Source organism: Streptomyces sp. NBC_01551, assembly GCF_026339935.1.
Lineage (GTDB): Bacteria > Actinomycetota > Actinomycetes > Streptomycetales > Streptomycetaceae > Streptomyces.
Genome location: NZ_JAPEPX010000001.1, coordinates 682,598 through 737,500 on the forward strand (window position 1 = coordinate 682,598; position 54,903 = coordinate 737,500).

The window sequence follows — 54,903 nt, forward strand, 5'->3', positions numbered from 1 at the left end:
GCCGAGGCGCCCCGGCTCTCCTGAGGGTCGGACCGGCGGCTACGCCTTCGGCTCCAGGAGGTCCCAGCGGTTGCCGTGGAGGTCCTCGAAGACGGCGACCGAGCCGTACGGCTCGTGGCGCGGCTCCTCCAGGAAGCGCACTCCCTCGGCGGTCATCCGGGCGTGGTCGCCCGCGAAGTCGTCGGTGTACAGGAAGAAGCCGACGCGGCCGCCCGTCTGGTCGCCGACCCGGGAGCGCTGGGCGTCGTCCTTGGCGCGGGCCAGCAGGAGAGCCGATTCGCGGGCGCCGCGCGGGCGGACCACGACCCAGCGGGAGCCGTCCGGACGCGCGGTGTCCTCGACGAGGTCGAAGCCGACGGCCCGGGTGTAGAAGTCGATGGCCTCGTCGTAGTCGCGGACCACGAGGGCGGTGAGGGCGATGTGTGCGGACATGAGGCCTATTGTGCGCCGAGCAGTACGACCTCCAGGGTGCGGGGCCCGTGCACGCCCTCGACCCGGTCGAGCTCGATGTCGCTGGTGGCCGAGGGGCCGGAGATCCAGGTCAGCGGGCGCGTCGGGTCCAGGAGCGGCAGCGCCCGCGGGACGGAGTCCACGACCTGGTCAGGGACCCGCACCACGCAGATGTGGTGGTCCGGGATCAGGGTGATGCGCCGCCGGCCCTGCCCGGGGCCGCCGTCGAGGACGATCGTGCCGGTCTCGGCGATCGCCAGGGCGCAGCCGGTCACCACGCTGTCGACCGCGTCCAGTTCGTACGGGGTGGAATCCGCCCGGTCGTGGACCCGCGTCGGATCCGCCGCCGGGAGCCAGTGCGGCGGCAGCCCGGCCGGTACGAGGACGCTCCGCGCGCCCCGCTCGGACAGGAGCCGCGCCAGCAGGGGCGCGAGGCCGTCCTCGTCGGTCCGGTGCACCTTCGCCCGGTACTCGGCGAGGTTCGCGGCGAGGAGGGCCGCCGTCTGGGCCGGGGTGCGGGCGCCGTGGACCGGGAGGTAGTCCCGGGGGACGGCGGGGGCGGGGGCGGCGGTCGCCGTGGCGCGGCGGATGCGGCCCAGGATGCGGTCCCTGCTGCTCACGTCCGGCCTCCCCGGTCTCGCCGATCTCCCCGGTCTCCCACGTCTCCCCGATCTCCCGTATCTCCCCGATCTCCCCGGCCTTCCGTATCTCCCAGGCTTCCCCGGCCTCCCCGCTCCCGCGCCCACCAGTCGCGGAACGGCTCCGCCGGGAGTTCCGGCAGCTCGCGGCTGTCCGTCCACGCCCGCCCGGGCCCCGGCAGCCGGCGCGGCCGCAGCCGGCGGGCCCGGGCCAGCAGCCGCTCCCCCGCGCGCAGCGCGCACGGGTGGTCCAGGAGGTGCCGGGCGGCGCGCATCGCGGCCCGTTCGGCGGCATGGCCCCGCGCCGGGCGGATCCGTACGCGGATGCCCTCGCGGGTCACCGGGCCGCCTTGGACCACCCGTTCGCGCAGGTGGACCAGGACCTCCGGAATGTCGATGGCGACCGGGCAGACCTCGTAGCAGGCCCCGCAGAGGGTGGAGGCGTAGGGCAGCGAGGCATCGATCTCGCTGCCGGTGCCCCGCAGTTGGGGGCTGAGGATGGCGCCGATCGGGCCGGGGTAGACGGAGCCGTAGGCGTGGCCGCCGGCGCGCTCGTAGACCGGGCAGACGTTGAGGCAGGCGGAGCAGCGGATGCACCGCAGGGCCTGGCGGCCGACCTCGTCGGCGAGGGTGTCGGTGCGGCCGTTGTCGAGCAGGACGAGGTGGAAGGCGGAGGGGCCGTCGCCGTCCGTGGTGCCGGTCCACATCGTCGTGTACGGGTTCATCCGCTCGGCCGTGGAGGAGCGCGGCAGTGTCTGGAGGAAGATCTCCAGGTCGCGGAAGGTCGGGACCACCTTTTCGATGCCGACGACCGAGATCAGGGTGTCGGGCAGGGTCAGGCACATCCGGCCGTTGCCCTCGGACTCGAAGACGACCATGGTGCCCGTCTCGGCGACCATGAAGTTGGCGCCGGAGACGGCGACCTTGGCGCGCAGGAACTTCTCGCGCAGGTGCAGGCGCGCGGCCTCGGCGAGTTCGCGCGGGTCGTCGCCGAGCCCGGCCGGTGCCGCGCGGCCCCAACTCCCCATCTCCGCCTCGAAGATGTCCCGGATCTCGGCGCGGTTGCGGTGGATGGCCGGGACCAGGATGTGCGAGGGCCGGTCGCGGCCGAGCTGGACGATCAGCTCGGCGAGGTCGGTCTCGTACGCGGCGATCCCGGCGGCTTCCAGGGCCTCGTTGAGGCCGATCTCCTGCGTGGCCATGGACTTGACCTTGACGACCTCGCGCTCGCCCGTGGCGCGCACGAGGCCGGTCACGATCCGGTTGGCCTCCTCGGCGTCGGCGGCCCAGTGGACGACCCCGCCGGCGGCGGTCACCGATTCCTCCAACTGGAGCAGGTACCGGTCGAGGTGACGGAGCGTCTGGTCCTTGACGGCCTTCCCTGCGGCGCGCAGCAGTTCCCAGTCCGCCAGTTCCGCCACCGCCCGGGCGCGCTTGTCGCGGATGGTGTGCGTCGCGTGCCGGAGGTTGGCCCGCAGCACCTCGTCCCCGACGGCATCCTTCGCCGCCTCGGGAAAGGCCGGCATCCCGATGAACGTGCCGCCAGTCACAGCGGCGCCTCCTCCTCCGTCGCGGCCAGGATCTCGGCCAGGTGCAGGGCCCGCAGCGGGGCGCCCCGCCGGCGCAGGATGCCGTCGAGGTGGGCGAGGCAGGAGTTGTCGGCCCCGCACAGCACGGCCGCGCCCGTGGCGGTGGCGCTCGCGATCTTGTCGGCGCCCATGGCGGCCGACACGGCCGGGTTCTTGACGGCGAACGTGCCGCCGAACCCGCAGCACTCCTCGGCCCCGGGCAGCTCCACCAGCTCCAGGCCCCCGACCGCGGCCAGCAGCCTGCGCGGCCGGTCCCCGAGCCCGAGGCCACGCAGGCCGTGGCAGGACGGGTGATAGGTGACGGTGTGCGGGAAGTACGCGCCCACATCGGTCACCCCGAGCACGTCGACCAGGAACTCGGTCAGCTCGTAGACCCTCGGAGCCAGTGACGCCGCCGCCTCGGCGAGCTCCGCGCCCCGCCCCTCGGCGGCCGCCTTCCGCCCGATCCGCGGGTAGTGCTCGCGGATCATCGCCGCGCAGGACCCGGAGGGGGTGACCACGTACGGGTACCCGTCGAAGGCCGCGGCGGTACGCCGTACCAGCGGTTCGGCCTCGTGCCGGTATCCGGTGTTGTACTGCGGCTGGCCGCAGCAGCTCTGGCCCGCGGGGAAGTCCACCTCGACCCCGAGCCGCTCCAGCAGGCGTACGACGGCGATGCCCGTGCGCGGGTAGAGCGCGTCGTTGACGCAGGTGACGAACAGGGCGGCACGCATGACGGGCAGAATAGCCGGGTGAAGAAGTTCTCAGTGATCGGCATAGGCGCGGGCGACCCGGACCACCTGACCCTCCAAGCGGTCAAGGCGATCGGCAGGGCGGACGCGTTCCTCATCCTGGAGAAGGGCGAGGAGAAGGCGGACCTGACCGGGCTGCGGCGCGCCATGCTCGACGAGCACGCCCGCCCCGGCCACCGGCTCGTGGAGGGCCGCGACCCCGACCGGGACCGGGCCCCGGCGGACTACACCCCGACCGTGGACGGCTGGCGCAGCGCCCGCGCCGCCCTCTTCGAGCGGTTCATCGCCGAGGACCTGGCGGAGGGCGAGACCGGGGCGTTCCTGGTGTGGGGCGACCCCTCGCTCTACGACTCCACGCTCGCGATCCTGGACGAGGTGCTGGAGCGCGGCCGGGTGTCCTTCGAGCACGAGGTCGTGCCCGGCATCAGCAGCATCTCCTCGCTGCTGGCCCGGCACCGGACCAACCTGAACCGGGTCGGCCGCCCGGTCCAGATCACCACCGGCCGGCGGCTCGCGGAGGGCTGGCCGCAGGACGTGGACGACGTGGTGGTGATGCTGGACGCGCGGCACGCCTTCACCGCCCACCTCGACAAGGACCTCTACATCTACTGGGGTGCCTACGTCGGCACCCCGGACGAGATCCTGGTCCAGGGCAGGCTCGCGGAGGTGTCCGGCCGGATCGAGGAGCTGCGGACCGAGGCCCGCGCCCGCAAGGGCTGGATCATGGACACGTACCTGCTCCGGCGTAGCTGACGCCTCACCCCAGGAAGGCCGGGAGCGCGGCGGCGAGGCGTTCGTACTCCTCGGGGCGGTTGTAGATCTGCCCGCAGACGCGGATGCCGCCGCCGCCCGGCCAGGGCCAGATCAGCACCCGGACGCGCAGCCGCGCCGCCAGCTCCTCGCGCAGGGCTCGGGCGCTCTCCGGCGTCTCGGCGACCCCGGGCGGCAGCCGCAGCGCGCGCATCGCGAGGCCCTCGGTGTACGGGAGCGGGGTGAGCCCGGGGATCCGGGCGAGCAGGGCCGCTCCGTGGGCGGCGAGGGCGGCGTTGTGGGCGCGTACCTTGGCGGCGTCGAGGCGCTCCAGCAGCTCCAGCCCCTCCGGGGCCGCGAGCCAGCCGGTGTAGTCGGCGGTGGCACGGTATTCGACGGAGCGCGGGAATCCGTGCGCGTCCTCCCAGGAAGGCACCGGGGGCCGGATCCGGGCGCGGTGGCGCGGGGCGACGGCGAGGACGGCCGTGCCGGGCGGGGCGTAGCCCCATTTGTGGAGGTTCCCGAACCAGAAGTCGGCGCCGCCCGCGAGCGGGTCCGCGATCATGCCGGGGGCGTGCGCGCCGTCGACCACGGTGGTGATCCCGAGGTCCGCGAGTTCGGCGAGGAGCCGGGGCGTGGCGATGAGGCGGGCGGTGGGCGAGCTGATGTGGTCGAGGACCGCGACCTTGGTACGGGGCGTCACGCCGGCCAGCACCGCCTCGCGTACGGCGTCCTCGTCGGGCAGGAACGGGTCCAGCGGCACGGTGGTGACGGGGGCGCGGCGGGCGGCGGCCGCGACGACGGTGCCGTAGCCGTGGTCGGTGACCAGGATCTCGTCGCCCTCGGCCAGTGGGACGGCGTCGAGGGCCAGGTTGGCGCCCTCGGTGGCGTTGGCGATGAAGGCGATCCCGTCGGGGTCGGCGCCGAGGTGCGCGGCGACGCAGGTGCGGGCGGCGGTGATCCGCTGCGCCACGCCGACGAAGAAGGCGTCCGGGTCCTCGTGGGCCTCGGCCCGGAGCGCGGCCTGGGCTTCCTGGACGGGGACCGGGACCGCGCCGAAGGAGCCGTGGTTGAGGTGGGCGGTGCCGGGGTCCAGGCGGAACAGGGCCGGCCCGCCGGGGAACGCAACGGGGTGTGCCTGCTCGGACACGGGTGCCTCCCTCGCTCGCGCGGGTCCTGTGGGTGGCCCGCTGCGCGGAGCCTCTCCCCACCCTGCCGCTTCCCGAAACCGGGCTCCGCCCGGACCCGTGCGCCCGGCAGCGGCGCCGCACCTGCCGTGCGTGCGCAACTCGCGTGCGCAACTCGCGTGCTACTCGCGTGCGCTACTCGCGGCCGCTCGTCGCCGCGTAGTACTGGAGGTCCTGGACCGCCACGGTGTGGTCCACCGGATACGGCAGCTTCACCTCCGTCACCGCCCTGCCGCCCCGCACCACCTCCGCCGAGCCGGCGCCCGCCCTCAGCGGCAGCAGTTCGGAGTGGATCCCGGCCGGTGCCCTGTGGGAGCCCCTGGCCGGGCCGACGGCCGTACGGACGGTCCCCGGCTCCGTGAGGAAGCTGAGTACCTCCACCGTGTCACGGGGCGCGGCGCTGCCCTTGCGCGGGGACATCAGCAGCGACTGCGTGCCCGTCGGGGCGGCGGCCGCGAACTGGGTCCGGGCCGTCAGGTACAGGGTGTCCCGGACGATCTTCGGCCAGGCGCCGGTCTTGAAGCGGGTCAGGTAGTAGGAGGTGAGGTCCAGGTACGTGTACCCGTTGTGCAGCGAGGGCGCGAACTGGCTGCCCTCGGAGTAGTCGTTCCAGGTGGTCAGCTGCACCCAGTCGGCGCCGTCGTCGATGGCGTGCTCCCAAGTGGCCCGCAGGGTCGCGGTGTTGCCCGCCTCGTCGTAGACGCCCTGGTTGGGGCGGGCGTCCTGCACGGATACGGGCTGCATCCAGATCTTGCCCATGCCGTGCGCCCGGCGCGCGTCGCGCGTGGAGCTCTCCTGGCCCACGTAACTGCGGCTGCCCCACTCGGAGAAGCCGTGGCTGATGGGGGCGAACTCCCCGTGGTGCGCGCCGAAGTCCAGGAAGAGGGGGACGAACGCGGTGCGGATGCCGTGCTTGGAGTCGAGCAGGCCGAGGACCCGGGTCCACCAGGCCACGCTCTTCTCCTCCGCCTTGAACGGCGAGACGACGAGCCGGTCGTCGCCGAGCCGGTGCGCGGCGGGGTACTTGCCGAGGGCGGCGACGGCGTCGGCGAGGACACCGGGGTCGTCCGTCTTCAGCGAGGTCATGTCCGGCATCAGCATGATCCGGAAACCGGGGTCCACCGAACGGGCCGCCTCCATCAGGAGGTTGGAGCGCTCCCAGTTCTTGCCCGAGAGGGAGAGCAGGTCGAGGGTGAACCCGTCGATCCCGGCGGCGCGGGCGGTCCGGACCTCCTGCTGGAGGTTGGCGTACTCCCAGTCGCCCTCCTTGGGCGGCACGGGCAGCGGGCGGTCGCGCAGCAGCCCGCCGTAGCGCTGGTGCTTCCCGTCCTCGCCACCCGGTTCGAGGTAGTTGCGGGTGTAGTAGTCGCCGTTGGCGCTCGCGTTGTCGAGGGAGAGCGGGTACGGGGTGAAGTAGTGGGCGAACACCAGCTTCCCGCCCGCCTTGCCGGAGCGCAGCGCGGCCGGCTGGGGCATGTCGAAGGGCAGCAGCCCGGCGGGGCGCGGGGCCCCGGGGTCCGTGGCGGCGGGGGTGGCGCCCGGATCCGGCGTCTTGGCGCTCGGGGTGGCCCCCGGCTCCGGCGCTCTCGATGGTGCGACGGCCGTCGTGGGTGCGCCGGGCCGCGAGGGCGCCGCACCCGGGGCGGCTGCCAGCGGGCGGGAGCCGGATGGGAACAGGTCCTCGGCGATGCCGGCGGCGGCGAGGACGCCGACGAGCAGGAAGGCGGAGATCAGCAGGGCCAGCAGGGGCCGGCGCCCCGGGAAGCCCGGGCGGCGGCGGTGCGACGGGGGCCTCGCCCGACGTTCGGTCCGCCCGTCCGGTCGCCTGTCCGCTGCCATCGTGAGCCCCTCCCCCTGCGCCCGCCCCCGCGTTGGGGTTCGCACAGCAGTACAGCCGATGACCGGCTGCCGGACAACCGCCGGATCGCTCAGGAGCGGGCGGCCGCGATGTCCACGTTCTCCAGGATGCCGATGGCGTCGGGGACGAGGATCGCGGTCGAGTAGTAGGCGCTCACCAGGTAGGACATGATCGATTTCTGGTCGATGCCCATGAAGCGGACGTTCAGGCCGGGTTCGTACTCCTCCGGGATGCCGGTCTGGGTCAGGCCGATGACTCCTTCGTTGTCCTCGCCGGTGCGCAGCGCGAGGACGCAGCTGGTGTGGCCGCCGGTGATCGGGATCTTGCCGCAGGGCAGCACGGGCACGCCCCGCCAGGCCGGTACGGTGCGGCCCTCGACCTGGGTGGTGTCGAAGGAGAGCCCGCGCTTGTTGCACTCGCGGAAGAACGCCGCGATGGCCTTGGGGTGCGCCAGGAAGAACCGGGTGCCGCGCCGCATGCTGAGCAGGTCGTCCATGTCGTCGGGGGTGGGCGGGCCGGACCAGGTGCTGATGCGCTGTTCGTAGGCGGCGTTGTGCAGCAGCCCGAACTCCCGGTTGTTCAGCAGCTCCGACTCCTGTCGTTCGCGCATCGCCTCGACGGTCAGGCGCAGTTGCTGCTCGAACTGGTTCATCGGGTCGTTGTAGAGGTCGGTGACCCGGGTGTGGATCTGCAGGATGGTCTGGGCGAGGGAGAGTTCGTACTCGCGCGGGCTGAGGTCGTAGTCCACGAAGGTGGCGGGCAGGACGTGCTCGCCCTCGTGGCCGGAGGAGAGTTCGATGTCGGCCTCGCCGCGCCGGTTGACCGGGCGGCGGCCGTTCTCCACGTACCGCTCCAGGTGGGCGCGCAGGGAGGCGGAGCGGTCCAGCACCTCCTGGAAGGAGCGCCAGCGCAGCACCATCACGGTCGCGGCGGTGGTGGCCACGACGGAGTAGTCCCAGGTCGGCGCGGGCCGGCCGAGGGCGTCGTCGCCGAGCTGGTCGCCGTCGGCGGCGACGCCGATGAGGTCCACGGCGCCGTACTTGCCCGGGGCCCGCTTCTCGAAGCGGCCGTGGGCGATGACGAAGACCTCCTCGACGGGGGCGCCGGCCTCGACCAGGGTGTCGCCGCGGCGCAGGTCGCGTTTGACGAAGCGGGCCGCGAGGTCGGCGAGGACCGGCTCCTCCGGGAAGCCCTTGAGGGTGGGGAGTTCGGCCAGGGTGGGCGCGAGGATCCGCACGTCGTCGGCGCCGGACTGGACGAAGGAGACCCGGCCGCGGCCGACGGCGTGACTGAGGCGGCGGTTGACGCGGTAGGTGCCGGCGTTCACGTCGACCCAGGGCAGCATGCGCAGCAGCCAGCGGGAGCTGATGCCCTGCATCTGGGGCGTGGACTTGGTGGTCGTGGCGAGGTTGCGGGCGGCGGCGGTGCTCAGGGCCTGGCGCGGCGCGCCGGCTGCCGCCCCGGCCGGGGGCGCGGTGGATTCGGGTGTGGTCATGCCGGAGTCCCCTCCTGCGTCGGGCCGCTGCCGGTGGCCGGCTCGGCGTGGTAGCGGGCGGAGGTGCGGTGCCATTCGAGGTTCCCGCCGAGCCAGGCCCATACGTCGGCCAGGTAGCGGGTCAGCGGCGGGAAGCCGGCCGCGGCGAGGGCGGCGGACTCGTCCTCGAAGGCGTGGACGAGCTCGTCGTGGATGTCGGCGGAGCGGCGGACGGCCTCTTCGCGGGTGCAGCCGTCCTCGGCCTGGATCAGGGAGGGCAGGTTGTAGCTGACGGCCGTGCCCTGCTCCTCGCGGCGCATGGAGTAGAGGTCGTTGACGACGACGCCGGCGGAGGCTGCCTTCAGGACGGCGCCCCGCACGCGCGGGTCGCCGTACGTCTCGACGGGCAGTTCGTAGCCCCCGGCGGCGTCGAGCATCACCATGACCGGGAGGAAGCTGTTGTCCTGGCGGACGGTGAGGAACTCCTGGACGGAGGGGGTGCGGCCGGTGACGCGCCAGCCGGCCTCGGCGGTGTAGCCGGACCACAGGGCGGCCAGCTCGTGGCGGTAGCGGGTGATCTGGGACCAGGTGGCGTACTGCTTCAGGTGCGCGGCGCTGGAGCGGAAGGCCACGAGGACCGGGTCGGCGCGCAGCGTGTCCTCGTGGCCGGGCGCGTAGCGGGCGGGGAGGTAGGCGGGGTCGACGGCGGCGTTGGCCAGGGAGAGGTTGGTGGCGATGCGCAGCGGGTCGGCTCCGGCCGAGTCGTCGTCGCAGTAGTAGTCGTCGGAGGCCCACTGGGCGAGGGTGCACTTGGCGGGGGCGAGCAGCCGGTCGGGGTCGTGGACGTGGGCGAAGGCCAGGACGAAGTACCGGCCGAGGGAGAGCGCCCGGACGTCGTCGAGCCGGCCCTCGTAGAGGCCGGTGTGCTCGGCCCATTCGATGAGCCGGTCGTCGATCTCGCGGGCGAGCGCGTCGTGCTCGCGCAGGGCCGGCGGACAGTACAGCTCGGGCACCTCACCGTTCCCGCCGCCGCCCCCGCTGCCCGGGCGGCGGTTCGCGCCGGGCCGGGCGGCGGGCGGGACCCGGAGGGAGGCGGGCGGGACCCGTAGGGAGGCGGTGCCGAAGCCGGCCGGGCCGCCGCGCAGCCGCTCCAGCAGCGCGGCACGGGAGCGGGCGGAGGCGGGCGGGTGCGTCTGCATGGCATCGACAGTGCGGCGCGGGCCCGCCGGACCGGAACCCGCGGCGGCTGCGGCCGTGTTGAAAATCCGCCGGGGTTGAAGCTCTGCACGGATGTACGACGCTCAGGACACCCCGGCCCGCTCCAGCAGCGGCCGCACCACCCCGCTCCCCCGCACGGTCCGCAGCCGCGCCCGCATCCGGCGCAGCGCGTCGCTCACTCGGGCGGATTCCAACTGCGGTACGACGTCGAGCAGTTCGTGCCAGGCCGCGCAGGCTCGTTCCAGGTGCCCGCGTTCCAGGTGGAGTTCGGCGAGCCGGGCCGCGGTGATCGCCCTGGCCCGGCGCTCGGCGGGCGGCCGGTGCCGCAGCGAGGAGGTGAGCGCGACGATGGCGCCCTTGAGGTCCCCGAGCGCGGCCAGCGCCTCCGCCTGCTGGTGGGCGAGGGCCGCCCGGTGGTAGGCCCCGATCGGCGCGGACTGCCCGTCGGAGCGCTCCAGCAGCCGCTGCGCACACGTCAGGTGGTTCAGGGCCGCGCGCCGGTCCCCGCAGCCCGCCTCGGCGACCGCGAGCTGTCCGGTGACGAAGGCCGCCTGGACGTCCGGGAGCCGGGGCAGCTCGCGGGCCGCCGCCTCGGCCAGCTCCAGGGCCTGTTTGCGGTGGCCGAGGTGGTACGCCTGGACGCTCATCCCGCGCAGTACGGGCGCGTGGCACTGCGGGTCCCCGGCCTCGCGCCCGAGCCGCAGGGCGGCGCGGTAGTAGGCCTGGGCCATCCCCTGCTGGTTGCTGTCGAAGCACAGGAACCCGGCCGTGTAGGCGAGCCGGCAGGTGCTGCCGAGCAGCCGGTGGCGTACCGAGGGCGGCGCGTCGGCCCGCAGCCACGGGGCCACGGTGGTGGTGAGGTAGGCGATCAGGGCCGCGCGGGCGTGTCCGCTGCCGAACATCATGTCGGCGCCCCGGAAGACGGGCAGCACCGCGTCCGCCGCCTCTACGTGGTGCTGGCCGATCCGGTCTCCGCCCCGCCCGGCGGGGGAGGCCGTCGGCGGTGTCGCTTCCGTGGGCCGCCACGCGGAGGAGTAGACGGGGATCTCGCCGAGCAGCCCGGTCCCGCATTCGGGCCGGGCCCCCACCGCGAGCGACACGGCGGCGAGGGGGCCCGGGCGCTCGGGGGCCCCCTCGGCCGGGGAGGGCCGGGCGGCCCGGGCGGCCCGGGCGAGCCCGGTGTCGGCGGCGCTGACCCGCCGGCCGGTCCGGCGGCTGAGGGCCTCGGCGGCGAGGGCGACGACGTGGGCCGGCGGGCGGGTGCCCGCGAGCCAGTGGGAGACGGAGGTGCGGTCGTAGCGGAGGGTGAGGCCGGTCTCGGCGGCCACGCCGTTGACGGCGCGGGCGAAGTCCTGACCGCTCCAGCGAGCGTCGGCGAGGAGGGTGCGCAGTCGTCCGTTGGGTTCACGCTTGGCGATGAGAATCACCCATCTCGTACAGGTGTCCAGCGTTTCAACACGGTTGGACATTCAACAGGGTGGGGCCGGAACGGATGTACCGGGTGAGGCCGCCCTGCCCCTAACTAAGACGTGTGCACGCGGGGACACGCGGTCACACCGCGTGTCCGGTGGCGTGCGGGAGCACGGCAGATCACTCGGGAGCGGTAGCCCCCCTTCCGGTCACCCCCGCACGCCACCCCCACCGGCCCTCGGGGCTGATCACCCGTAGACCGACCGAGAGGAACACCTTCATGTCAGTCGACCCGGCCGCCACCGAGGAAACCACCGCCGCCGCCCGCCAGAGCCTGAGCACCGAGGCCGCCCGGAACCTGGCGACGACGACCAAGTCCGCCCCGCAGATGCAGGGCATCAGTTCGCGCTGGCTGCTGCGGATCCTGCCCTGGGTGCAGACCGGCGGCGGCACGTACCGCGTCAACCGCACCGTGAGCTACACCCTCGGCGACGGCCGCATCAGCTTCGTCAAGACCGGCACCGAACTGCGCGTCATCCCGGCCATGCTGCGCGAGCTCGGGATGCTGCGGCACTTCCCGGACGACGCGGTGGTCAAGTCGATCGCGGACCGGTTCGTCAAGGAGGAGTTCCGCAAGGGCGACGTCATCGTCCGGCGCGGCGAGCCCGTCGACAAGATCTTCCTGATCGCCCACGGCCGGATCGAGCGCCTGGCCCCCACCGCGTACGGGGAGGAGGCCGCTCTCGACGTCCTCAGCGACGGCGACCACTTCGGCCACCACCCGCTGCCCGACTCCCGCTGGGAGTTCACCGCCCGGGCGCAGACCGACGTGGTGACGATGACGTACAACCGCGGCGACTGGGACGCGGCCCTGAACGCCTCGCCCGCGCTGCGCCGGCACGCCGAGGCCTACCTGGAGGCCGAGCGCGTCGGCCGCAAGGGCAGCGACGCCGTGGACCTGTCCTCCGGCCACGTCGGGGAGCCCCTCCTGCCCGGCACGTACGTGGACTACGACCTGAGCCCGCGCGAGTACGAACTCAGCGTCGCCCAGACCGTGCTGCGGGTGCACACCCGCGTCGCCGACCTCTACAACCACCCGATGAACCAGGCGGAGCAGCAACTGCGCCTGACCGTCGAGGCATTGAAGGAGCGCCAGGAGAGCGAGCTGGTCAACAACCCGGAGTTCGGACTGCTGCACAACGCGGACTACGAGCAGCGGATCTACACCCGCACCGGCCCGCCCACCCCAGACGACCTCGACGAACTCCTCAGCCGCCGACGCGGGTCGCAGTACTTCCTGGCCCACCCCCGCACCATCGCCGCCTTCGGCCGCGAGTGCAGCCGGCGCGGCCTCTACCCGGACAGCGTGGACTTCCAGGGGCACCGGATGCCCTCGTGGCGCGGCCTGCCGCTGCTGCCCTGCAACAAGATCCCGGTGACGAGGGAGCGCACCAGCTCGATCCTGGTCGTGCGGACCGGCGAGGACAACGAGGGCGTCATCGGCCTGCACCAGACCGGCCTGCCCGACGAGTACCAGCCGGGCCTGTCGGTGCGGTTCATGCACATCAACGAGCAGGCGATCATCTCCTACCTGGTGAGCCTCTACTACTCGGCGGCGATCCTGGTCCCGGACGCGGTCGGGGTCCTGGAGAACGTAGAGATCTCCCGCTTCGACGACTGAGGACGGCCGCGACGATGAACCGTCAGGACCAACAGCCCTTCGAACTCCCCGAGTTCTACGTCCCGCACCCCGCGCGCCTCAACCCGCACCTGGAGGAGGCCCGGGCACACGCCCGCGCGTGGGCCCGGGACCGGGGGATGCTGGAGGGCTCCCGGATCTGGGACCTCGCCGACCTGGAGGCGCACGACTACGCCCTGCTCTGCGCCTACACCCACCCCGAGTGCGACGGGCCGATGCTCTCGCTGGTCACGGACTGGTACGTATGGGTGTTCTTCTTCGACGACTGGTTCCTGGAGGTCTTCAAACGCTCCGGGGACCGGGCCGGCGGCCGCGCCGCGCTGGAGCGCCTGGCCCTCTTCATGCCCGAGAAGGCCGCCGGCCCGCTCCCGGAGCCGACGAACCCGGTGGAGGCCGGCCTCGCGGACCTGTGGGCCCGCACCGTCCCCGGGCACTCGGCGGACTGGATCGCCCGCTTCTCGCGCAGCACCCGCAACCTCCTGACCGAGTCGCTGTGGGAGCTCGACAACATCAGCATCGGCCGCGTCTCCAACCCGGTCGAGTACGTGGAGCAGCGCCGCAAGGTCGGCGGCGCGCCCTGGTCGGCCGGGATCATCGAGCACGCGGTCGGCGCCGAGGTACCCGCGGCGGTCTCCGCCGAGCGGCCGATGCGCGTCCTGCGCGACTGCTTCGCCGACGCGGTGCACCTGCGCAACGACCTCTTCTCGTACCAGCGCGAGGTGGGCAAGGAGGGCGAGCTCAGCAACGGGGTGCTGGTGCTGGAGAACTTCCTCGGCTGCACCACCCAGGAGGCGGCCGACCGGCTGAACGAGCTGCTCACCTCCCGGCTCCAGCAGTTCGAGCACACCTTCTTCACCGAACTGCCCCCGATGATCGCGAAGGCGGGCCTGGACCCGGCCGAGGTCCTGGCGGTGCTCACCTACGCCCGCGGGCTCCAGGACTGGCAGTCCGGCGGCCACGAATGGCACATGCGCTCCAGCCGCTACATGAACGGGCGCACGGGCGGTACGGACCCGGCCGCCGCGCAGGCGGTCCCGGCACCCGCGTGGCTCCCCGGCGGCCCCTCGGGACCGGGCACGGCGGCGCTCTGCCTCAAGGCGCTGCTCGGCCTGCCCGGCGGCGGGCAGCGCGCCCGCCGGCACCGCCACGTCCCGCGACCGGTGGGCCCGTCGGTGATCCCGGAGTTCTACCTGCCGTACGCCGTCCCCCTCAACCCGCATCTGGCCGGGGCCCGGACCCGGCTCCTCGACTGGAACCGGGCCATGGGGATCCTCGACGAGGGCTACTGGTGGGAGGAGAAGGCCGCCGGGTACGACTTCGCGCTGTGCTCGGCCGGGATCGACCCGGAGGCTTCGGCGGAGGCCCTGGACATCAGCGCGGGCTGGCTGAGCTGGGGCACGTACGCCGACGACGTGTACCCGCGACGGTTCGGGGCGACGCGCGACCTGGCCGGGGCCGCGGCGCAGACGGCGCGGCTGCGCTCCCTCATGCCGCTGGACCCGGCTCCGCCGCCCATCACCCCGGTGAACGCCATGGAGCGGGGGCTCGCGGACCTGTGGCGGCGCACGGCCGCGCCGATGACGGGGGCCCAGCGGCGGCTGTTCCGTACGGCGATGGACCGGGTGCTCGACGCCTGGCACTGGGAGCTGGAGAACACGGCCGCGCACCGGGTGCCGGACCCGGTGGACTACCTGGAGATGCGGCGGGTGACCTTCGGCTCGCCGATGACCATCGCGCTGGCCCGGATGACGCACCTGGACGTGGTCCCGCCGGAGGTCTACCAGAGCGCGGCCGTGCAGTCCCTGGAGGCCGCCGCCTTCGACTACTCGGCGCTGATGAACGACGTGTACTCGTACCAGAAGGAGGTGGAGTACGAGGGCGAGGCGCACAACATGGTCGTCGTCACCGAGACCTTCTTCGACTGCGACTACCCGACCGCGCTGGGCATGGTGAACGACCTGATGACCTCGCGGATGCGGCAGTTCGAGCACGTCCTGGAGAACGAGTTCCCGGTGATGTACGCCGACCTCGGGCTCGACGCGGCGGCCCGGGCGGCCATGGACCGGTACGCGGAGGAGCTGAAGCGGTGGATGGCGGCGATCGGCGGCTGGCACGAGGGGACGCGTCGATACCGCGAGGAGGATCTGAAGCGGCACCACGCCGGCCGGACGGCGGCGCCGGACCGGCCGGCGTCCCGGCCACTGCCCGCGGCGCCGCACCGGCCCGCCTGGACGACCTGACCGGACACGACCCGGATGCTCAGGCGTGCAGGGCGTTCCCGTCCTCGACGTGCCCCTCGGGCTCCAGCTGGAGCGTGGAGTGGGCGATGTCGAAATGCCCGCCCACGCAGGCCTGCAACCGGGTGAGCAGCGCGCCGTGGTCCTCGCCGCGCAGGGTCTCGGCCGCGACCACGACGTGCGCGGTGAGCACCGGCATGCCGGAGGTGACGGTCCAGGCGTGCAGGTCGTGCACGGCGAGTACGCCGGGCTGTCCGAGGAGGTGGCGGCGCACGTCGGCGAGGTCCATGTCCTGCGGGGTGGCCTCCAGCAGGACGTGGCCCGCGTCGCGCAGCAGCCCGTAGGCGCGCGGGACGATCAGCAGGCCGATGACGATGGAGGCGATCGGGTCGGCGGCCTCCCAGCCGGTGAGGAGGATGACCAGGCCGCCGATGATGACGGCGACGGAGCCGAGGGCGTCGCCGAGCACCTCCAGGTAGGCGCCGCGCAGGTTGAGGCTGTGGTCCTTGGCGTCGCGCAGCAGCCACAGGCCGACCCCGTTGGCGGCGAGGCCGACCACCGCGACGGCGAACATCAGCCCGCCCTTGACTTCGACGGGCTCGCTGAACCGGCCGATCGCCGTGTAGAGGACCCAGACGAAGATGCCGAGGAGGAGGACGGCGTTCAGGACGGCGGAGAAGATCTCGACCCGGTAGAAGCCGAAGGTGCGGCGCGGGGTGGGGGCGCGCTGTGCGAGGGTGATCGCGCCGAGGGCGAGGGAGACCCCGATGGCGTCGGTGAGGCTGTGGGCGGCGTCGGCGAGCAGTGCGAGGCTGCCGGACAGGACCGAGCCGACCACCTGGACGAGGGTGATCGACACGCTGATGCAGATGGTCCACAGCAGCCGCTTGCGATAGGTCCCGCTGAGGGTTCCGGCTGCGGCCGGGGGTGCACCGTGGTCATGGCCCATGATCACCATCCGACCACAGCTCCCTCCGCCCCGCCCGGCGGCGCGGGCGATTTCCCCGGAGTCCGACATTCCCCTGGTCTTACGGGAGAACTGACGCATAATCATCCACACGCGGCCTGAAACAACCCTCTGCCGCGGACACGTCACGCATGCAATGGGGGGCATCGTGCCGATGAGGGAAACCGGCGGAGCCGGAACACTGCCGACGACGTCAGCCGAGCTGTCCCGGCTGCTCACCGCCGTGCGGCGGGGCCGGGTCCTGACGGTGACGGGCGGCTTCCGGGCGCCCCGGAGCCTGCTGGTCCGGGAGATCGCGCACCGGATCTCTTCCAACTTCTGCGACGGTACGGCGGTCCTCACCCTGGAACACCGCACCGGCGTACGGGAACTCGTGGCCGCGCTGGGCTGCCTGCCCGGGATGCCCTTCCTGCCGTGCGGGACGGCGAACGCCGCGTCATGGCTCGCCGAGCGGGACATGCTGCTCGTCCTCGACGACAGCGGCCGGCTGGACGCCGAGGCCCTCGCCTGGCTCCGCTCGCTGCTCACGATCGCGCCCGGGCTGCGCATCCTCGCGGCCGGCCGGCACCCGCTGGCCGTCGGCCAGGGCCGCGTCCACCGCCTCTGACGCTCAGCCCCGCCGGCCGAGCCCGAGCAGCCCGGCGAGCCGCGCCCGCAGGCCGCCGGGGCCGCCAGTGCCACCGGGGCGCGACTGCGCGGGTGCGGTCGCGGGGCGGCGGGCCCGCAGCTCGGCCCACACCGCTTCCGGGCACCGGCCCTGGGGGCGGGACTTCAGGAACGCGCGGTAGCGCACCGTACGGGGCTGCCGGCCGATCTCCACCCAGTGGAGGCGGCCCGATACCGGGCGGGCACGCTAACGCAGCCGTCAACACCGGCGCCAGGGGCGCGCGTCGGGGCGGCCCGGCGAGGTGTCAGCCGGCGGGCCGCCACTCGTCGGCGGGCAGTCCGAGGATCACCTCGTCGACGAAGGCCCCGGACACCCAGGCCGAGCGCCGCAGGGTGCCTTCGAGGGTGAAGCCCGCCCGGATCGCGGCGCCGATCATCGCCGTGTTGTCGGCGAGGGTGTCCACCTGGAGCCGGTGCAGCCCGCGCACGGTGAATCCGTAGTGGCACAGCAGCCGCACGACGTCCGTGCCGTAGCCCCGGCCCCGGCAGCCGGGCAGCAGGGACATCCCGAGGTGGGCACCGCGGTTGTGGGTGTCGATGCCCCACAGCAGCGCCTCGCCGGCGAGCTCCCCGGAGCCGGCCGCGACCACCGAGAAGACCGCCGCGTCGTCGGCCGGGGCGGCGGGCTCGTACGGGGAGTGGCCCGCGGCCGCGGCCCGCGGGCGCCAGGGCCGGGAGTCGGCGCGCGAGCGCGTCGCCACGTCCTCGTAGAGCTCCGCGTGGAGTACGGGTACGTCTTCGGGGTACCGGGCGCGCAGCGCGGTCAGCTGTCCTTCGATCACCGGCTCTTCCTAGCCGCTGATCGAAGGCCCCACAACCGGGTTTCGCCCCGACCGTTCCGCCCCGGACACGGCTCCGCCCCGGCCGGGCGCGGTGCCGGCCGGGGCGGAGCGGGTACTACGGGCGGCTCACGTCAGTCCGCCTGCCACTGGCGTCAGCCCAGGGTCGCGATCGCCTGGTTGAACGTCGCGGACGGGCGCATGACCGCCGCGGCCTTGGCGGCGTCGGGCTGGTAGTAGCCGCCGATGTCGGCCGGGGAGCCCTGGACGGCGATCAGCTCGGCGACGATCTTCTCTTCGGACTCGGCCAGCGTCTTGGCGAGCGGGTCGAAGGCGGCCGCCAGCTTCGGGGCGTCGGTCTGGCGGGCCAGCTCCTGCGCCCAGTACAGGGCCAGGTAGAAGTGGCTGCCGCGGTTGTCGATGCCGCCCAGCTTGCGGCTCGGCGACTTGTCCTCGTTGAGGAAGGTGCCGGTCGCACGGTCCAGGGTGTCGGCCAGCACCTGGGCGCGGGCGTTGCCGGTGGTGGTCGCGAGGTGCTCGAAGGAGACGGCCAGCGCGAGGAACTCACCGAGGGAGTCCCAGCGCAGGTAGTTCTCCTTGACGAGCTGCTGGACGTGCTTCGGGGCGGAGCCGCCGGCGCCCGTCTCGAAGAGGCCGCCGCCGTTCATCAGCGGGACGACCGACAGCATCTTGGCGCTGGTGCCCAGCTCCAGGATCGGGAACAGGTCGGTCAGGTAGTCGCGCAGCACGTTGCCGGTCACCGAGATGGTGTCCTCGCCGCGGCGGATCCGCTCCAGCGAGTACGCGGTGGCCTTGACCGGGGAGAGGATCTCGATGGTGAGGCCCTCGGTGTCGTGGTCGGCGAGGTACGTCTTGACCTTGGCGATCAGCTGCGCGTCGTGCGCGCGGCCCTCGTCCAGCCAGAACACGGCCGGGTTGCCGGTGGCGCGGGCGCGGGTGACGGCGAGCTTGACCCAGTCCTGGATCGGCGCGTCCTTGGTCTGGCAGGCGCGGAAGATGTCGCCGGCGGCGACCTCCTGCTCCAGGACCGTGTTGCCCGCGGCGTCGACGAGGCGGACGGTGCCCGCGGCGGCGATCTCGAAGGTCTTGTCGTGGCTGCCGTACTCCTCGGCCTTCTGGGCCATCAGGCCGACGTTCGGAACCGAGCCCATGGTGGCCGGGTCGAACGCGCCGTGCGCGCGGCAGTCGTCGATGACGGTCTGGTAGACGCCCGCGTAGCTGCTGTCCGGGAGGACCGCGAGGGTGTCGGCCTCGTTGCCGTCCGGGCCCCACATGTGGCCGGAGGTACGGATCATGGCCGGCATCGAGGCGTCGACGATGACGTCGGACGGAACGTGCAGGTTGGTGATGCCCTTGTCCGAGTCGACCATCGCGAGGGCCGGGCCCTCGGCGATCTCGGCGTCGAAGGAGGCCTTGATCGCGTCGGCGTCGGGCAGTGCGCCCAGGCCGTTCAGGATGGTGCCGAGGCCGTCGTTCGGGGACAGGCCGGCGGCGGCCAGGGTCTCGCCGTAGCGGGCGAAGGTCTTCGGGAAGAAGGCACGGACCACGTGGCCGAAAACGATCGGGTCGGAGACCTTCATCATCGTGGCCTTGAGGTGCACGGAGAACAGGACGCCCTCGGCCTTGGCACGCTCGATCTGGTCGTTCAGGAAGGTGCGCAGCGCGTCGACGTGCAGGACGGACGCGTCCACGACCTCGCCGGCGAGGACCGGTACGGACTCGCGCAGCACGGTGGCGGTGCCGTCGGCGGCGACGTGCTCGATGCGGAGCGTGCCGGCCTCGGCCATCACCGCGGACTTCTCGGTGGAGCGGAAGTCGTTCTCGCCCATGGTGGCGACGTTCGTCTTCGACTCGGAGGTCCAGGCGCCCATGCGGTGCGGGTGGGCCTTGGCGTAGTTCTTGACCGACGCGGGGGCGCGGCGGTCGGAGTTGCCCTCGCGCAGGACCGGGTTGACGGCGCTGCCCTTGACCTTGTCGTAGCGGGCGCGGATCTCGCGCTCCTCGTCGGACTTCGGGTCGTCCGGGTAGTCCGGGAGGGCGTAGCCCTGGCCCTGGAGCTCGGCGACCGCGGCCTTCAGCTGCGGGATCGAGGCCGAGACGTTGGGCAGCTTGATGATGTTGGCTTCCGGCGTCTTCGCCAGCTCGCCGAGCTCGGCGAGGGCGTCCGCGATCCGCTGGCCCTCTTCCAGGTGCTCGGGGAAGCTGGCGATGATCCGACCGGCCAGGGAGATGTCACGGGTCTCGACATTCACACCGGCCGTCGACGCGTACGCCTGGATCACAGGCAGGAACGAATACGTCGCGAGGGCCGGGGCCTCGTCAGTGTGCGTGTAGATGATGGTCGAGTCAGTCACCGGATGCTCCGCTCCACAGTCTGCGTCTCTCGTCTGCAACATTGCTCGACATCAAGATATCTCGTGATCGGGCCGCTCTGGACAGCCCCCTGCCCGAGTCCGGGGGAGACGCGCGTCACCCCGGAGCCGCTCGGGACCCCCCGGAACGGCGAAAACGCCGCCACCGGCTGTTTCCAGCCAGTGGCGGCGCTCAGGAACTCGGTCGTACGGGCCGGATCAGGCCTGGACGGCCTTCGGGCTCACGCCGTACGCGTTCGGCTGAGCGTGACCCTCGGTCGCCATGAGGACGATGATCCAGATGAAGCCGACGAGCGGGATGACGCTGACGAAGTACCACCAGCCGGACTTGCCGGTGTCGTGCAGACGGCGGACCGTGAGCGCCAGGTTCGGCAGGAAGGTGGCGAGGGCGTAGATACCCGTGAGCAGCGGGTAGGTGCCGAAGACACCGTCCAGGATCATCAGGACGATCGCGATGCCGAAGTTGATGAGGAAGAACATCCAGAACTCCTGGCGGCGCGCGCGGCCGGAGAAGGTGGCGTACTTCTTCATGACGTCGGTGTAGTAGTTCATGGGTCCCCCCAGAGGACGGTTCGTCGGCCCGTCCTGCTGGAGCAAGCCGGGGCAGAACTTATGCCCCGCTTACGTGGCGGTCAAGCCAGTTCCCAAGAGGCCGGAACAGCCGCATTCCTTGAGTTCATCAACCAAAACCACGGGTATCGGGCGCCACTTGGAACCCACCGGTCGTACTGGGTCACACGGGGTGAGGACACAAGGGTGACAACGGGCATTTCGTGTGGCCGCAGTGGCTGCCGAGCGCTTCGAACTCGGCGCGCGGGCAGCCTTGTCACCGGCGGACCGGGCCCGTCCGAGCCCACATCGTTACGGGTCCGCGACCTGTCGTCACGGCTCCGCGGAGCCGCGCCGCCCGCCGGCGCGGCGCCCCGCGCCGGTCAGGGGGTCCGGCCCGGGACGCCGGGAACTCACCGGCCGGTTCAACCGATGTGGAAGGAGTCCCCGTAGACCTTCCAGTCGAGCGGGGTGTTGAGGTTCAGGTTGCCCTTCTTGAGGAAGACGCGCTGGGCGGTGTCGACACGGCTGGTGTCGCTGTGCGCCTCCTCCTGCTTCATCGCCCAGACGCGGGCGTCGAGGAAGGCGCCCAGCCAGGTGGTCTCGTTGCCGCCCTGGGCCGGGGGCTTGGCCTTGGACAGCGCCCGCTTGCGGATGTTGCGGAAGCTGGTGGAGTCGGTGCCGTCGCCGTGCATGACGATGGCGTCGTAGTAGATGAACTGGCCGAGCGTGCCGACCCCGTCCGACTTGCCCTGGTTGACGGCCGGGTTGAAGTAGACCCGGTCGCGCTCGTGGTCCTGGGCCTTCTTGAACTCGCTGTCCTGGGCCGCCTTCGCCCAGTCCTTGGTGAAGTTCGGGTCGAGGCCGGCGTGCGAGTCGCTGCCGTCGACCTTGCGCAGCGCCGGGAGGTACTTGGCGAGCACGTTGCCCGGCTTGACCTGGGTGTAGTACTCGACGAGGTCGAGCATGTCGCCGGTGCCGGAACAGAAGCCGATGATGCCGGCGGTGTAGCCGCGGCCGTCGTCTATGTCCTCGATGTACTTGTACTGCGCCTTCCAGTCCAGCGAGGAGTTCTCGGCGCTGGAGACGATCTGCATGGCGATCTCCTTCTTCGCCGGGTCGTCGAGCCCGACGGCGGCCGCCGCCGGGGCCACCGCCGTGGGTGCCGGGGCGGGAGCGGCCGTCGCGTGCGCCGCGATCGGGGCGGCGAGGAGCGCCGTCCCGAGCAGGGCGCCGAACGCCATCGTCTTGCGCTGAGGAGTGAACACAGGGCCTCCATGCGGTAGTTGAGGCTTGCGATTCCGTTAGGAAACTTTCCTACCAGACATCCGGAGCGGGGAACACCCCTTGGACCGGGGCGGCCGGTTTGGATCATTGACCAGGCCGGGAGCGCGCCGCCGCCGCATTTTCCGTGTCCGAAACCAGTCGCCCGGAAGCCGCGCCGGTTGCTTGACTGACGGCACACTCCGAAGGCGAACCGGCACCGCGTTTGCGGCTCTCTCGCCCTGCCGGCCCCCGGAGCCGAGGGAGGTGTCCCCGCGCGCCGACAGCGGTGTTCTGCGCGCGGGGCCCTGGCATATGCGGCGATGGATCCGGCATCCTTACGCATCTGCGGCCTGCTCTGGCCGCCTGAGCCCGCAAGCGAGGGTGGAGGCCCGGATGGCCGTAGTCGTGATCGGTGACCCCGCATCGACCCCGGGCGCCGCCGGGGACTCCGCCGGCGCCGGGCTCCCCGCCGAGGTGGTGGCCGTGTTCGAGGCCGCCGGGCTACGGACGCATCTGTGCCGGCCCGGCGACGGGGATCCCCTTCCGGCCACGCTCACCGGCGCCGACGCGCTCGTCGTGACCGCCGCTGCGCCCGAGGCGTTGCCGCTGCTGCGCGCGGCCCTGACCGCCGAGGTCCCGGTACTGGCCCTGGGCGAAGGGGCACCGCTGCTGGACCGGGCCGCAACGGACTCGCCTCCCACCCTCCCCGCACCCCCGCCCACCGCCCCCCTGCCCGCCCCTGCACCCGTGGCGCACCCCGGCCCGCTACCCGGGGCCGGATCCGAGGCCGGGTCCGGAGCCGGGGATACGGCTAGGGCGGGGGCCGGTGCTGAGGCCGGGTCCGGGTCCGGGGCTAGGGCTAGGGCTGAGGCCAGGACCAAGGCCGGGGCCGGGACGGAGGCCGGGACCGGGACCGGGGTTGAGGTCCGGGCTGGGGCCGGGGCAGGGACTGGGGCTGGGGCCGGATCAGGGCCGGGACCGGGGCCGGTGCTGGCTCCCGGCCCGGGGGCGGACCCGGGCCCGGGGTGGGGGACACCGTCGGGCAGCGGCAGCGGCGGCGTCCGGCGGGTCGGCGGGAGCGCTTGGGCGGTGCCGAGCCCGCTCGGGGACCCGGACATCGCCCCGGTGCTCCGCCACTTCGCCGCGCTCACCGCCGCCCGGGCCGAACACACCGCCACCCGTGCCTTCTTCACCCCGCGCGCCGAGGCCTGGGAGGAGCGGTTCGCCTACCAGACCCCTGCCTACGAGGCCGCCGTGGCCCGGATGCGGCTGCGGCCCGGCCAGACCGTGCTGGACCTGGGCTGCGGCAGCGGCCGGGCGCTGCCGGCGCTGCGTGCGGGGGTCGGGGCGGCCGGCACGGTGCTCGGCGTGGACCTGACCCCGGCCATGCTCGCGGCCGCCGCCCGCGCGGGCCGGCGCGGCCCGGCCGGGCTGCTGGTGGCCGACTGCGGCCGGCTCCCGCTGCCGACGGGCACGGTGCACGGGATCTTCGCCGCCGGTCTGCTCGACCATCTCCCGCAGCCGCGCACCGCGTTGACCGAGTGGGCCCGCGTATCGGCCCCGGGCGCGGAGCTGCTGCTGTTCCACCCGTCGGGCCGTGCCGAACGGGCCGCCCGGCACGGCCGCGCCGTCAGCCCCGACGACCCGCTCGCCGAGCCGAACCTCCGCCCTGCGCTGCACGCGACGGGCTGGCGGCTGGCCGAGTACGAGGACGCCGGCACCCACTTCGTGGCCCGGGCGCGCAGGTCCGCGCCCACGCCCACGCCCACGTCCGCCTCCGCGTCCGCGCCCACGTCCGCGTCCGCGTCCACCTAGGGGTGGCCATCGCGGACGCGCCCAGGCCCCCTGGGGCCTGTCGTCACAGTGGCGCCAGTCAGGCCCGCGGCGAGGCGCGACGCCGGACGCCGCCGGCCAAGCGCCACTTTGACGACAGACCCCTAGAGCCAGCCGTTGCGCCGGAAGCCCCGGTGGATGGCGAAGCAGGCGATGGCCATGACGCCGAGGACGGCCGGGTATCCGTAGGTCCAGTGCAGTTCGGGCATGTGGTCGAAGTTCATGCCGTAGACCCCGCAGACCATCGTCGGCACGGCGACGATCGCCGCCCACGCCGTGATCTTGCGCATGTCCTCGTTCTGGGCGACGGTCACCTGCGCGAGGTGTGCCTGCAGGATCGAGTCGAGCAGCGCGTCGTAGGAGCCGATCTGCTCCGTGGCGCGGGTCAGGTGGTCCGAGACGTCGCGGAAGTACGTACGGATCTCCGGCGGGATGACCGGTATCGGCTGCGTGGCGAGCACCTGGAGCGGCCGGGCCAGCGGGGCCACCGCGCGGCGCAGCTCCAGGAGTTCGCGCTTGAGCTGGTAGATCCGGCCCGCGTCGCCGCGGCCGCCGTACTCGCTGAACACGGCGGTCTCCACGGCGTCTATGTCGTTCTGCACGGCGTCCGTGACGGCCACGTAGTCGTCGACGACGTGGTCCGCCATCGCGTGCAGCACGGCGGCCGGCCCCTTGGTCAGCTGCTCCGGCGAGGCTTCGAGTTCCTCGCGGACCGGGCCGAGGGTGCCCCGGCCGCCGTGCCGGATCGTGATGACGAAGTCCTCGCCGGTGAACGCCATCAGCTCGCCGGTCTCCACCACCTCGCTGGTCGCCGTCAGCTCCTCGTGCTCGACGTAGCGGACGGTCTTGAACACGGCGAACAGGGTGTCGTCGTAGCGCTCCACCTTGGGGCGCTGGTGCGCGTTGACCGCGTCCTCGACGGCGAGCGGGTGCAGGCCGAACAACGAGGCGAGCCCGGCGATCTCCTCCTGCGAGGGCTCGTGGAGGCCGATCCAGACGAACCCCTCGCCCGTCTTGCGGACCCGCCGCAGCGCCTCCTCGACCTCGGCGCAGCCGTCTTGCCGTACACCCTCGTGGTAGACCACGCAGTTGACGACCGCGCTGCCGAGCGGGGAGCGGGCCGGGTGGCTGAGGTCGACGGCCCGCCGGTAGCCGCGGCTCACCGCCCGGCGGAGATTGCTGAACATGGACAACGCGGGATTCCCTTCGGCCGATCACCGGCCAGTCTGCCACCGCCGCCGATCCGCCCACGCCAGGCGGGGTGGCTCGCCCGCGTGTACGCCGGGCGGACGGGGCGACGCGGTGTGGCGGCAGGGCCGCGACCAGCCAGAGCGGCCGGCTCAGGCGGCCGGCTCAGGCGGCCGGCGGCTGCGCGTGACCGCGTCGCGTCCTGCGCTCCGCCCGGGCGGAGCGCAGGAAGAAAGCGACCCCGGCGCAGCCGAACAGCAGGGACACCAGCGTGCAGGCCATGACCACGCCGAACCCGGCGTCGAGGATCCGCGGTACGGCGCCGAACGGCGCGGGAAGCCAGAAGCTGATCAGCGCGAGCGCCATCGGGCGCGGCGCGGCGACCCGCGCCCGCAGCCAGGCGGGCGTGCGCCCGGCCAGAACGAGCAGCGGCAAGGGCAGCAGAAGCAGCGTCGAGACCGCCAGCAAGGTGGCGTGTATCTGCGGGTTCCCGTTCATCGATCCCCTCCGGTGTGGGGTCAGGCTAGCCCGCGTCACACCGGCGCTTTCATGCCGGGGCCCGGCAGTTTTCGGCCACCGGCCGCTGCCTGCCGACAGCCTGCCCGCTACGCGCGCGCAGCCCGCCCGCTACGCGCGCGCCGCGAGCGGGGCCGCTCCGAAGGACACGTCGAACCGGTCGCACCAGATGGTGACGCTGGTGAACTTCGACAGGTCCACTCCGGCCGGGATCTCGTAGTTCTGGTCGCCCTTGTTGCCCTTGAGCTTGCCCAGGCTGACGTACTGGCCGTCGTCGAAGACCCGCCAGCCGGCCACGCCCTCCTTGAACGGAGCGTCCGTCAGCCACACCCGCAGGTCGGGCCCGTTGCTGGTGTCGAGGTTCTCCAGGCGCAGGGTGTGCGAGCCGTCCGCGAGGCGGATCACCTTCACGGTGCCGGAGGTGGTGTGCTCGTGGCTGATCAGCGCGCCCTCGGCCACGGTGCGCGGCTGCGCCGCCCCGGGCTTGGCGGACGCGGATGCCGACGAGCCCGGCAGGGCCTCCTGGACGGTCGCGTTCTGCCACAGCTTCCACGGCTGGAACCAGAACATCCCGAGGCCCAGCACCACCACGCCCGCACCCAGCAGCGCCCACTTCCACCGGCCCAGTACCCGCGCCACGACGACCATCCCCATTCAGCTTCAGCGTGCTCGCACCGGCAGCGCCGGCGTCCTCCCCATCCAACCGCCCGCGGCCGCCCCGCCCTACCCCAAAGCTGATGACGAAACCCTTACGTCGCGGCGTTGCGCCACGTCAGGGCCGGTCGACAAAGACACTCGTCGACTTCACCCGCGCCGTCGCCCGCGCGCCCACCACCAACCCGAGCTCCTCGACCGCCTCGCGCGTCAGCAGCGACACGATGCGGTGCGGCCCGGCCTGGATCTCGACCTGGGCATCGACCGTACCGAGCTTCACGGCGGTGACGATGCCGGGAAAGGCATTGCGCGCCGAGGTGTACGGGGCTTCCTCGCCGTCCCCGCCCTCCTGTGCGGCCTGTACGCAGAACGCGGCCAGGTCGGGCCCGTCGACCATCCGCCGCGTGCCCTCCCGGTGGGTGGGAAAGCGCTCCGCGTCAGCCCAGCGCCGGGCCGTGTCGACGCTGACGCCAAGCAGCCGCGCCGCCTGGCCGATCGTGTAGGACTCCATACCGGCAGCGTATCGCCCGCATGATCGGCAGCAGTCGGCCTACACCGCGAGGGCGGCCACCTGGAGGGCCTCGACGGCCGCCCTGATCGAGGGCCGGCGGTCGGCGTCCGCGCGCCAGACCACGTACACGTGGCGGCGCACCGCGGCGCTCACCGGCAGCAGCCGGACCCCCGGCGGGACCGGGCCGCGCCCGAGCCGGGGCGTCACGCACACCCCGAGTCCGGCCTCGACGAACGCCAGCTGGGTGTGGTGCTCCTCGGCGATGTGCGCGATGCGCGGCTCGATGCCGGTGCCGCGCAGGGTGTACACCAGCCACTCGTGGCAGAACTGGCCCTCGTTCCAGGAGATCCACTCCTCGTCGGCGAACTCGGCGAGGGAGATCCGGTCGCGGCCGGCCAGCCGGTGACCGGCCGGCACCGCGATGTCGCAGGAGTCGTCGAGCAGGTGCGCCCGCGTGAGCTCCGCCGGCACCGGCATCCGCTTGTTGTGCCAGTCGATGGCCAGGGCCAGGTCGAGGTCACCGCGGACGACGGCCGCCATGCTCTCCTCCGGCTCCTGCTCCCGTACGCGGGTCCGCAGCTCGGGGTGCGCGGCGCGCAGTGCGGTGAGCGCCCCGGGCAGCAGCCCGCGCATGGCGGTCGGGAACGCCCCGACCCGCAACTCGCCGACGGCACAACCCCGTTGGGCCTCGACATCGGCCTGGGCCAGCTCCACCTGGGAGATGATCCGGGCCGCGTGATCGGCGAGGAGGCGCCCGGCGTCGGTGAGGCGCACGCCGCGCCCGTTCTTGGCGAGCAGCGGCTGGCCGATCTCCCGCTCCAGCTTGGCCATCTGCTGGGACACGGCGGAGGTGGTGACGTGGAGTCCTTCCGCCGCGCCGCTGACCGAGCCGTGGCGGGCGAGGGCGTCGAGGGTGCGGAGCCGCTCCAGGTTCAACATGTAAGCGATGCTACGCCTTCTTCACCATGAAGTCTCGCTTGTTCTACGAGGTTGAACACCGCAGAGTTGACCGCATGAGCGCACCCGCCACCCCTCGCAGAACCCTCGCCCCACTGACCTCCCCGGCCTCCCCGACGACGACGCGTACCTCCCGGACGACGACGCGCCTGGACTGGCGGCTGCGCTTCGCGTTCCTCTCGGTGATCTGGGGCTTCAGTTTCCTGCTGATCAAGGTGGGTACGGAGGCCTACGCGCCGTTCCAGGTCGCCCTCGGCCGGGTCTTCTTCGGCGCGCTCGCCCTGCTGACCGTGCTCCTGTTCCGCCGCGAGCGCCTGCCGCGCGGCCGCCGCACCTGGGCGCACCTGACGGTGGCGGCGCTGCTCCTGAACACCGCCCCGTTCTCGCTGTTCGCGTACGCGGAGCTGAGCATCCCGTCGAGCCTGGCGGGCATCTGCAACGCGACCTCGCCGCTGTGGGGCATGGCGCTCTCGCTGGTGGCGCTGTCCGAGGACCGTCCGACGCGGCGCCGCTTCGCGGGCCTGGGCCTGGGTTTCCTCGGCGTGCTGACGGTGCTCGGCGCGTGGCAGGGCTTCTCCGGCGTGGACGCCAAGGGCACGGCGCTCGCACTGCTGGCCTCGCTCTGCTACCCGATCGGCTGGATCTACGTCCGCCGCACGCTGGCGTCGACCCCGGGCTCACCGGTGGCCCTGACCGGCGCCCAGCTCCTGATCTCGACACTCCAACTGCTCCTGGTCAGCTCCCTCTTCACCTCGGCCCCGACCTCGTTCCCGCTGTGGCCCACCCTCTCCGTGATCGCCCTGGGCGCACTGGGCACGGGCATGGCGCTCCAGATGCAGTACGGCCTGGTGACCGAAGTCGGCCCGACGACGGCCCAGATGGTCACGTACTTCATCCCGGTGATCGCCACCACGGCAGGCGTGGCCCTGCTGGGCGAGCAACTCCACTGGAACACCCCGGTGGGCGCCGCCATCGTCCTGGCAGGCGCGGCCCTGACCCAAGCCCGCCGATCCAGCCCCGGGGCCAAGCCCAGCGCCCCCGGGGCCAAGCCCAGCGCCCCCGAGGCCCAATCCAGCCCCGCCGGGAGCACATCCAGCTCCGCCGAGAGCAAATCCAGCCCCGCCGGCGTTTGAGGCGCGGAGGCTCGGGCGCGGAGCCCCCGACAACGGCGCCGCACCGGCACACCTCACCACCGGGGGCGGGAGGGGGTTCACCCCATCCGCCCCCCACCCGCCGGCCCCACGGCAGAGCACACCGCGTCGGCGAGCCCCGCCACCTCCCCCACCCCAACCCCCGACACGGTGATCCGGATCCCCGGCCCGGACTCCACCCGGAACCTCGCCCCCGGCGACACCGCCCACCCTGCGGCCAGCAGCCGCGTCACCGCCCCGGTCTCGTCCCCCACCGGCACCCACACGTTCATCCCGCTCCGCCCGTGCGCCCGCACCCCCCGCTCCGCCAGCGCCGCGACCAGCCCGTCCCGCCGCTCCCCGTACGACCGCGCCACCGCCGCCCGGTCCACCGCCCCCGAGGCCCACAGCTCGACCACCACGTCCTGGAGCAGCCGGCTCACCCACCCCGGTCCCAGCCGCTGCCGCCCCCGGACCCGGTCCATCGTCACCGCGTCGCCCGTCAGCACCGCGACCCGCAGGTCCGGCCCGTACGCCTTGGCCGTGGAGCGGACGAACGCCCAGTGCCGGGTCACGCCGCCCAGCGAGTTCAGCGGCAGGTCGACGATGCCGTGCCCGTGGTCGTCGTCGACCACCAGCGTCTGCGGGTAGCGCTCCAGCAGCGCCCGCAGCTGCGCCGCCCGGCCCGCGCCGACCGCCGCGCCGGTCGGGTTCTGCGCCCGCGCGGTCACCACCAGGGCCCGCGCCCCCTCGGCCAGCGCCCGCTCGACCGCGTCGGCCACCGGCCCGTCGTCGTCCACGGCGACCGGCAGCACCCGTAGGCCCAGCGCCGCCGCCAGGTCCAGCACGCTGCCCCAGCCCGGGTCCTCGACCGCCACCGCGTCCCCCGGCCGCAGATGCGCGATCAGCACCCGCTCGATCCCGTCCAGCGCCCCCGAGGTCACCCCCACCGGCCCCGCCGCCACCCCGTCCGCGTCGAAGTCGGCCCGGGCCCGCCGCGCCAGCTCCGGCGCCACCGGGTCGGCCCCGTACAGCGTCGGCTGCCGCGCGTGCCGCCGCGCGGCCGCGGCCAGCGCCGCCTCCAGCGACGGCAGCAGCGCCGGGTCCGGATTGCCCTCCGCGAGGTCCCGCACCCCCGCCGGCACCGGCATCCGCAGCGCGTCCCGCGGGGCCGTGGCCGGCCGCGCCCGCACCCGGCTGCCGCGCCGCCCGTCCGTCTCGATGACCCCGCGCTCCCGCAGCGTCCGGTACGCGGCGGCCACGGTGTTCGGGTTCACCCCGAGCTCCCCGGCCAGCTCCCGCATCGGCGGCAGCGGCGCCCCCGGTGCGAGCGCGCCCGATCCGACACCCGCTTCGACACTGGCCGCGATATCCGATGCGCGACGCCCAACGATCCGATAGTCTCCTAGCACAAAGCCGATTATGCACTAGTACAACGGAGTCCGCACCATGACCGCCACGACCGAGCCGACCAGAACGACCGGGACCACCGGGACCACCGCCTACGAGCCCACCGACCGCACGGTCCCCACCCGCTCCCGCGAGCGGGCGCGCTACGACCGCGAGACGGTGCACTCGATACTCGACCAGGCGTACGTCTGCCACCTCGGCTTCGTCCGCGACGGCGCGCCCGTGGTCCTCCCGACGCTCTTCGGCCGGGTCGGCGAGAGGCTGTACATCCACGGCTCCACCGGCTCCCGCCCCCTCCTCGCCGCCGGCAAGGCCGACCCCGGCCTGCCCGTCTGCGTGACGGTGACGCACGTCGACGGCCTGGTGCTGGCCCGGTCGGCCTTCCACCACTCGCTCAACTACCGCTCGGTCGTCGTCCACGGCACCGCCTACCAGGTCACGGACGAGGCCGAGTGCCGGATGGCCCTGGACGCCCTGGTCGACCACGTCGTACCGGGCCGCTCGGCCGACTCCCGGCCCGCCAACGCCAAGGAGCTCGCGGCCACCGCCGTGATCCGGCTGGACCTCGACGAGGTGTCCGCGAAGCTCCGTACCGGCGGGCCGAACGACGACGCCGAGGACCTGGACCTGCCCTACTGGACGGGCGTGGTCCCGGTCGCGCCCGCGTACGGAACCCCCGTCCCGGCCGCCGACCTGGCCCCCGGCATCGCCGTCCCGGACTACCTCGCGGCGCTCTGAGCCATCGGGACGGGCCGCACCCGCGGCCCGTCCGCCGGCCGCCGCGCCTCGGCGACGATCAGCGCACCCACCGCGGTCAGCAGCAGTACGGTGCCCAGCACCACGGCACCGGTCAGCCGCTCCCCCAGCAGCAGGACGGCGATCACAGCCGCGCTCACCGGCTCGATCAGCATGATCACCGACACCGTCGCGGCCCGCACCGAGGCCGCCCCGGTGAAGTAGAGCGCGTACGCCAGAGCCGTCGGCACGGTGGCGACGTACACCATCAGCCAGACCACCCGCCCGAGTTCCACGGTGTGCGGAAGCAGCCCCTCCACCACCGCGAACGGCAGCAGGCACACCGCGCCCACCCCGGTCGACCAGACGGTGGTGACCAGCGGGTCCCCGCCCGCCCCGCGCTGCCCGAGCCAGCGGGCCCGCAGCGTCATCGCCGCGTATCCGGCGGCGGACAGCAGCGCCCACCCCACACCGACGGGCCGCACCTCGCCGCCCCCGCTGCCCAGCACCAGCACGGCCAGCCCGGCGAGCGCCCCGCCGACGGCGACGACCCCGCCCGGACCGAGCCGCTCGCCCATCCAGTGCCGCGCCCCGAGCGCGATCAGCACCGGCCCGGCGCCCAGGGTCACCACGGTCCCGACCGCCAGGCCGGTCTCCTGCACGGCGGCGAAGTACGCGGCCTGGAACAGGGTGAACATCAGCCCCGTCGCGACCAGCGACCCCGCCGACGGCCGCGCCGCCCGCCGGGGACGGCGTACGGCGAGCACCCCGAGCAGCACCACCAGCCCACCGGCGCACCGCCAGAAGGTGAGGGAGAGCGGCCCGAGGTCACTGGCCAGGAAGAGCAGGGAAGCCGCCGCCCCGGCAGTGCCCCAGGCGGCGCCGGCGATGACGAGGTACAGCAGACTGCGCCCGGAAGAGGCGGGCGGTTGATTCAACACGTGTGGTCTCCGCGTGCGAGAAGGATGAGAGAGGTCATCGCATCGCGGGCAGCGCGAACCTCCCGGGGACTTCCCGGGCCGGGTTCTCGTACGAGTGCCTGCCGCCCGCGCTAGGCGGCAGGAGGCGGAAGCACGGTCTGCTGCATGATCGCCACCCTACGGCTTCCCCGCCGCCCGGACCAGCCCCAACAGGAAGCAAGCCCTCCGAAAGAGACCCGCGCCAGGCGGCGCACCCTGCTCACGAACGCCCTGCTCAGGAACGCCCTGCTCACGACCGGGGTCGGATCCACCCCACCCCACCTAGGCCTGCGCCTTCACCCGATCCGGCTCGGCCGGATCCACCGCCCCCACCAACTCGACGGGAATCCCGGCACCGGCGGACCGCGAGGACTGAGCGATGAACGCCCCGCCCAACACCAGCCCACCGCCCACGATCTGCCACGTGGAAAGGTGCTCCCCGAGCAGCACCCACGCCAGCACGGTCGCGATGACCGCCTCCAGGCAGGCCACCACCCCGGCCACCTGCGGCGAGAGCCTGCGCACCGAAACCACCCCGGTCAGGTACGCGAAGACGGTGGCGATCAGCACCACCCACCCCAGCAGCACCAGCGCGGGCAAGGTCGTGTCACCCATCGCGGCCTGCCCGCCCAGCACCTGCCAGTCGATCTGCCAGGGCCGCGCGATCACGGTCATCACCAGCGTGCCGACGATCATGCCGTAGGCGATCACGCCCAGCGGGTCGGGGACGTCGTCCCCGTCGGCGCCCTGGTCGGCGAAGACGAAGTAGCAGGCCTGGCAGCAGGCGGCGGCGAGGCCGAGCAGCACGCCGAGCAGGTCCAGACTCAGCCCGGCCCAGATCTCGACCACGCAGGCCAGACCCACCACGGCCACCGCCGCACCGGCCGCGGCCGCCCGCGTGACGGGCTTGCGCTGGACGAACCGGATGTAGCCGAGCAGCAGCGCCGGCCCCAGGTACTCCAGCAGCAGGGCCACGCCGACCGGGATCCGGGACAGGGAGGCGAAGTAGAAGGCCTGCACGCCCGCGACGGCGACCAGCCCGAAGCCGGCCAGCAGGAACGGTTTGCGGCGGACCAGATCACGGTGCCGCCAGGCCAGCGGGGAGAGCACGAGAGCCGCCCCGGCCACCCTGAGCCAGACCATGTGCAGCGGGTCCAGCCCCGCCTCGATCAGCGGCTTCGCCGCGACGCCCGACCCACCGAACGCGACCGCCGAGACGAGGGCGAGGCCCAGTCCGGCGTTCTTCCCTGACGCTTGCATCAGGCCATCATGTCAGGGCTCGTCAGGACCGTCACCGGCGTGACACCTGTTGAGACGGAGTCGATACCACCGTGACCGCAGCGCTACGGGCCGCACCCGGGCGGGGCTATTTCTGACAGCCCGTCAGTATTGAATGTTCCGCCCGCCGGGGCTACGTTCCGCCGCACGTACCCGACGAGAAGGGGTGGTCGCATGGCCGAAGTCACCGCGGAATCACGCATCGAGGCGCCCGCCGCGAAGCTCTGGGCCCAGCTGACGGACTGGGCGGCGTACGGCCAGTGGAGCATGACCCACACCAATTTCCCCAAGGGCGGCCCCGAGACCCTCGCGGTCGGCGCCACCTTCGAGGAGAACATGAAGATGATGGGCTTCCCGGCCGAGGTCGCCTGGACCGTCTCGGAGCTGGAGAACGAGCGGCTCTTCGCCATCACCGGCAAGGGCCCGATGGGCGTGGCCATCCTCACCCGGTACACCCTGATCCCGGACGGCGGGGCCACCACGGTCCGCATCGACGGGGAGTTCAACGGGGCCGCCGTCTCGCTGATGGCGGGCAAGCTCAAGGACTCGGCCACCGCCGCACTGAACGAGTCGCTGCGCAAACTGGCGGGCCTGGTCGCCTGACGAGGGCGCACACACGCACCCGCATGATGGTGCGCCCCGCGAGAAACCTCGCGGGGCGCACCGTCATGAAAGACGCCGACAGGATCAGTGATCGTCGGCCAGGATCAGGTAGAGCTTCTTGCGGGCGTCGTTGACGACGGCGATCGCCTTCTCCCGCTGCTCGGCGGAGCCGGTCTTCCAGACCTGCCCGAACGCCTCCATCAGGCCGATGCCGGCCGTCCGGATCTCGCTCATCGCCTCGCGGTCGAAGCCGCGGCCCGCCTCGTCCCAAGGCGCGGCGGAGCCCGCCTCGGCCTCGGTGCGGCCGGCGTCGGTGAGCGTGAACAGCTTCTTGCCGCCCTCGCTCTCGCTGGTGATGAGCCCCTCGTCCTCCAGCAGCTGGAGGGTCGGGTAGACCGAGCCCGGGCTGGGCTTCCAGGCCCCGCCGCTGCGCTCGCCGATCTCCTGGATCATCTCGTAGCCGTGCATCGGCCGGTCGGCGAGCAGCGCCAGGATCGAGGCGCGTACGTCACCCCGCCGGGCCCGGCCACGCGGTCCGCCGCGGCCTCCTCGCCCACCCCAGGGCCCGCCGCCGAAGCCCGGCCCGAACGGCCCGAACGCGGCGCGCCGCCCCTGGAACTCCTCCCGACGGTCCGGCCCGCAGTGGCCGTGACCTCGTCCGTGTTCGTGTCCGTGTGAACGCATGACTGCGCTCCTCTCGTCATTTCAGTGCCAACCAGGTCGTTCTCGTCGGTTTCACCTTCCGACATCTCCACTATCACTGACCGATCGCGATGCGTCAACGATATATCGGAAACTCTTCGACGATAGGGCCATGCACCCGGGATTGGCCTTTGTCGACGATCAAGAACCCGCCCTACGGTCGGGGGATGCGCCTCCGAATCGTCGACGCCTTCACCGACCGCCCGTTCGCCGGGAACCCCGCCGCAGTCCTGCTCCTGGAGGACGGGTTCCCCTCGGAGGTCTGGCTCCAGCAGGTCGCCGCCGAGGTCAACCTCTCCGAGACGGCCTTCGCGCACCCCCTGCCGCCCGGCGGGGACGCCGACTGGGCGCTGCGCTGGTTCACCCCCGCCGCCGAGGTCGACATGTGCGGCCACGCCACCCTCGCCACCGCCCACGTCCTGGCGACGAGCGGTCTCGCGACCGGGCTGATCCGCTTCACGGCGCGCTGCGGGATACTCACTGCGCAGGCGGCCACGGACGGCACGATCACCCTGGACTTCCCGACGTCCGCGCTCACCCGGATCGAGCCGGCGGCGCAGGTGCGCGGCGCGCTCGGCGCCGAGATCGCGTCGGTCCACGACACGTCGGAGCACGTCGGCGACCTGCTGGTCGAGCTGGCGGACGAGCGGACCGTACGGGAGCTCACCCCGGACCTGGCCGCCCTGCGCGGCTACGCCCGCCGCGGGATCATCGTCACCGCGCCCGCCGAGGACCCCTCGCGCGGGTACGACTTCGTCTCGCGCGGCTTCTTCCCGGCGCTCGGCATCGACGAGGACCCGGTCACCGGCAGCGCCCACACCGCCCTGGCCCCGTTCTGGGCCGCGCGGCTCGGCCGTACCGAACTCGTCGGACTGCAGGGCGGGGCCCGCCAGGGCCACGTCACCGTCCGCCTCCGCGGCGACCGCACCCTCCTGACGGGCGACGCGGTCACCGTCCTGGACGGCGAACTCCTCGCCCGCCCCTGAGCCGGGTCAGGCTGCCGACCCCCCGAAACAGGGGATCAGGGGGTCGGCAGCCAGCCCACCTTCCCCGCCAGCAGCGCGTACCCGCCGAAGGCGACGATGTCGAGCAGCGCGTGCGCGACGACCAGCGGCGCCACCCGGCCCCACCGGCGGTAGGCGAGCACGAAGACGGCCCCCATCACCATGTTGCCGATGAACCCGCCGATGCCCTGGTAGAGGTGGTACGAGCCGCGCAGCGCCGAGCTGGCCAGCAGCGCGCCCATCGGCGACCAGCCCAGCTGACCCAGCCGCCGCAGCAGGTACGCCAGCACGATGACCTCCTCGACCACGGCGTTCTGCACCGCGGAGAGGATCAGCACCGGGAACTTCCACCACACGTCGGGCAGCGCCTCCGGCACCACCGTCAGGTTGAAGCCGGAGGCGCGCGCCGCCAGGTAGAAGGCCAGGCCCGCGCTCCCGATCCCGGCCGCGACCAGCGCGCCCCGGCCCAGGTCCCACAGCGGCCGGGTCCGGTCGAAGCCCAGCACCCGCAGCCCGGGGGCGCCCTCCCGGGTCAGCAGGTGCGCGACCAGCAGCACCGGCACCAGCGCGCTCGCGATGCCGAACAGCTGCCAGGCCAGGTCCAGCCAGGGCCGGCCGGGCGCGTACGAGCCGTTGAGCGTGGCGGCCTGGTCCTTGAGGCCGCCCGGCTTGGTGAGCGAGCCGATGAAGCTGATCAGCGCCGAGACCCCGCTCGCGCCGAGCGACAGCGCCAGCACGAGCAGCGTCTCGGTCCGCAGGAGAGCGCGGTCCTGTCCGCCCAGCTCCCCGACCACCGGCTCCGACTCAGTCCGCACGCCCGACTCCCGTCCCGCCATCCCGCTGCGACTTCCCGCCCTGACCACCCCATACTGCCTCTTCGACGGGGGAACGGGATCACCGGACGGCCCGGGAGCCTTGCCACGACCTCACTCGCACGCACGCGGCCTCAGCGCCCGACCGGCACCGAGGCGCTCACCTCCTTCTCCGCCAGGCCCACGGGCCAGGTGTGCACGGGATCGCCCTTGTGCATCAGCTCGGTGTAGCGCCGCGTGGTCGCGGCCAGCGCCGCGTCCCGCTCCAGCCCCGCCGCCAAGGCCGCGTGGTACGTGTCCACCTGCCAGGTCGCCCCGTTCACCCGGCGCCGGCACCGCTCCTCGATGATGCCGAGGTAGTGGTCCCGGTCGGCGGGCTCGATGCCCCAGGCGTCCAGCCCCGCCGCCGCCATCGGCAGCAGCTCCTCCAGTACGAGCCGTACCGCCGGCACGCTCGCCAGTCCTCCGCCGCCCCGGCCCCGGCGCGGCCAGCGCAGCCGCGCGTCGATCCCGTACCGGCAGGCCGCGTCGAAGTTGGCCTCCGCCTCCGCGAAGGGCAGTCGGCTCCACACCGGGCGCTGCTCGTCGGCGAGGGTCCGTACCAGCCCGTAGTAGAAGGCGGCGTTGGCCACCACGTCGACGACGGTGGGACCGGCCGGCAGCACCCGGTTCTCGACCCGCAGGTGCGGGACCCCGTCGGCGACGCCGTAGACGGGCCGGTTCCACCGGTAGATCGTGCCGTTGTGCAGCACCAGCTCCTGGAGGCTCGGCACGCCGCCCTCGCCGAGCACCCGCAACGGCTCCTCCTCGTCGCAAATGGGCAGCAGGGAGGGGAAGTAGCGGACGTTCTCCGCGAAGAGCTCGTACGCCGAGTCCACCCAGCGCTCCCCGAACCAGGTCCGCGGCCGCACCCCCTGCGCCTGGAGCTCCGGCGGCCGGGTGTCGGTGGCCTGGGTGAACAGCGGCGGCCGCGACTCCCGCCACAGCTCGCGCCCGAACAGGAACGGCGAGTTGGCGCCGACGGCTATCTGTACGGCGGTCACCGCCTGCGCCGCGTTCCACACGTCGGAGAACCGCGCCGGCGTCACCTGCAGGTGCAGCTGTACGGAGGTGCAGGCGGCCTCGGGCACGATCGACCCCGAGCTCCAGGTGAGCCGCTCGACCCCGTCGATGTCGACGGTGAAGTCCTCCCCCCGCATCATCAGGATCTGCTCGTTCAGCAGCGAGTAGCGGTCCACGGCCGAAAGGTTGGCGGTGACCAGGTCGGCCCGCGAGATCGTCGGCAGAATACCGATCATCACCACCCCGGCATCGATCTCCGAGGCCTGCCGGTGCGCATATGCCAAACCGGCGCTCAGCTCTTCGGAGAGCTGGTCGAATACCCGGCCGCCGAGCCGGTGCGGCAGGACGTTCACCTCCAGGTTGAACATTCCGAGTTCGGTCTGGAAATCGGGGCTCGCAATCCGCTCCAGAACCTGGGCATTCACCATTCGCGGCAACCCGTCGGCACCCGCTAGATTCAGCTCGATCTCCAGCCCCATCATGTTCTTCGGGCGATCGAACCTCTTCTCCGCCAGAAGCCGCTCCAGTCCCTCAAGGCACTCGTGAAGCTTCCTCCGATACCGTTGCCGATCGGACAGGTCGAATCCGCCTGCCACGACCTTCTCCCCCATCGAAGCGTCCCTCCTCGACTGGGCCTGGCCCTGGGCACCCAGGCGCGCGTTACGGTCGATGATGCCCCGGCGGGGTGATCGATAACTCCGCGGGGGCGTGCGTGGCGGGGAGCGCGCGCCGGTTTGGCCGACGGTCGCTTCGGCACATTCACCTGGCAACTCTCCTCGCGCAAATTCCGCGTCGACATTGCCGGTTACGGATAACCGGCGCTTTCCAGCCGAGCCCCCGTCCGGTAACCTCCGAGGTCAGCGCGGGATGTTCACGCGCAACCGGCATGAAAGCCATGACAGTGGGACCGGTAAACGTCTTGTCGGCAATAGGCGGGACAGGTAGCTGAAACACTGTGTGAACACATGTCGTATAAACTCCGCAAACGAGGCAGAGAGTTGGCGCGCGGCCATTGCCCCTCAGCCCCCCTCTGGCCCCAGAATGCGACAGCGCCGTCAGCACATTCCCCTGCACCACAGGTCTCCCAAGTGAGAGGCGACCCACCATGCCGCTGCACGTCCCTCCGGCTCCCGCGCCCGCCCTGCGCAGCGTCCTCTCGGCACTCGGTTCCCCCGCAGCCGTCAACGAGGCACACACACCCGCCCTGCGCGCACTCCAGGGGGCGCCCATGACCGTCGAACTCCCCCTGCCGGTGCACGTCCTCGACCGGCTGCACACCTCCCACCTGGCCGCGGGCGGCCGGCCGCCGCGCACCCGGCTCACCGGCTGGCGGTTCCTGATCCGCGGCGGTGACCGCTTCATCGCCGCCGCCGACACCCGGCTGACCCCGGAGGGCTGGGTCTTCTCGCACTTCTTCGAGGGCCCCTACGTGGCCGCGACCGAACGCGCCCTGCGCCAGGCCGAGTCGCTCGGCAGCAACTACCAGCCGAGACTGCTCTCCGTGCCAGAGCTGTACATGCTGACCCTGTGGCTGCACGGTGCGGTGGGCGCCGACGCGTCCGCCGGACTGCCGGCCGCCGCGGACCTGCTCGTTCCGCTGGCCCCCGCCCCGCCCGGGATCGCCGCGTACCGACCGCACCCGGTGTCCGAACTCCTGCCGGTGCTGACCCACCGGCTGAGGCCTCCCGTACCGCCCTCGTACGCGGCTCCGGCGGCCTGAACACGCCCGTGACCCGGACGGCCCATTCGGCCTAGCCCACTCGGGCCCCCACTTAACCATCCGAAATGACAGGGGAGTTGACCTGAACCGCCCGCACGGGTGATGCGTCATCACTGTATGAGGACAGCTGCCGGGAAATCCCTCCGGACGCAGTGCCGTAGGGCAACACTGGGACCCTGACCAAACCAAGACAGTGATACGGGGGGCGGCCATGAACAAGGCTTCGAGCCGCAGCACACAGACCACACCGCAGCGAAAGAACGCATCCATGTGCCAGCACCAGCCAGCGTGCCCGTCAGCCGACTCCGCCGACCGGGAGGCCGCGCATCCCGTGGCGAACCACCCGGAACAGGGCTGGAGCCTGCTGTGCAATGGTGTCCTGCTCTTCGAGGACACCGGTGAGCTGCTGCCGGACGGCCAGATCATCGCCCCGCACCGCCCGCTCGCGGCGGCGCACGTGGCGAAGGCGGCCTAGCCGACGACAGCACGCCGTGTTCATGACGTACGGCGAAGGGGCCGGCCCCGGAGTGGAACTCCCGGACCGGCCCCTTCGTCATGCCTGAGGGCTCACCCGCTCGGCGAGCCGGCGGCTCAGTTGTCGTACTCGTCCAGCGGCGGGCAGGAGCAGACCAGGTTCCGGTCGCCGAACGCGCCGTCGATGCGGCGCACCGGCGGCCAGTACTTCTCGGCGGCCGTGACGCCACCCGGGAAGACGGCCTCGTCGCGGCTGTACGGGTGGTTCCACTCGCCGCCCAGCGCCGCCGCCGTGTGCGGGGCGTTGGCCAGCGGGTTGTCCTCCAGCGGCCACTCGCCGCCCGCGACCCGCTCGATCTCGCCGCGGATGGCGATCATCGCGTCGCAGAAACGGTCGATCTCGGCGAGGTCCTCGGACTCCGTCGGCTCGATCATCAGCGTGCCGGCGACCGGGAAGGACATGGTCGGCGCGTGGAAGCCGTAGTCGATCAGGCGCTTGGCGATGTCGTCCACGCTCACGCCCGTCGCCTTCGACAGCGGGCGCAGGTCGATGATGCACTCGTGCGCGACCAGGTTGCCCGGGCCCGTGTACAGCACCGGGTAGTGCGGCTCCAGACGCTTGGCGATGTAGTTCGCTCCGAGCACCGCCACCTGGGTGGCGCGCTTGAGGCCCTCGCCACCCATGAGGCGGACGTACGACCAGGAGATCGGCAGGATGCCGGCGGAGCCCCACGGGGCCGCCGAGATCGGGCCGACGCCCGTCTCCGGGCCCGCGGTGGGCTGGAGCGGGTGGTTCGGCAGGTACGGGGCCAGGTGCGCCCGGACACCGACCGGGCCGACGCCCGGGCCGCCGCCGCCGTGCGGGATGCAGAACGTCTTGTGCAGGTTCAGGTGCGAGACGTCGCCGCCGAAGTGACCGGGCTTCGCCAGGCCCACCAGGGCGTTGAGGTTGGCTCCGTCCACGTACACCTGGCCACCGGCCTCGTGCACCTGGGCGCAGATGTCGGCGACGTGCTCCTCGAACACACCGTGCGTCGAGGGGTACGTGATCATCAGAACGGCGAGCTCGTCGCGGTGCTGCTCGATCTTGGCGCGCAGGTCGGCCGCGTCCACCTCGCCGTCGTCGGCGGTCTTGACGACGACGACCTTCATGCCGGCCATCACGGCGCTGGCGGCGTTGGTGCCGTGCGCGGAGGACGGGATCAGGCAGACGGTGCGCTGCTCGTCGCCGTTGGCCCGGTGGTAGGCGCGGACGGCCAGCAGGCCGGCGAGCTCACCCTGGGAGCCGGCGTTCGGCTGGATGGAGACCTTGTCGTATCCGGTGACCTCGCAGAGACGTTCCTCCAGCTCATTGATGAGCGTGAGGTAGCCGCCCGCCTGCTCGACCGGGGCGAACGGGTGCAGCTGGCCGAACTCGGGCCAGGTGACCGGCTCCATCTCGGTGGTCGCGTTGAGCTTCATGGTGCAGGAGCCCAGCGGGATCATGCCGCGGTCCAGCGCGTAGTCCTTGTCCGAGAGCTTGCGCAGGTAGCGCAGCATCGCGGTCTCGGAGCGGTGCTGGTGGAACACCGGGTGCGTCAGGTACGCGTCCGAGCGCAGCAGGCCCTCGGGCAGCGTCTCGGCCGTGGTCTCGTCCAGCGCCTCGATGTCGGCGGTGACACCGAAGGCGGCCCAGACGGCCTCGACGTCGGCGCGCAGCGTGGTCTCGTCACAGGCGAGGGAGACCAGGTCGGCGTCGACCTGGTACAGGTTGACCCCGCCCTCGCGGGCGGCGGCGACGACCTCGGCCGCGCGGCCCGGAACCCGGGCGGTGATCGTGTCGAAGTAGGAGCCGTGAACGATCTCGACCCCGCCGGCCGTCAGACCTGCGGCGAGCAGCGCCGCGTAGCGGTGGGTGCGGCGGGCGATCGTCCGCAGGCCGTCGGGGCCGTGGTAGACGGCGTACATGCCGGCCATGACGGCGAGCAGCACCTGCGCGGTACAGATGTTGCTGGTGGCCTTCTCGCGGCGGATGTGCTGCTCGCGGGTCTGGAGGGCCAGGCGGTACGCCTTGTTGCCGTCCGCGTCCACGGAGACGCCGACCAGGCGGCCGGGCAGCGAGCGGGCGTGCTTGTCCTGGACGGCCATGTAACCGGCGTGCGGTCCGCCGAAGCCCATCGGGACGCCGAAGCGCTGCGTGGTGCCGACGGCGATGTCCGCGCCCAGTGCGCCCGGGGAGGTCAGCAGGGTCAGGGCGAGCAGGTCCGCGGAGACGGCGACGATCGCGCCGAGCCCGTGCGCCTGGTCGATGACCGGCTTGATGTCCCGTACGGCACCGGAGGCGCCGGGGTACTGGACCAGGACGCCGTAGACGCCGCGCTCGGCGATCTCGGCCGGGATGCCCTCGGAGAGGTCGGCGACGACGACCTCGATGCCGATCGGCTCGGCGCGGGTCTCGATGACGGCGATGGTCTGCGGCAGCGCGTCGGCGTCGACGAGGAAGACGTTGCCCTTGGCCTTGCCCACCCGGCGGGCCAGGGTCATGGCCTCGGCGGCCGCGGTGCCCTCGTCGAGCAGCGAGGCACCGGAAGTCGGCAGCCCGGTCAGCTCGGCGACGACGGTCTGGAAGTTCAGCAGAGCCTCCAGACGGCCCTGCGAGATCTCGGGCTGGTACGGCGTGTACGCCGTGTACCAGGCCGGGTTCTCCATGACGTTGCGCAGGATCACCGGCGGCGTGAAGGTGCCGTAGTAGCCGAGACCGATCATCGACGACAGCACCTGGTTGCGGCCCGCGAGCTCGCGCAGCTCCGCGAGCACCTCGGCCTCGGTCCGCGCCTCGGGCAGGTTCAGCGCGTCGGCGGTCTTGATCACATCCGGTACCGCGGCAGCGGTCAGCTCGTCCAGGGAGCCGTAGCCCACCTGGGCGAGCATCTTCGCCTGCGCCTCGGCATCCGGGCCGATGTGGCGCTGCTCGAAGGGGATGCCTCGCTCCAGCTGGGAGAGCGGAATGCGGTTGGCGGTCATGTACGGAGGCCTCCTGGTCGTACGACCTGCGAGGGGCACCACGGCGCGGGCACCCGGACGGCCTCCCCCTCTGTCATCTGCACCTGAGAGCTTCACCGGTCCGCTCGGGGGTTGCCCGCGAGGACCGATTTTCACCGTCGGTGAGGAGCGGAACCGGCACTGCTCGCCCGGTACCCGCCCCTGCTTTCCAGAGTGGCCTCACCACGTGCGGTACGTATGCCTGAGAGATTCCGGGGAGGATTTGCTCCTTCGGCGCCTCCGTCACGCTCACTCGGAGGACTCTCCCGCACAGGGTCTACAGCCGTCACCCAGCCTACCAGCGAGGTTGCGGGACCTCCCTCGAGTGGCCCCCTTACCCGATATGCACTTTTGTAGTCGGTACGGAGGAGTTGCGACCAAAGGAGGGACCGGACCGTGCAGACCGACATCGATCCGCGCAGCCTGATCGGCCGCAGGGCGTTCGACCGAAACGGCACCAAGATCGGCACCGTCGACGAGGTCTACCTCGACGACGCCACGGGCGTCCCCGAGTGGGCCGCCGTCCGGACGGGCCTGTTCAGCCGGGACGCGTTCGTGCCCCTGGAGCCGAGCGAGGTGGTCGGGGACACCCTGCGGGTGCCGTTCGACCGTTCCCTGATCAGGGACGCCCCCGATTTCGGGGTCGGCCGCCACCTGTCCCCCGAGCAGGAGCTGCAGCTCTACCACCACTACGGATTGGACGTGGCCCTCCCGAGCGACTTCCACCTGCCACCGCCGGACCCCGGCAACGACCGCGACTTCGGCCGCCTGGCGGGCGAAGACGGCTGACCCCTCACTCCCCCGCGGGCTCGTCCCCCACCAGCGGCAGCGGATCAGACGGCTCCAGCTCCGGATCGTCCACCCGGAACGTGCGCACCCGGCCCGGCTCCGAGCCGGGCCGCTCGAACCGCACGGTCACCCGCCCGACCCCGCTCCCTTGCACCCACCCCGCCCCGTACACGGCATGCCACACATCACTCCCCGCCCCCCACCGCCGCTCAACAGCATGTTCAGCCCCGCCCCCCGACCCCACATCCACGCCCCCGACGGCCCCTCCGACCCGCCCGACCCCTCCGGCATCGCCGACACCAGCGGCCTGCAGGTCCCCTCCGGGTCCTCCGGACTGCCCCGCATCCCCGCCCTCACCGGTCCGTGTGCCCTCCACGACCCCTGAGGCTTCTCCGGTCCGCCCGACACCTCCGGTATCCGCGACCTCTCCGGACGACCCGGCATCCCCGCCCTCACCGTCCCGCCCGGATCCTTCTGCCTTGGCATCGCCGGTCCGCCCGGTCGCTCCGGCCTCTCCGGCATCGCCGACAGCACCACCGGCCCCCTGGGCCCCACCGGACTGCCCGGCGCCCCCGGAGACCGCAGCCGGCACGGCCGCTCCGGCACCGCCCCCGTCGGCCCGCGCGGCGGCGTCGGCGGGCTCGTTCACTCCCGCCGACGCGGGATGGTCCCGGCCCTCCCGCTCCTCCTCAGCGGCCAGCGCAAACGCGAAGAGGTCCTCCTGCGTGTAGTCCGCCAGCCCCGACACCCCCACGCCCAGCAGCCGCACGCCGCCCGTGGTGTCCACCGCCTCCAGCAGCCGCGCCGCCGCCTCCCGGACCACCGCCGGGTCGTCGGTCGGCCCCCGCAGCGTCTCCGACCGGGTCAGCGTCGAGAAGTCGTACCGCCTGACCTTCAGCACGATCGTGCGCCCCGAGTGCCCGGAATCCCGCAGCCGCCCCACGCACCGGTCCGCCAGCCGCTGCACCTCGTACCGGATCCGGACCCGGTCGTGCAGGTCCACGTCGAAGGTGTCCTCCACCGACACCGACTTCGTGTCGCGCTCCGCGACGACCGGCCGGTCGTCCAGCCCCAGCGCCATCCGGTACAGGCCGACCCCGTGGGACCGCCCGAGCATCCGGACCAGCTCGTCCTCGCCCGCCTCGGCCAGCTCCCCCACCGTGGTGATCCCGGCGCGCCGCAGGTGCTCCCCCGTGACCGGCCCCACCCCCGGCAGGACCCGCACGGACATCGGGGCCAGCAGCTCCCGCTCGGTCCCCGGCTCGATCAGCAGCAGGCCGGCCGGCTTGGCCTCCTCGGAGGCCACCTTGGCGAGCATCTTGGACCCCGCCAGCCCCACGGACCCGCTCAGCCCCGTGGCGGCCCTGATGTCGGCCCGCAGCCGCTCCCCGGTGGCCCGGGCGGTCTCCGAGTCGAAGGCGACCCCGCCGGCCTCCAGGTCGACGAAGGCCTCGTCCAGGCTGAGGGGCTCCACCAGCGGGGACAGCTCCCGCAGCAGCCCCATGACCACCTCGCTGACCGCCTGGTACAGCCGGAACCGCGGAATGAGGTACGCCCCGTTCGGGCAGAGCCGCCTGGCCTGGGCCATCGGCATCGCCGAATGCACCCCGAACCGCCTGGCCTCGTACGAGGCGGTGGCGACGACCCCGCGCGGACCGAGCCCGCCGACGATCACGGCCTTCCCGCGCAGGCTCGGCTTCGACGCCTGCTCCACGGAGGCGTAGAAGGCGTCCATGTCCAGGTGCAGGATGGTCGGCGCGGCTCTCACGCCCCCGATGCTGCCCTACGCCACTGACAACGGCGTGAGCAGCACCGCAGGGGCGGGGCAACGCCCCCGCGCGCGGGAGCTAGACCGCCCGGTTGCGCCGCGCCGCGAGCTCGTCGGTCGGATTGTGCCCGACCACCGTCTCCCCGGTGTCGACGCGCTCCCCGTGCAGCTGCGAGAGCGCCTTCTCGACGTCCCGCCAGACCACGCCGACCGCGATCCCGAAGATGCCCTGCCCGCCCTGGAGCAGGCTGACCACCTGGTCGGAGGAGGTGCACTCGTAGACGGTGGCGCCGTCGCTCATCAGCGTCATGCGCTCAAGGTCGGCGAAGTCGCGGTCGTGCAGGTGCTGCACGGCGGTGCGGATGTTCTGGAGCGCCACCCCGGTGTCCAGGAAGCGCTTGACGATCTTCAGGACGACGACGTCCCGGAAGCTGTACAGCCGCTGCGTGCCCGAGCCGTACGCGGGACGGACACTCGGCTCCACCAGCCCGGTCCGCGCCCAGTAGTCGAGCTGCCGGTACGTGATACCGGCCGCGGCACACGCCGTCGGTCCCCGGTAGCCGACCTGCTCGGGTGCCGGCTCGCCGCCCACCGGAGCCACCGGCGTCGACTCCGGCTGACGGCGCGCGGAGCCCGCACCGCCGTGCAGCGGGTACGGCCCACCCTCACTCCGTACGGGGATGCCCCCGGTCGTACCGTCGCCCGTGATCCTCACGCCGACCCTCCGTCCTTGACCTGCCACCTTGAAGGTAGGCAGTCACCAGGGGTGCGTCAACGATCGCCACACTCGGCACGCCGAGTGATAATCACCCTGAGAGTGGTTTCCCGTGCCCTCTATCGGGGAAAGGCTTTTTGAATGGGCTTCTTGGCCCCGGAGTAGGAGCGGGCGACCCGGTCACCGCGACCCGTCACTGCGGCCCGGTGCCGAAGTCCTCGGGCGAGATCTGGTCGAGGAACTCGCGGAACTTCTCCACCTCGTCCTCCTGCTCGTCCGGAATGGCGATTCCGGCGTCATCCAGCACGCCGTCACTGCCGTAGATCGGCGTCCCCGTGCGCAGGGCCAGCGCTATGGCGTCGGAAGGCCGCGCGCTCACCTCGACCCCGCTGGCGAAGACAAGCTCCGCGTAGAAGACGCCCTCCCGCAGATCCGTGATGCGGACCTCGGTGAGCTCCTCGCCGACCGCCTCCAGCACGTCCTTGAACAGGTCGTGCGTCAGCGGGCGGGCAGGGGCCATGCCCTGCTGCGCGAAGGCAATGGCGGTCGCCTCCCCTGGTCCGATCCAGATGGGGAGGTACCGGTCGCCTCCCACTTCACGCAGGAGCACGATCGGTTGGTTGGAGGGCATTTCCACCCGGACACCCACAACGTCGAGCTCGTTCACACAGCAACCCTAGGACCTGCCCGGCCGGTTTGGGTAGTCGGGCCCCGATCAAGGTCTCGCCGGACCCCCTTCAGGCCCTTCTCCCGTCAGGGCAACCGGACCCCGAGAGCCGTCTGCACCAAGGCCTCGTGAAGCCGTACGGAGAGCCCCGCGAGCTCTTTCAAAGTGGCCTCGGCATGCGCCCTGGTCTGCGGGTTGCGGTGGCGGCGCAACGGTGCCACGACCTGCTCCACCAGGCCCGCCTCACGGTCCGCGGCCGCCTTCATCGCCCGCAGGTGCCGGGGTTCCAGCCCGAACCGGCCCAGATCCGCGATCAGCCGCGCCACGGTGACCGCCTCGGCGTCGAATCCGCCGTCGGGGGCCTCGCCCAGCAGCCCGTACGACTCCCACTCGGCCAGCTGGACCTCGTCCACCTCCGCGGCGGCGAGCAGCTCGCCACGCCCCACCCGGGCCGTGGTCGCCCGCTCCCGGCCCACCTCCCCGTACACGGCGGAAGGGCTGTTGGGGTCCACGACGGCGCCGGGATCCCGGTGCGCGGCGGGCGCCGGAATCCGGATCTGCTCGCCCCGGGCCACCGCGTCGAGCTGCTCCCGGATGACCTTGAGCGGCAGGTAGTGGTCGCGCTGCAACCGCAGGATGCGGGCCAGCCGCTCCACGTCGTCCGTGCTGAACTTGCGGTATCCGGAAGGTGTGCGCCTGGGCTCGACGAGCCCCTCCGCCTCCAGGAAACGAATCTTCGAGATCGTGACTTCGGGGAACTCGTCGCGCAGCATGGTCAGCACCGTGCCGATGCTCACCAGCCGCGCCGAGCCGGAGGTGCCGGCGGTGCCGCTCTTCGGGGCACCGCCGGCCGGGGTACGCAGCATGGGACCTTCCCTTGAAGGGTCAGATGCCCCGCAGGCTCGCGTAGAAGACCAGCCGGTACTTGCCGATCTGCACCTCGTCGCCGTTGTGCAGGGCGACCGAGTCGATCGGCTCACGGTTCACGTACGTGCCGTTGAGGCTGCCCACGTCGGAGACGGTGAAGCCACCGTCCTGGCTCCTGCGGAACTCGACATGCCGCCGGGAGACGGTGACGTCGTCCAGGAAGATGTCGCTCTGCGGGTGCCGGCCCGCCGTGGTCAGCTCGCCGTCCAGAAGGAAGCGGCTGCCGGAGTTGGGGCCGCGCCGCACGATCAGCAGAGCGGAACCCGGAGGCAGGGCTTCCACCGCGGCCTGGGCCTCGGGGGACAGCGAGGACGAACCGTGCGCTTGACCCGACACCTCGGCCTCGTAGGCCTCGAGGCCCGAGATCGAGATGGTGGACGTGGTCTCCGAGGCACGCTCCGGCGTCAGGCCCGCCCGCAGCGGCGCCCCGCAGTTGGAGCAGAACCGGCTGGCCGCATCGCTGCGGTGGCCACACCTGCTACAAACCTGCTCGGCCGACATGGACGGCTCCTCGCGCCGCGGCTGCCCCGCGGAGGCATTGGTGGCATACGGGTCGGGGGCAAACCCTCCACCCGAACTTGAGGTTGATGGTTCACCGAAACCTATGCGTCCGGTACCGGCAGGGTCAACAGCCGACGCGCCCTGCGCACCCGAAACCTCACCGGCACCGGGGACCTCGTCCCGGAAGAGCGGCCGGTCGCCCTGCCCTTCCACCTCCCCATGCCCAGCGCGATGCCTGGACCCACCGCTTTCCTCGCGGTTCTTCTTGCCGAACAACTTCTCAAACAACTTCACGGGCGATTCCCCTTGACCGAAACAGACCCGCCCGTGGGGCAGGACGAACTCCGAATGCACACACCTGCCGACCCGGACATACTCACAACGTCCGTAACCACCAGACAGTTTCCACCACGCACCGCGACTTCGGTGCGCCGACCCCCCGCAGGCCTCAGCCCGCGTGAGCTCCACCTTCCGCCCCGCCTCACGGCGATGACGACCGAGCGTAGTCAGGCTGCTCCGCAGCCCGCAAGGCATCCACAACGATCTTCGCCGACCGTGTGACGGCCACGCCCGCCTGCTCCTTCTCCAGCGTCTGCACGACACCACCGGGGATGTTGAGCGCCGGTTCCAGATCCTGCGGCTTCCCGATCACCTTGAATTCGTAGGGTTGTGAGATCTTCTTACCGTCGATCCCGATCCCTCCGCCCTCATCCGAGAAGTACGAGCCCGCCACCATGCGGACGCCATTGATCTGGATGGCCTCCGCCCCGGCGGCCCTCAGCTCCTGGAGGGTGTCCAGCAACTGGTCCGACCGCACCTGACCCGTCGGATCGGTGATCTTCAGGGTGATACCGGGCCCCTGCGCTGCCACGGTACCGGCCAGAATGCCCAGTTGGCGCTCCTTCTCCACGGTCTGCCGACGTGCCTCCTCGGCCTGGTTGGAGCTGCTCTCCAGCTCCCTGCGCTGTTCCTCCAGCCGCTGCTTCTCGTCCTCCAGACGCTTGGTCCGCCCGTCGAGCTCGTCGAGGATCCGCACCAGGTCCTCCTGACGGGCTCCGCGCAGCGCGCTGGAGTCGTTGTTGGACCGCACCTGGATCGCCAGGCCCAGTCCCAGCAAGAACAGCAGCGCCGCGACGATCAGTTGGGCCCGGCTGATCCGCGGCGGCCACAGACCGGCCGCCAGCCGCTGGCGACCCGTCTGCTCCGGCTCCGTGATCTTCCCCGGCCCCTCCTTAAGAGGCTGCTCAGGCACGTTCGGTTCCTCGGGCGGGGTGTCGTTCGTACTCATCGGCCTCACGCCCGGAAAACGTGCCGGCGGATGGCCGCGGCGTTGGAGAAGATGCGGATGCCCAGGACCACGACCACGCCCGTGGACAGCTGCGAGCCGACCCCGAGCTGGTCACCGAGGAAGACGATCAACGCGGCGACCACCACGTTCGACAGGAACGACACCACGAAGACCTTGTCCACGAAGATGCCGTCCAGCATCGCGCGCAGACCGCCGAACACCGCGTCCAGCGCGGCCACCACGGCGATCGGCAGATAAGGCTCCACCACGGCCGGCACTTCGGGCCGGACCAGAAGTCCGGCCACCACTCCGGCCACGAGGCCCAGTACCGCGATCACGATGCACCCTTCTTCGGCTCTTCTGCTGTAGCTGTACGTACGGTCAGGCTCGACGCGGCCGGCAGCCGCACCTCGTTCTCGGCGGACAGGCTGTACCGGATCCCGTAGCTCTCCTGCAGCACGTGCAGGTACTGGCCGTCCGCGGAGTCCTGGAAGGTCGTGCCGAGCCGCTTCTTGTCACCGATCGCCAGCACTTCGTACGGCGGCACCAACGGCTTGTTGTCGACCAGTATCGCGTCACCCGCGGCCCTGATCGCCGACAGCGCAGTCAGCCGCTGCCCGTTGATGGAGACCGCCTTCGCCCCGGACTGCCACAGCCCGTTGACGATGCGCTGCATGTCCCGGTCGCGCACCCGGCCGGTGTCCGAGAACCCCTTGCTCTCGCGCGGCCCGCCGCCCCCGCCCGACGAGGAGTCCTTGGCGTCGTCCACGACCAGCTTCACGCCCGGCCCATGGACCTCCGTGGCACCCGACAGCAGCGCCAGGAGCTGCCCCTGGTCACCACCCTGCTGCTTGAGCGCCGTGCGCTGGCGGTCGGCGACGTCACCGCGCAGCCGCTCGATGTCCCGCTCCACCGAGTCCGCGTGCTGATCGGCCCGCTGCACGCGGTCGATCAGCTCCTGGCGCTCCTTGGCCAGCACCGGCGCCGACACCCGGGCCTGCGCGGCGCCCAGCGTGACCACCATCGCCGCGATCACCAGCCCGGCGGCGAGCCCCAGCTTGGCCTTCAGAGTGCGCGGCAGTCCCGCCGTACCGTCGGCCTGACGCCGGGCCGACGCTTGCGCATAGCCCTCGTCGAGACCGTGGTCCATCACGTGGGTCAGCAGCGACATGGAAGCGTCCGGGCGCGCGGGCGGTGGGGCCGAACTCCGGTTGTTGGGCGGCTGCGACATGCCGCACATCGTCGCATGTCGGCCCCGTACACACCCAATGCGCCCGTCGGGTGGGACGCAGCGCCAGGGCAGCCCGGTGGGGCGGAGCGGGCAGCCGCCTCACTCCGCCCCACCGGGCTCAGGTCATCCCGCGCTCAGTGCCCGGCGCCGTCCACCACGGTCGCCCACTCGTCCAGCAGCGCCTGCGCCGACGCCGCGTCGGGCCCCTCGGCCCACAGGTGCGTCACCGCCTCCGCCGGGTCCGGCAGCACCAGCGCCCACCGCCCGTCGGCCTCGACCACCCGCACCCCGTCGGTGGTGTCCACCTGCCGGTCGCCGGCCGCCTCCACGACCCGCCGCATGACGAGCCCCTTCACCGCCCACGGGGTCGGCACGTCCCGCTTGAGCACGTGCGCCCGCGGAATCCGCGCGTCGATCTGGCTCAGCGTGAGCTGCGTCCGCGCCACCAGCCCGATCAGCTGCACGAACGCCGCCGACCCGTCGAAGACGCTGCTGAACTCCGGAACGATGAACCCGCCCCGGCCGTCCCCGCCGAAGATGGTGTCCTCCGCGCGGCCCACCCGGGTCAGGTCGTCGGGCGAGGTGGTCGTCCACTCCACCTGGGTCCCGTGGTACGCGGCCACCTGCTCGGCGATACGGGTCGTGGTCACCGGCAGCGCCACCTTGCCGCTGCGCTTCTCGGCGGCGACCAGATCCAGCAGCACCAGCAGCGCCCGGTCGTCCTCGATGATCCGCCCGCGCTCGTCCACCAGGGAGATCCGCTCGCCCACCGGGTCGAAGCGCACGCCGAACGCCGCCCGCGCCGACGCCACGATCTCCCCGAGCCGCACCAGCCCGGCCCGCCGGGACTCCGCGGTCTCGGTCGGCCTGGACTCGTCGAGCCCGGGATTGATCGTCAGCGCGTCGACCCCGAGCCGGCCCAGGAGGCTCGGCAGGACGAGCCCGGCGCTGCCGTTGGAGGCGTCCACGACGACCTTGAGCCCGGAATCGGCGATCCCGGTGATGTCCACCCGCCTAAGCAGCGAACCCGTGTAGGCGTCGAAGACACTGCCCGGGAACTGGAGGTCGCCGATCTCGCCGGGGAACGCCCGCCGGTACTCCTGGCGCGCGTACACCCGGTCCAGCTTGCGCTGCTGCTGGAGCGAGAGGTCCGCTCCCCGCTCGTCCAGGAACATGATGTCCACGGAGTCGGGAACTCCGGGCGAGGTCCGCAGCACGATCCCGCCGGCACTGCCGCGCGCGGTCTGCTGCCGCGCCACGGGCAGCGGTACGTTCTCCAGGTCCCGTACGTTGATGGCGCTGGCCTGGAGCGCCGAGATCACGGCCCGCTTGAGCGCACGGGCGCCTCGGGAGTGGTCGCGGGCCGTGGTGACGGTGGCGCCCTTCTTCAGGGTCGTCGCGTACGCACCGGCCAGCCGGACCACCAGTTCGGGGGTGATCTCCACGTTCAGGATCCCGGAGACTCCGCGCGCACCGAACAGATGTGCCTGCCCGCGCGACTCCCAGATCACCGACGTGTTGACGAAGGCACCGGCCTCGATCGTCTTGAAGGGGTAGACCCGCACGTTCCCCTGGACGATCGACTCCTCGCCGACCAGGCACTCGTCACCGATGACGGCCCCGTCCTCGATCCGCGCGGCCCGCATGATGTCGGTGTTCTTCCCGATCACGCAGCCGCGCAGATTGCTGTGGGCCCCGATGAACACGTTGTCGTGGATGACGGCCCGGTGCAGGAAGGCCCCGCTCTTGACGACGACGTTCGACCCGATGACCGTGTGCTCGCGGATCTCGACGCCGGCCTCGATCTTGGCGTAGTCCCCGATGTACAGCGGCCCGCGCAGCACCGCCTCCGGGCTCACCTCGGCCCCTTCGGCGATCCACACCCCTGGCGAGATCTCGAAGCCGTCCATGTCGACCTGGACCTTGCCCTCGAGTACGTCGGCCTGCGCCTTGACGTAGCTCTCGTGCGTGCCCACGTCCTCCCAGTAGCCCTCGGCGACGTAGCCGAAAATGGGCCGGCCTTCCTTCATCAGCTGCGGGAAGACATCGCCCGACCAGTCCACCGGAACGTCCGGGTCCACGTAATTGAAGACCTCGGGCTCCATGACGTAGATGCCGGTGTTGACGGTGTCCGAGAACACCTGCCCCCACGTCGGCTTCTCCAGGAACCGCTCGACCTTTCCTTCCTCGTCCACGATCGTGATGCCGAATTCCAGCGGGTTCGGCACCCGGGTCAGGCACACCGTGACGAGTGCGCCCTTCTCCTTGTGGAATCTGATGAGATCGGTGAGGTCGAAGTCGGTGAGCGCGTCGCCGGAAATGACGAGGAACGCGTCGTCCTTCAAGGCCTCCTCGGCGTTCTTCACACTGCCTGCGGTGCCGAGTGGCTTCTCTTCATTGGCATACGTGAGCTCCATGCCGAGCTCTTCGCCGTCACCGAAGTAGTTCTTGACGAGCGATGCCAGGAACTGCACGGTGACCACGGTCTCGCTGAGACCGTGCCGCTTGAGCAGCCTCAGCACGTGCTCCATGATCGGCCGGTTGGCCACGGGCAGGAGCGGCTTGGGCATACTCGAAGTCATGGGGCGAAGGCGTGTGCCCTCGCCACCGGCCATCACGACGGCCTTCATGTCGGAAGAGTCCTCCTTGAGAGACGACGTTCTCGCCGACCTCACCCGTCCCGGACGGTGACTCCGCAACTCTTCCGCGTCAGCCGGGCGCCGAGAGAGCTCAATCGGCCGCGGCGTCCGCCTTCACGAGCCGGCGGACTTGCACCACGTAAAGGATTCCTGCCCACCAATAGAGGGTTGTACCCCATCCGGCGAACGCCCATCCGAAAACTGCGCCCGTCCAGGCCAACCAACCCGTACCGTCACTGAGCAGTAGCAACGGGAACGCGTACATCAGGTTGAAGGTCGCGGCCTTGCCGAGGAAGTTGACCTGGGGCGGCGGATAGCCGTGTCGGCGCAGGATCCAGACCATGACCAGGAGCATCAGCTCACGGGCCACCAGGGCGGCGGTGAGCCACAACGGCAGAATCTCGCGCCACGTCAGACCGAACAACGTGGACAGGATGTACAAGCGGTCAGCGGCGGGATCGAGCAGCCGTCCGAGGCTGCTGATCTGATTCCACTTCCGCGCGAGCTTCCCGTCGAGGTAGTCGCTGACCCCGCTGAGCATGAGGACGGCCAGCGCCCACCCGTCGTGCTCCGCCAGAATCAGCCACAGGAACAGGGGTACGCCGGCGAGGCGAGCCATGCTCAGGATGTTCGGAATGGTGAAAATTCGGTCAGTCTGAACCCGAGTCTCCTGGACCTCCACCCGGGGGCCTCCACTGTGACTGTAGAAATGTTGAACCTGCCCCCTGACCCTACAGGAGTGCAGATGTCGCCCCACCGGGCCCCAAACGCAGAAAAGCCCCGCACCAGTTACCTGGTGCGGGGCTTCCCACAATGATTGTTCGGCGGCGTCCTACTCTCCCACAGGGTCCCCCCTGCAGTACCATCGGCGCTGAAAGGCTTAGCTTCCGGGTTCGGAATGTAACCGGGCGTTTCCCTAACGCTATGACCACCGAAACACTATGAAGATATCAACCGGATGACAACACGGTCGTTACTTCAGAACTAACACAGTGGACGCGAGCAACTGAGGACAAGCCCTCGGCCTATTAGTACCAGTCAGCTCCACCCGTTACCGGGCTTCCACATCTGGCCTATCAACCCAGTCGTCTACTGGGAGCCTTACCCTCTCAAGGAGGTGGGAATACTCATCTTGAAGCAGGCTTCCCGCTTAGATGCTTTCAGCGGTTATCCCTCCCGAACGTAGCCAACCAGCCATGCCCTTGGCAGGACAACTGGCACACCAGAGGTTCGTCCGTCCCGGTCCTCTCGTACTAGGGACAGCCCTTCTCAATATTCCTACGCGCACAGCGGATAGGGACCGAACTGTCTCACGACGTTCTAAACCCAGCTCGCGTACCGCTTTAATGGGCGAACAGCCCAACCCTTGGGACCGACTCCAGCCCCAGGATGCGACGAGCCGACATCGAGGTGCCAAACCATCCCGTCGATATGGACTCTTGGGGAAGATCAGCCTGTTATCCCCGGGGTACCTTTTATCCGTTGAGCGACGGCGCTTCCACAAGCCACCGCCGGATCACTAGTCCCGACTTTCGTCCCTGCTCGACCCGTCGGTCTCACAGTCAAGCTCCCTTGTGCACTTACACTCAACACCTGATTGCCAACCAGGCTGAGGGAACCTTTGGGCGCCTCCGTTACCCTTTGGGAGGCAACCGCCCCAGTTAAACTACCCATCAGACACTGTCCCTGATCCGGATCACGGACCGAGGTTAGACATCCAGCACGACCAGAGTGGTATTTCAACGACGACTCCACAACCACTGGCGTGGCTGCTTCAAAGTCTCCCACCTATCCTACACAAGCCGAACCGAACACCAATATCAAACTGTAGTAAAGGTCCCGGGGTCTTTCCGTCCTGCTGCGCGAAACGAGCATCTTTACTCGTAGTGCAATTTCACCGGGCCTATGGTTGAGACAGTCGAGAAGTCGTTACGCCATTCGTGCAGGT

The 54,903-nt window shown here is 71.8% G+C and carries 50 protein-coding genes, 2 rRNA genes and 1 riboswitch (2 of these 53 only partly in view); of the genes, 13 read left to right on the forward strand and 39 right to left on the reverse strand.

Annotated elements, in window-relative coordinates; translation table 11 throughout:
• A protein-coding gene (locus OG982_RS02870) for a DUF309 domain-containing protein (RefSeq protein ID WP_266790045.1) crosses the window boundary here: on the forward strand, positions 1-24 show its end. 456 nt of this gene lie to the left of the window's left edge; the window shows 24 of its 480 coding nt (coding positions 457-480); its start codon lies off the left edge, out of view; its stop codon occupies positions 22-24.
• 15 nt (positions 25-39) lie between these two features.
• On the opposite strand, the gene OG982_RS02875 is transcribed toward OG982_RS02870, so the two are convergent.
• The 4 genes from OG982_RS02875 to OG982_RS02890 are packed head-to-tail and all read right to left on the reverse strand — an operon-like array spanning position 40 to position 3,390.
• Positions 40-432 carry a VOC family protein gene (locus tag OG982_RS02875; protein ID WP_266947874.1) on the reverse strand — a complete coding sequence of 131 codons (393 nt, stop codon included), beginning with the start codon at positions 430-432 and terminating at the stop codon, positions 40-42.
• Positions 433-437: 5 nt separating this feature from the next.
• Positions 438-1,070 (reverse strand): LUD domain-containing protein, encoded by a 633-nt coding sequence (locus OG982_RS02880; RefSeq protein WP_266790041.1) that lies wholly within the window; start codon positions 1,068-1,070, stop codon positions 438-440.
• Positions 1,067-2,614, reverse strand: a complete 1,548-nt coding sequence (locus tag OG982_RS02885) for a lactate utilization protein B (RefSeq protein WP_266949854.1) — start codon at positions 2,612-2,614, stop codon at positions 1,067-1,069. The genes OG982_RS02880 and OG982_RS02885 overlap by 4 nt, the downstream gene beginning before the upstream one ends.
• Positions 2,615-2,634: 20 nt before the next feature.
• Positions 2,635-3,390, reverse strand: a complete 756-nt coding sequence (locus OG982_RS02890) for a (Fe-S)-binding protein (RefSeq protein WP_266947876.1) — start codon at positions 3,388-3,390, stop codon at positions 2,635-2,637.
• Positions 3,391-3,408: 18 nt separating this feature from the next.
• On the opposite strand from OG982_RS02890, the gene cobF reads away from it, so the two are divergent.
• Complete coding sequence (cobF, locus tag OG982_RS02895; RefSeq protein ID WP_266790037.1) at positions 3,409-4,161, forward strand: precorrin-6A synthase (deacetylating); 753 nt, start codon at positions 3,409-3,411, stop codon at positions 4,159-4,161.
• A 4-nt stretch (positions 4,162-4,165) separates the two neighbouring features.
• Here the strand turns inward: cobF and OG982_RS02900 are convergent, their stop codons facing one another.
• The 5 genes from OG982_RS02900 to OG982_RS02920 all read right to left on the reverse strand — a co-directional run bounded on the left by OG982_RS02900 (position 4,166) and on the right by OG982_RS02920 (position 11,322).
• On the reverse strand, positions 4,166-5,308 hold the full coding sequence (locus OG982_RS02900; protein WP_266947877.1) for an aminotransferase class V-fold PLP-dependent enzyme: 1,143 nt from the start codon (positions 5,306-5,308) through the stop codon (positions 4,166-4,168).
• Between the two features lie 172 nt (positions 5,309-5,480).
• Positions 5,481-7,184, reverse strand: a complete 1,704-nt coding sequence (locus OG982_RS02905; protein WP_266947878.1) for a glycoside hydrolase family 71 protein — start codon at positions 7,182-7,184, stop codon at positions 5,481-5,483.
• An 89-nt stretch (positions 7,185-7,273) separates the two neighbouring features.
• On the reverse strand, positions 7,274-8,698 hold the full coding sequence (locus OG982_RS02910; RefSeq protein ID WP_266947879.1) for a family 2B encapsulin nanocompartment shell protein: 1,425 nt from the start codon (positions 8,696-8,698) through the stop codon (positions 7,274-7,276).
• Positions 8,695-9,876, reverse strand: a complete 1,182-nt coding sequence (locus OG982_RS02915; protein ID WP_266790029.1) for a family 2 encapsulin nanocompartment cargo protein terpene cyclase — start codon at positions 9,874-9,876, stop codon at positions 8,695-8,697. The genes OG982_RS02910 and OG982_RS02915 overlap by 4 nt, the downstream gene beginning before the upstream one ends.
• Positions 9,877-9,978: 102 nt before the next feature.
• Positions 9,979-11,322, reverse strand: coding sequence for a hypothetical protein (locus OG982_RS02920; RefSeq protein WP_266790027.1), 1,344 nt, complete (start codon positions 11,320-11,322; stop codon positions 9,979-9,981).
• A gap of 263 nt (positions 11,323-11,585) precedes the next feature.
• Between OG982_RS02920 and OG982_RS02925 the strand changes: the two genes are divergently transcribed.
• Entirely contained in the window at positions 11,586-12,986 is a 1,401-nt protein-coding gene (locus tag OG982_RS02925; RefSeq protein WP_266790025.1) for a family 2B encapsulin nanocompartment shell protein, read from the forward strand.
• 14 nt (positions 12,987-13,000) lie between these two features.
• Complete coding sequence (locus tag OG982_RS02930; protein ID WP_266947881.1) at positions 13,001-15,244, forward strand: germacradienol/geosmin synthase; 2,244 nt, start codon at positions 13,001-13,003, stop codon at positions 15,242-15,244.
• A 19-nt stretch (positions 15,245-15,263) separates the two neighbouring features.
• Here the strand turns inward: OG982_RS02930 and OG982_RS02935 are convergent, their stop codons facing one another.
• Complete coding sequence (locus OG982_RS02935) at positions 15,264-16,199, reverse strand: cation diffusion facilitator family transporter (RefSeq protein ID WP_266947882.1); 936 nt, start codon at positions 16,197-16,199, stop codon at positions 15,264-15,266.
• Between the two features lie 157 nt (positions 16,200-16,356).
• Here OG982_RS02935 and OG982_RS02940 point away from each other — a divergent pair, with 157 nt between their 5' ends.
• Positions 16,357-16,815 carry a hypothetical protein gene (locus tag OG982_RS02940; RefSeq protein ID WP_266790019.1) on the forward strand — a complete coding sequence of 153 codons (459 nt, stop codon included), beginning with the start codon at positions 16,357-16,359 and terminating at the stop codon, positions 16,813-16,815.
• Positions 16,816-16,818: 3 nt separating this feature from the next.
• On the opposite strand, the gene OG982_RS02945 is transcribed toward OG982_RS02940, so the two are convergent.
• From OG982_RS02945 to OG982_RS02965, 5 genes are all read right to left on the reverse strand, one after another.
• Positions 16,819-17,028, reverse strand: coding sequence for a hypothetical protein (locus tag OG982_RS02945; RefSeq protein ID WP_266790017.1), 210 nt, complete (start codon positions 17,026-17,028; stop codon positions 16,819-16,821).
• A 91-nt stretch (positions 17,029-17,119) separates the two neighbouring features.
• The gene (locus OG982_RS02950; protein WP_266790015.1) at positions 17,120-17,656 is read right to left on the reverse strand and encodes a GNAT family N-acetyltransferase; all 537 of its coding nucleotides are present in this window, start codon (positions 17,654-17,656) and stop codon (positions 17,120-17,122) included.
• A 152-nt stretch (positions 17,657-17,808) separates the two neighbouring features.
• Complete coding sequence (locus OG982_RS02955; RefSeq protein WP_266790014.1) at positions 17,809-20,028, reverse strand: NADP-dependent isocitrate dehydrogenase; 2,220 nt, start codon at positions 20,026-20,028, stop codon at positions 17,809-17,811.
• Between the two features lie 216 nt (positions 20,029-20,244).
• Entirely contained in the window at positions 20,245-20,598 is a 354-nt protein-coding gene (locus OG982_RS02960) for a DUF805 domain-containing protein (protein WP_266790012.1), read from the reverse strand.
• A 422-nt stretch (positions 20,599-21,020) separates the two neighbouring features.
• The gene (locus OG982_RS02965) at positions 21,021-21,839 is read right to left on the reverse strand and encodes a chitosanase (RefSeq protein ID WP_266792250.1); all 819 of its coding nucleotides are present in this window, start codon (positions 21,837-21,839) and stop codon (positions 21,021-21,023) included.
• Between the two features lie 1,111 nt (positions 21,840-22,950).
• Here OG982_RS02965 and OG982_RS02970 point away from each other — a divergent pair.
• Positions 22,951-23,676 (forward strand): class I SAM-dependent methyltransferase, encoded by a 726-nt coding sequence (locus OG982_RS02970; RefSeq protein WP_266947883.1) that lies wholly within the window; start codon positions 22,951-22,953, stop codon positions 23,674-23,676.
• 122 nt (positions 23,677-23,798) lie between these two features.
• On the opposite strand, the gene corA is transcribed toward OG982_RS02970, so the two are convergent.
• The 5 genes from corA to OG982_RS02995 all read right to left on the reverse strand — a co-directional run bounded on the left by corA (position 23,799) and on the right by OG982_RS02995 (position 27,502).
• Complete coding sequence (gene corA / locus OG982_RS02975) at positions 23,799-24,881, reverse strand: magnesium/cobalt transporter CorA (RefSeq protein ID WP_266790008.1); 1,083 nt, start codon at positions 24,879-24,881, stop codon at positions 23,799-23,801.
• A 166-nt stretch (positions 24,882-25,047) separates the two neighbouring features.
• Entirely contained in the window at positions 25,048-25,380 is a 333-nt protein-coding gene (locus OG982_RS02980) for a hypothetical protein (RefSeq protein ID WP_266790006.1), read from the reverse strand.
• A gap of 129 nt (positions 25,381-25,509) precedes the next feature.
• Positions 25,510-26,046 carry a DM13 domain-containing protein gene (locus OG982_RS02985; protein ID WP_266949855.1) on the reverse strand — a complete coding sequence of 179 codons (537 nt, stop codon included), beginning with the start codon at positions 26,044-26,046 and terminating at the stop codon, positions 25,510-25,512.
• A gap of 124 nt (positions 26,047-26,170) precedes the next feature.
• Positions 26,171-26,563, reverse strand: coding sequence for a molybdopterin-binding protein (locus OG982_RS02990; protein WP_266790004.1), 393 nt, complete (start codon positions 26,561-26,563; stop codon positions 26,171-26,173).
• A 39-nt stretch (positions 26,564-26,602) separates the two neighbouring features.
• Positions 26,603-27,502: a LysR family transcriptional regulator gene (locus OG982_RS02995; protein WP_266790002.1), complete on the reverse strand. Its 900-nt coding sequence runs from the start codon at positions 27,500-27,502 to the stop codon at positions 26,603-26,605.
• Between the two features lie 74 nt (positions 27,503-27,576).
• On the opposite strand from OG982_RS02995, the gene OG982_RS03000 reads away from it, so the two are divergent.
• Complete coding sequence (locus OG982_RS03000; protein ID WP_266790000.1) at positions 27,577-28,653, forward strand: DMT family transporter; 1,077 nt, start codon at positions 27,577-27,579, stop codon at positions 28,651-28,653.
• 77 nt (positions 28,654-28,730) lie between these two features.
• Here the strand turns inward: OG982_RS03000 and OG982_RS03005 are convergent, their stop codons facing one another.
• Positions 28,731-30,062, reverse strand: coding sequence for an aminotransferase class I/II-fold pyridoxal phosphate-dependent enzyme (locus tag OG982_RS03005; RefSeq protein ID WP_266789998.1), 1,332 nt, complete (start codon positions 30,060-30,062; stop codon positions 28,731-28,733).
• 37 nt (positions 30,063-30,099) lie between these two features.
• On the opposite strand from OG982_RS03005, the gene OG982_RS03010 reads away from it, so the two are divergent.
• Positions 30,100-30,798, forward strand: a complete 699-nt coding sequence (locus OG982_RS03010; protein WP_266789996.1) for a pyridoxamine 5'-phosphate oxidase family protein — start codon at positions 30,100-30,102, stop codon at positions 30,796-30,798.
• Here the strand turns inward: OG982_RS03010 and OG982_RS03015 are convergent.
• Positions 30,780-31,733: a DMT family transporter gene (locus tag OG982_RS03015; protein WP_266949856.1), complete on the reverse strand. Its 954-nt coding sequence runs from the start codon at positions 31,731-31,733 to the stop codon at positions 30,780-30,782. The two genes, OG982_RS03010 and OG982_RS03015, sit on opposite strands and share 19 nt — an antisense overlap.
• Before the next feature lie 303 nt (positions 31,734-32,036).
• Positions 32,037-33,014, reverse strand: coding sequence for a DMT family transporter (locus OG982_RS03020; protein ID WP_266947884.1), 978 nt, complete (start codon positions 33,012-33,014; stop codon positions 32,037-32,039).
• A gap of 192 nt (positions 33,015-33,206) precedes the next feature.
• Here OG982_RS03020 and OG982_RS03025 point away from each other — a divergent pair, with 192 nt between their 5' ends.
• Positions 33,207-33,635 (forward strand): SRPBCC family protein, encoded by a 429-nt coding sequence (locus tag OG982_RS03025; protein WP_266789993.1) that lies wholly within the window; start codon positions 33,207-33,209, stop codon positions 33,633-33,635.
• Between the two features lie 84 nt (positions 33,636-33,719).
• Here the strand turns inward: OG982_RS03025 and OG982_RS03030 are convergent, their stop codons facing one another.
• Positions 33,720-34,319 carry a PadR family transcriptional regulator gene (locus OG982_RS03030; protein WP_266789991.1) on the reverse strand — a complete coding sequence of 200 codons (600 nt, stop codon included), beginning with the start codon at positions 34,317-34,319 and terminating at the stop codon, positions 33,720-33,722.
• A gap of 185 nt (positions 34,320-34,504) precedes the next feature.
• Here OG982_RS03030 and OG982_RS03035 point away from each other — a divergent pair, with 185 nt between their 5' ends.
• Complete coding sequence (locus OG982_RS03035) at positions 34,505-35,323, forward strand: PhzF family phenazine biosynthesis protein (RefSeq protein ID WP_266789989.1); 819 nt, start codon at positions 34,505-34,507, stop codon at positions 35,321-35,323.
• Positions 35,324-35,358: 35 nt separating this feature from the next.
• On the opposite strand, the gene OG982_RS03040 is transcribed toward OG982_RS03035, so the two are convergent.
• Entirely contained in the window at positions 35,359-36,156 is a 798-nt protein-coding gene (locus OG982_RS03040; protein WP_266789987.1) for a CPBP family intramembrane glutamic endopeptidase, read from the reverse strand.
• A gap of 131 nt (positions 36,157-36,287) precedes the next feature.
• Positions 36,288-37,826 (reverse strand): glutamate-cysteine ligase family protein, encoded by a 1,539-nt coding sequence (locus OG982_RS03045; RefSeq protein WP_266789985.1) that lies wholly within the window; start codon positions 37,824-37,826, stop codon positions 36,288-36,290.
• A gap of 494 nt (positions 37,827-38,320) precedes the next feature.
• On the opposite strand from OG982_RS03045, the gene OG982_RS03050 reads away from it, so the two are divergent.
• Both OG982_RS03050 and OG982_RS03055 read left to right on the forward strand, forming a co-directional pair.
• Entirely contained in the window at positions 38,321-38,935 is a 615-nt protein-coding gene (locus tag OG982_RS03050) for a hypothetical protein (RefSeq protein WP_266789983.1), read from the forward strand.
• A 268-nt stretch (positions 38,936-39,203) separates the two neighbouring features.
• Positions 39,204-39,410, forward strand: coding sequence for a DUF5999 family protein (locus OG982_RS03055; RefSeq protein ID WP_323139220.1), 207 nt, complete (start codon positions 39,204-39,206; stop codon positions 39,408-39,410).
• A gap of 116 nt (positions 39,411-39,526) precedes the next feature.
• On the opposite strand, the gene gcvP is transcribed toward OG982_RS03055, so the two are convergent.
• Positions 39,527-42,412 carry an aminomethyl-transferring glycine dehydrogenase gene (gene gcvP, locus OG982_RS03060; protein ID WP_266789979.1) on the reverse strand — a complete coding sequence of 962 codons (2,886 nt, stop codon included), beginning with the start codon at positions 42,410-42,412 and terminating at the stop codon, positions 39,527-39,529.
• A gap of 198 nt (positions 42,413-42,610) precedes the next feature.
• Positions 42,611-42,709: riboswitch (glycine riboswitch) on the reverse strand.
• 117 nt (positions 42,710-42,826) lie between these two features.
• Between gcvP and OG982_RS03065 the strand changes: the two genes are divergently transcribed.
• A complete protein-coding gene (locus OG982_RS03065) occupies positions 42,827-43,219 on the forward strand; it encodes a PRC-barrel domain-containing protein (RefSeq protein WP_266789978.1) in 393 nt (130 codons plus the stop codon).
• A 4-nt stretch (positions 43,220-43,223) separates the two neighbouring features.
• On the opposite strand, the gene OG982_RS03070 is transcribed toward OG982_RS03065, so the two are convergent.
• From OG982_RS03070 to OG982_RS03125, 12 genes are all read right to left on the reverse strand, one after another.
• Complete coding sequence (locus tag OG982_RS03070; protein ID WP_266947886.1) at positions 43,224-44,987, reverse strand: DNA polymerase IV; 1,764 nt, start codon at positions 44,985-44,987, stop codon at positions 43,224-43,226.
• A gap of 79 nt (positions 44,988-45,066) precedes the next feature.
• Positions 45,067-45,702: a MerR family transcriptional regulator gene (locus tag OG982_RS03075; protein WP_266947888.1), complete on the reverse strand. Its 636-nt coding sequence runs from the start codon at positions 45,700-45,702 to the stop codon at positions 45,067-45,069.
• A 193-nt stretch (positions 45,703-45,895) separates the two neighbouring features.
• Complete coding sequence (locus OG982_RS03080; RefSeq protein ID WP_007262890.1) at positions 45,896-46,369, reverse strand: bifunctional nuclease family protein; 474 nt, start codon at positions 46,367-46,369, stop codon at positions 45,896-45,898.
• A gap of 86 nt (positions 46,370-46,455) precedes the next feature.
• Positions 46,456-47,235: a MerR family transcriptional regulator gene (locus OG982_RS03085; RefSeq protein WP_266789972.1), complete on the reverse strand. Its 780-nt coding sequence runs from the start codon at positions 47,233-47,235 to the stop codon at positions 46,456-46,458.
• A gap of 19 nt (positions 47,236-47,254) precedes the next feature.
• Positions 47,255-48,199 carry an FHA domain-containing protein gene (locus OG982_RS03090; RefSeq protein ID WP_266792246.1) on the reverse strand — a complete coding sequence of 315 codons (945 nt, stop codon included), beginning with the start codon at positions 48,197-48,199 and terminating at the stop codon, positions 47,255-47,257.
• A gap of 79 nt (positions 48,200-48,278) precedes the next feature.
• Positions 48,279-49,085, reverse strand: coding sequence for a DUF881 domain-containing protein (locus OG982_RS03095; protein ID WP_266789970.1), 807 nt, complete (start codon positions 49,083-49,085; stop codon positions 48,279-48,281).
• Between the two features lie 5 nt (positions 49,086-49,090).
• On the reverse strand, positions 49,091-49,423 hold the full coding sequence (locus tag OG982_RS03100) for a small basic family protein (RefSeq protein ID WP_214933907.1): 333 nt from the start codon (positions 49,421-49,423) through the stop codon (positions 49,091-49,093).
• Positions 49,420-50,325, reverse strand: a complete 906-nt coding sequence (locus tag OG982_RS03105) for a DUF881 domain-containing protein (protein ID WP_266947890.1) — start codon at positions 50,323-50,325, stop codon at positions 49,420-49,422. Before OG982_RS03105 ends, OG982_RS03100 begins: the two co-directional genes overlap by 4 nt.
• Before the next feature lie 125 nt (positions 50,326-50,450).
• A complete protein-coding gene (locus OG982_RS03110) occupies positions 50,451-52,946 on the reverse strand; it encodes a mannose-1-phosphate guanyltransferase (protein WP_266789965.1) in 2,496 nt (831 codons plus the stop codon).
• A gap of 100 nt (positions 52,947-53,046) precedes the next feature.
• Positions 53,047-53,637 carry a CDP-alcohol phosphatidyltransferase family protein gene (locus OG982_RS03115; protein WP_266789963.1) on the reverse strand — a complete coding sequence of 197 codons (591 nt, stop codon included), beginning with the start codon at positions 53,635-53,637 and terminating at the stop codon, positions 53,047-53,049.
• 137 nt (positions 53,638-53,774) lie between these two features.
• Positions 53,775-53,891, reverse strand: a 5S ribosomal RNA gene (rrf, locus tag OG982_RS03120).
• Between the two features lie 72 nt (positions 53,892-53,963).
• Positions 53,964-54,903 (reverse strand): 23S ribosomal RNA (locus tag OG982_RS03125); it runs 2,183 nt beyond the window's last position.

Bases quoted from the DNA above. Each gene is read 5' to 3' on its own strand.
- OG982_RS03110 (WP_266789965.1), bottom strand. From the start codon at position 52,946: ATGAAGGCCGTCGTGATGGCCGGTGGCGAGGGCACACGCCTTCGCCCC.
- OG982_RS02925 (WP_266790025.1), top strand. From the start codon at position 11,586: ATGTCAGTCGACCCGGCCGCCACCGAGGAAACCACCGCCGCCGCCCGC.
- OG982_RS02990 (WP_266790004.1), bottom strand. From the start codon at position 26,563: ATGGAGTCCTACACGATCGGCCAGGCGGCGCGGCTGCTTGGCGTCAGC.
- OG982_RS03085 (WP_266789972.1), bottom strand. From the start codon at position 47,235: ATGCTGCGTACCCCGGCCGGCGGTGCCCCGAAGAGCGGCACCGCCGGC.
- OG982_RS03095 (WP_266789970.1), bottom strand. From the start codon at position 49,085: ATGAGTACGAACGACACCCCGCCCGAGGAACCGAACGTGCCTGAGCAG.
- OG982_RS03045 (WP_266789985.1), bottom strand. From the start codon at position 37,826: ATGGGGGAGAAGGTCGTGGCAGGCGGATTCGACCTGTCCGATCGGCAA.
- OG982_RS02935 (WP_266947882.1), bottom strand. From the start codon at position 16,199: ATGGTGATCATGGGCCATGACCACGGTGCACCCCCGGCCGCAGCCGGA.
- OG982_RS03000 (WP_266790000.1), top strand. From the start codon at position 27,577: ATGAGCGCACCCGCCACCCCTCGCAGAACCCTCGCCCCACTGACCTCC.
- OG982_RS02995 (WP_266790002.1), bottom strand. From the start codon at position 27,502: ATGTTGAACCTGGAGCGGCTCCGCACCCTCGACGCCCTCGCCCGCCAC.
- OG982_RS03055 (WP_323139220.1), top strand. From the start codon at position 39,204: ATGTGCCAGCACCAGCCAGCGTGCCCGTCAGCCGACTCCGCCGACCGG.
- OG982_RS02885 (WP_266949854.1), bottom strand. From the start codon at position 2,614: ATGCCGGCCTTTCCCGAGGCGGCGAAGGATGCCGTCGGGGACGAGGTG.
- OG982_RS03025 (WP_266789993.1), top strand. From the start codon at position 33,207: ATGGCCGAAGTCACCGCGGAATCACGCATCGAGGCGCCCGCCGCGAAG.
- OG982_RS02960 (WP_266790012.1), bottom strand. From the start codon at position 20,598: ATGAACTACTACACCGACGTCATGAAGAAGTACGCCACCTTCTCCGGC.
- OG982_RS02905 (WP_266947878.1), bottom strand. From the start codon at position 7,184: ATGGCAGCGGACAGGCGACCGGACGGGCGGACCGAACGTCGGGCGAGG.
- corA (WP_266790008.1), bottom strand. From the start codon at position 24,881: ATGTTCAGCAATCTCCGCCGGGCGGTGAGCCGCGGCTACCGGCGGGCC.
- OG982_RS02985 (WP_266949855.1), bottom strand. From the start codon at position 26,046: ATGGTCGTCGTGGCGCGGGTACTGGGCCGGTGGAAGTGGGCGCTGCTG.
- OG982_RS03035 (WP_266789989.1), top strand. From the start codon at position 34,505: ATGCGCCTCCGAATCGTCGACGCCTTCACCGACCGCCCGTTCGCCGGG.
- OG982_RS02910 (WP_266947879.1), bottom strand. From the start codon at position 8,698: ATGACCACACCCGAATCCACCGCGCCCCCGGCCGGGGCGGCAGCCGGC.
- OG982_RS03105 (WP_266947890.1), bottom strand. From the start codon at position 50,325: ATGTGCGGCATGTCGCAGCCGCCCAACAACCGGAGTTCGGCCCCACCG.
- OG982_RS02875 (WP_266947874.1), bottom strand. From the start codon at position 432: ATGTCCGCACACATCGCCCTCACCGCCCTCGTGGTCCGCGACTACGAC.
- OG982_RS02915 (WP_266790029.1), bottom strand. From the start codon at position 9,876: ATGCAGACGCACCCGCCCGCCTCCGCCCGCTCCCGTGCCGCGCTGCTG.
- OG982_RS03050 (WP_266789983.1), top strand. From the start codon at position 38,321: ATGCCGCTGCACGTCCCTCCGGCTCCCGCGCCCGCCCTGCGCAGCGTC.
- gcvP (WP_266789979.1), bottom strand. From the start codon at position 42,412: ATGACCGCCAACCGCATTCCGCTCTCCCAGCTGGAGCGAGGCATCCCC.
- OG982_RS03010 (WP_266789996.1), top strand. From the start codon at position 30,100: ATGACCGCCACGACCGAGCCGACCAGAACGACCGGGACCACCGGGACC.
- OG982_RS02965 (WP_266792250.1), bottom strand. From the start codon at position 21,839: ATGGCGTTCGGCGCCCTGCTCGGGACGGCGCTCCTCGCCGCCCCGATC.
- OG982_RS02980 (WP_266790006.1), bottom strand. From the start codon at position 25,380: ATGAACGGGAACCCGCAGATACACGCCACCTTGCTGGCGGTCTCGACG.
- OG982_RS03030 (WP_266789991.1), bottom strand. From the start codon at position 34,319: ATGCGTTCACACGGACACGAACACGGACGAGGTCACGGCCACTGCGGG.
- OG982_RS02890 (WP_266947876.1), bottom strand. From the start codon at position 3,390: ATGCGTGCCGCCCTGTTCGTCACCTGCGTCAACGACGCGCTCTACCCG.
- OG982_RS02930 (WP_266947881.1), top strand. From the start codon at position 13,001: ATGAACCGTCAGGACCAACAGCCCTTCGAACTCCCCGAGTTCTACGTC.
- OG982_RS03020 (WP_266947884.1), bottom strand. From the start codon at position 33,014: ATGCAAGCGTCAGGGAAGAACGCCGGACTGGGCCTCGCCCTCGTCTCG.